Source organism: Kitasatospora sp. NPDC034035, assembly GCF_055575755.1.
This window is the reverse complement of sequence record NZ_JBVISA010000041.1, coordinates 1-57,671: the sequence shown is the minus strand read 5'-3', so window position 1 is coordinate 57,671 and position 57,671 is coordinate 1. Positions and strand designations below refer to the sequence as shown.

Annotated in this window: 42 protein-coding genes (1 of these 42 running past the window's edge); 33 read left to right on the top strand and 9 right to left on the bottom strand. The window is 72.9% G+C overall.

The features are described from left to right. On the bottom strand, window positions 1–1,222 hold the 5' portion of the coding sequence (gene gabT / locus ACZ52J_RS37310; RefSeq protein WP_360505324.1) for a 4-aminobutyrate--2-oxoglutarate transaminase. It extends 134 nt beyond the left edge of the window; 1,222 of the gene's 1,356 nt are visible here — the first part of the coding sequence; it begins with the start codon at window positions 1,220–1,222; the stop codon falls past the left edge of the window. Between the two features lie 241 nt (window positions 1,223–1,463). Here gabT and ACZ52J_RS37305 point away from each other — a divergent pair, with 241 nt between their 5' ends. From ACZ52J_RS37305 to ACZ52J_RS37295, 3 genes are all read left to right on the top strand, one after another. Next, window positions 1,464–3,536 carry a type IV secretory system conjugative DNA transfer family protein gene (locus tag ACZ52J_RS37305; protein WP_465625256.1) on the top strand — a complete coding sequence of 691 codons (2,073 nt, stop codon included), beginning with the start codon at window positions 1,464–1,466 and terminating at the stop codon, window positions 3,534–3,536. A gap of 186 nt (window positions 3,537–3,722) precedes the next feature. Next, complete coding sequence (locus tag ACZ52J_RS37300; protein WP_465625254.1) at window positions 3,723–5,291, top strand: PucR family transcriptional regulator; 1,569 nt, start codon at window positions 3,723–3,725, stop codon at window positions 5,289–5,291. Between the two features lie 252 nt (window positions 5,292–5,543). After that, window positions 5,544–6,986 (top strand): aldehyde dehydrogenase family protein, encoded by a 1,443-nt coding sequence (locus ACZ52J_RS37295; protein ID WP_465625252.1) that lies wholly within the window; start codon window positions 5,544–5,546, stop codon window positions 6,984–6,986. A 108-nt stretch (window positions 6,987–7,094) separates the two neighbouring features. Here ACZ52J_RS37295 and ACZ52J_RS37290 read toward each other — a convergent pair whose 3' ends face one another. Continuing rightward, complete coding sequence (locus tag ACZ52J_RS37290) at window positions 7,095–7,763, bottom strand: NAD(P)-binding oxidoreductase (RefSeq protein WP_465625251.1); 669 nt, start codon at window positions 7,761–7,763, stop codon at window positions 7,095–7,097. Window positions 7,764–7,848: 85 nt separating this feature from the next. Here ACZ52J_RS37290 and dxr point away from each other — a divergent pair, with 85 nt between their 5' ends. The 5 genes from dxr (at window position 7,849) to ACZ52J_RS37265 (ending at window position 13,434) form a co-directional block, all read left to right on the top strand. Beyond that, on the top strand, window positions 7,849–9,093 hold the full coding sequence (gene dxr / locus ACZ52J_RS37285; RefSeq protein ID WP_465625250.1) for a 1-deoxy-D-xylulose-5-phosphate reductoisomerase: 1,245 nt from the start codon (window positions 7,849–7,851) through the stop codon (window positions 9,091–9,093). A gap of 58 nt (window positions 9,094–9,151) precedes the next feature. Beyond that, window positions 9,152–10,459, top strand: coding sequence for a M50 family metallopeptidase (locus ACZ52J_RS37280; protein ID WP_360505312.1), 1,308 nt, complete (start codon window positions 9,152–9,154; stop codon window positions 10,457–10,459). Between the two features lie 144 nt (window positions 10,460–10,603). After that, window positions 10,604–11,764 carry a flavodoxin-dependent (E)-4-hydroxy-3-methylbut-2-enyl-diphosphate synthase gene (ispG, locus tag ACZ52J_RS37275; RefSeq protein ID WP_360505310.1) on the top strand — a complete coding sequence of 387 codons (1,161 nt, stop codon included), beginning with the start codon at window positions 10,604–10,606 and terminating at the stop codon, window positions 11,762–11,764. A 169-nt stretch (window positions 11,765–11,933) separates the two neighbouring features. Next, window positions 11,934–12,809, top strand: coding sequence for a GNAT family N-acetyltransferase (locus tag ACZ52J_RS37270; protein ID WP_465625276.1), 876 nt, complete (start codon window positions 11,934–11,936; stop codon window positions 12,807–12,809). Window positions 12,810–12,885: 76 nt separating this feature from the next. Continuing rightward, window positions 12,886–13,434: a GNAT family N-acetyltransferase gene (locus ACZ52J_RS37265; RefSeq protein WP_465625247.1), complete on the top strand. Its 549-nt coding sequence runs from the start codon at window positions 12,886–12,888 to the stop codon at window positions 13,432–13,434. Between the two features lie 83 nt (window positions 13,435–13,517). Here the strand turns inward: ACZ52J_RS37265 and ACZ52J_RS37260 are convergent, their stop codons facing one another. Both ACZ52J_RS37260 and ACZ52J_RS37255 read right to left on the bottom strand, forming a co-directional pair. Then, on the bottom strand, window positions 13,518–14,441 hold the full coding sequence (locus ACZ52J_RS37260) for an aminoglycoside phosphotransferase family protein (RefSeq protein ID WP_465625245.1): 924 nt from the start codon (window positions 14,439–14,441) through the stop codon (window positions 13,518–13,520). A 31-nt stretch (window positions 14,442–14,472) separates the two neighbouring features. After that, on the bottom strand, window positions 14,473–15,462 hold the full coding sequence (locus ACZ52J_RS37255; RefSeq protein ID WP_465625274.1) for a ferritin-like domain-containing protein: 990 nt from the start codon (window positions 15,460–15,462) through the stop codon (window positions 14,473–14,475). 293 nt (window positions 15,463–15,755) lie between these two features. Between ACZ52J_RS37255 and rimP the strand changes: the two genes are divergently transcribed. From rimP to ACZ52J_RS37205, 10 genes are all read left to right on the top strand, one after another. Next, entirely contained in the window at window positions 15,756–16,295 is a 540-nt protein-coding gene (rimP, locus tag ACZ52J_RS37250; protein WP_360505304.1) for a ribosome maturation factor RimP, read from the top strand. A 54-nt stretch (window positions 16,296–16,349) separates the two neighbouring features. Next, a complete protein-coding gene (gene nusA / locus ACZ52J_RS37245) occupies window positions 16,350–17,354 on the top strand; it encodes a transcription termination factor NusA (RefSeq protein ID WP_360505302.1) in 1,005 nt (334 codons plus the stop codon). 104 nt (window positions 17,355–17,458) lie between these two features. Further along, a complete protein-coding gene (locus ACZ52J_RS37240) occupies window positions 17,459–17,752 on the top strand; it encodes a YlxR family protein (protein WP_360505300.1) in 294 nt (97 codons plus the stop codon). A 230-nt stretch (window positions 17,753–17,982) separates the two neighbouring features. Then, window positions 17,983–21,150, top strand: coding sequence for a translation initiation factor IF-2 (infB, locus tag ACZ52J_RS37235; RefSeq protein ID WP_465625242.1), 3,168 nt, complete (start codon window positions 17,983–17,985; stop codon window positions 21,148–21,150). A 152-nt stretch (window positions 21,151–21,302) separates the two neighbouring features. After that, entirely contained in the window at window positions 21,303–21,599 is a 297-nt protein-coding gene (locus ACZ52J_RS37230; protein ID WP_360505296.1) for a DUF503 domain-containing protein, read from the top strand. Window positions 21,600–21,752: 153 nt separating this feature from the next. Then, a complete protein-coding gene (gene rbfA, locus ACZ52J_RS37225; RefSeq protein ID WP_360505294.1) occupies window positions 21,753–22,196 on the top strand; it encodes a 30S ribosome-binding factor RbfA in 444 nt (147 codons plus the stop codon). Window positions 22,197–22,198: 2 nt separating this feature from the next. Continuing rightward, window positions 22,199–23,302, top strand: a complete 1,104-nt coding sequence (locus ACZ52J_RS37220) for a DHH family phosphoesterase (protein ID WP_465625239.1) — start codon at window positions 22,199–22,201, stop codon at window positions 23,300–23,302. Between the two features lie 57 nt (window positions 23,303–23,359). Continuing rightward, window positions 23,360–24,289 carry a tRNA pseudouridine(55) synthase TruB gene (truB, locus tag ACZ52J_RS37215; protein ID WP_465625237.1) on the top strand — a complete coding sequence of 310 codons (930 nt, stop codon included), beginning with the start codon at window positions 23,360–23,362 and terminating at the stop codon, window positions 24,287–24,289. Between the two features lie 238 nt (window positions 24,290–24,527). Beyond that, the gene (locus ACZ52J_RS37210; RefSeq protein WP_465625235.1) at window positions 24,528–28,181 is read left to right on the top strand and encodes a serine protease; all 3,654 of its coding nucleotides are present in this window, start codon (window positions 24,528–24,530) and stop codon (window positions 28,179–28,181) included. Between the two features lie 65 nt (window positions 28,182–28,246). Continuing rightward, window positions 28,247–29,191, top strand: coding sequence for a bifunctional riboflavin kinase/FAD synthetase (locus ACZ52J_RS37205; RefSeq protein ID WP_360505286.1), 945 nt, complete (start codon window positions 28,247–28,249; stop codon window positions 29,189–29,191). 90 nt (window positions 29,192–29,281) lie between these two features. Here the strand turns inward: ACZ52J_RS37205 and ACZ52J_RS37200 are convergent, their stop codons facing one another. From ACZ52J_RS37200 to eccE, 3 genes are all read right to left on the bottom strand, one after another. Continuing rightward, window positions 29,282–31,540, bottom strand: a complete 2,259-nt coding sequence (locus ACZ52J_RS37200; RefSeq protein WP_465625233.1) for a MinD/ParA family ATP-binding protein — start codon at window positions 31,538–31,540, stop codon at window positions 29,282–29,284. Between the two features lie 144 nt (window positions 31,541–31,684). Beyond that, entirely contained in the window at window positions 31,685–32,452 is a 768-nt protein-coding gene (locus ACZ52J_RS37195) for a hypothetical protein (RefSeq protein ID WP_360505282.1), read from the bottom strand. After that, window positions 32,452–33,858, bottom strand: a complete 1,407-nt coding sequence (gene eccE, locus ACZ52J_RS37190) for a type VII secretion protein EccE (protein ID WP_465625230.1) — start codon at window positions 33,856–33,858, stop codon at window positions 32,452–32,454. The genes ACZ52J_RS37195 and eccE overlap by 1 nt, the downstream gene beginning before the upstream one ends. A 186-nt stretch (window positions 33,859–34,044) precedes the next feature. On the opposite strand from eccE, the gene ACZ52J_RS37185 reads away from it, so the two are divergent. The 6 genes from ACZ52J_RS37185 (at window position 34,045) to ACZ52J_RS37160 (ending at window position 40,059) form a co-directional block, all read left to right on the top strand. Next, window positions 34,045–35,745: a type VII secretion protein EccB gene (locus ACZ52J_RS37185; RefSeq protein ID WP_465625228.1), complete on the top strand. Its 1,701-nt coding sequence runs from the start codon at window positions 34,045–34,047 to the stop codon at window positions 35,743–35,745. Between the two features lie 203 nt (window positions 35,746–35,948). Further along, entirely contained in the window at window positions 35,949–36,233 is a 285-nt protein-coding gene (locus ACZ52J_RS37180) for a WXG100 family type VII secretion target (protein WP_360505276.1), read from the top strand. A gap of 102 nt (window positions 36,234–36,335) precedes the next feature. Continuing rightward, window positions 36,336–36,626 carry a WXG100 family type VII secretion target gene (locus tag ACZ52J_RS37175; protein WP_465625226.1) on the top strand — a complete coding sequence of 97 codons (291 nt, stop codon included), beginning with the start codon at window positions 36,336–36,338 and terminating at the stop codon, window positions 36,624–36,626. Between the two features lie 101 nt (window positions 36,627–36,727). Continuing rightward, window positions 36,728–37,975 carry a type VII secretion-associated serine protease mycosin gene (gene mycP, locus ACZ52J_RS37170; RefSeq protein WP_465625224.1) on the top strand — a complete coding sequence of 416 codons (1,248 nt, stop codon included), beginning with the start codon at window positions 36,728–36,730 and terminating at the stop codon, window positions 37,973–37,975. Window positions 37,976–38,166: 191 nt separating this feature from the next. Further along, on the top strand, window positions 38,167–38,709 hold the full coding sequence (locus ACZ52J_RS37165) for a SigE family RNA polymerase sigma factor (RefSeq protein ID WP_360505270.1): 543 nt from the start codon (window positions 38,167–38,169) through the stop codon (window positions 38,707–38,709). A 96-nt stretch (window positions 38,710–38,805) separates the two neighbouring features. Further along, the gene (locus ACZ52J_RS37160) at window positions 38,806–40,059 is read left to right on the top strand and encodes a hypothetical protein (RefSeq protein ID WP_465625222.1); all 1,254 of its coding nucleotides are present in this window, start codon (window positions 38,806–38,808) and stop codon (window positions 40,057–40,059) included. Window positions 40,060–40,184: 125 nt separating this feature from the next. Here ACZ52J_RS37160 and ACZ52J_RS37155 read toward each other — a convergent pair whose 3' ends face one another. Both ACZ52J_RS37155 and eccCa read right to left on the bottom strand, forming a co-directional pair. Next, on the bottom strand, window positions 40,185–41,588 hold the full coding sequence (locus ACZ52J_RS37155; RefSeq protein ID WP_465625220.1) for an APC family permease: 1,404 nt from the start codon (window positions 41,586–41,588) through the stop codon (window positions 40,185–40,187). Window positions 41,589–42,058: 470 nt separating this feature from the next. Beyond that, entirely contained in the window at window positions 42,059–46,000 is a 3,942-nt protein-coding gene (gene eccCa, locus ACZ52J_RS37150) for a type VII secretion protein EccCa (protein ID WP_465625218.1), read from the bottom strand. Window positions 46,001–46,313: 313 nt separating this feature from the next. Here eccCa and eccD point away from each other — a divergent pair, with 313 nt between their 5' ends. From eccD to ACZ52J_RS37105, 9 genes are all read left to right on the top strand, one after another. After that, entirely contained in the window at window positions 46,314–47,774 is a 1,461-nt protein-coding gene (eccD, locus tag ACZ52J_RS37145; RefSeq protein ID WP_465625216.1) for a type VII secretion integral membrane protein EccD, read from the top strand. A gap of 202 nt (window positions 47,775–47,976) precedes the next feature. Beyond that, window positions 47,977–48,267 (top strand): 30S ribosomal protein S15, encoded by a 291-nt coding sequence (gene rpsO / locus ACZ52J_RS37140; protein ID WP_148645116.1) that lies wholly within the window; start codon window positions 47,977–47,979, stop codon window positions 48,265–48,267. Window positions 48,268–48,723: 456 nt separating this feature from the next. Continuing rightward, window positions 48,724–50,931 (top strand): polyribonucleotide nucleotidyltransferase, encoded by a 2,208-nt coding sequence (locus ACZ52J_RS37135; protein WP_360505260.1) that lies wholly within the window; start codon window positions 48,724–48,726, stop codon window positions 50,929–50,931. A 119-nt stretch (window positions 50,932–51,050) separates the two neighbouring features. Beyond that, window positions 51,051–52,403 (top strand): M16 family metallopeptidase, encoded by a 1,353-nt coding sequence (locus tag ACZ52J_RS37130; RefSeq protein ID WP_360505258.1) that lies wholly within the window; start codon window positions 51,051–51,053, stop codon window positions 52,401–52,403. A 14-nt stretch (window positions 52,404–52,417) separates the two neighbouring features. Further along, on the top strand, window positions 52,418–53,164 hold the full coding sequence (gene dapB / locus ACZ52J_RS37125; protein ID WP_360505256.1) for a 4-hydroxy-tetrahydrodipicolinate reductase: 747 nt from the start codon (window positions 52,418–52,420) through the stop codon (window positions 53,162–53,164). A gap of 25 nt (window positions 53,165–53,189) precedes the next feature. After that, the gene (locus ACZ52J_RS37120) at window positions 53,190–53,648 is read left to right on the top strand and encodes a tetratricopeptide repeat protein (protein ID WP_360505254.1); all 459 of its coding nucleotides are present in this window, start codon (window positions 53,190–53,192) and stop codon (window positions 53,646–53,648) included. Further along, window positions 53,645–54,376: an FAD-dependent thymidylate synthase gene (gene thyX, locus ACZ52J_RS37115; protein WP_360505252.1), complete on the top strand. Its 732-nt coding sequence runs from the start codon at window positions 53,645–53,647 to the stop codon at window positions 54,374–54,376. The genes ACZ52J_RS37120 and thyX overlap by 4 nt, the downstream gene beginning before the upstream one ends. Window positions 54,377–54,604: 228 nt before the next feature. After that, window positions 54,605–55,504 (top strand): 4-hydroxy-tetrahydrodipicolinate synthase, encoded by a 900-nt coding sequence (dapA, locus tag ACZ52J_RS37110; RefSeq protein ID WP_360505250.1) that lies wholly within the window; start codon window positions 54,605–54,607, stop codon window positions 55,502–55,504. A 174-nt stretch (window positions 55,505–55,678) separates the two neighbouring features. Next, entirely contained in the window at window positions 55,679–57,364 is a 1,686-nt protein-coding gene (locus tag ACZ52J_RS37105; protein ID WP_360505248.1) for a ribonuclease J, read from the top strand. Window positions 57,365–57,671: the final 307 nt, after the last annotated feature.

Here is a 57,671-nt window from a genome sequence, read left to right as displayed (position 1 = left end):
CCAGGCCCTCGGCGTGGCAGGCCTTCGCCACGGCGGCGGTGACCTCCGCGTTCGGCTCCTTGGAGCCCGGCTTCACCAGCTCGATCGCGATCATCGCGCCGCGGCCGCGGACCTCGCCGATCACGTCGAACTTCTCCTGCATCGCCCGCAGGCGGCCCAGCATGACCTCGCCGATCCGCTGCGCCTTGCCGTTGAGGTCCTGCTCCTTCATGGTCTCGATGGAGCCCAGCGCGGCGGCGCACGCCACCGGGTTGCCACCGTAGGTGCCGCCCAGGCCACCCGCGTGCGCGGCGTCCATGATCTCGGCCCGGCCGGTCACCGCGGCCAGCGGCAGACCACCGGCGATGCCCTTGGCCGTGGTGATCAGATCCGGGACGATGCCCTCGTCGTCACACGCGAACCACTGGCCGGTACGGCAGAAACCGGTCTGGATCTCGTCCGCGACGAACACGATGCCGTTCGCCTTCGCGTACTCCACGATCGCCGGCAGGAAACCCTTGGCCGGCTCGATGAAGCCGCCCTCGCCCTGAATCGGCTCGATGATGATCGCCGCGACGTTCTCGGCACCGATCTGCTTGTTGATCATGTCGATCGCCTGCGCGGCGGCCTCGGCGGCGCAGTTCTCCGCGCCGGTCAGCCAACGGTAGGGGTAAGCCACCGGCACCCGGTAGATCTCCGGGGCGAACGGGCCGAAGCCCTGCTTGTACGGCATGTTCTTCGCCGTCAGGCCCATGGTGAGGTTCGTGCGGCCGTGGTAGCCGTGATCGAACACCACGACGGCGGTGCGCTTGGTGTAGGCGCGGGCGATCTTCACCGCGTTCTCGACCGCCTCGGCGCCCGAGTTGAACAGCGCGGTGCGCTTCTCGTGGTCACCCGGAGTCAGCTCGTTCAGCTGCTCGGCAACGGCCACGTAACCCTCGTACGGGGTCACCATGAAACACGTGTGGGTGAAGGCGGCCAGCTGCTCGCTCGCCTTGGCCACCACGGCCTCGGCGCTGTTGCCGACATTGGTCACGGCGATGCCGGAGCCGAAGTCGATCAGCGAGTTGCCGTCCACGTCCTCCAGCACACCGCCATTGGCACGGGACACGTACACCGGCAGGGTGGTGCCGACGCCGGCCGCCACCGCACCCAGCTTGCGGGCCTGCAGCTCCTGCGACTTCGGACCGGGGATCGCGGTGACCAGGCGGCGCTCCTGCGGGAGCGGCGTTGCGGCGCTCATGGGGTTTCTCCAGACTTCTCGGCTCGGTGCTTCGCAGGCTACGGCCGCCCTCCCCACCCAGGCATGCGCCACTCGGTAGCAGTGCGCCATCCGACTTGTCCGGCACGGCCAGCCCAGCCGACGCGACTACCCGCAGGCCCCGCTCCACTACCCTGAGCGCGGGCGTGTCGCCGGTACGGCGACATGGGTATGGCGGCACCGACGGCGGTCGGGCCGGGCGGGCGAGGGAGCGGGGCCGTACATGGCACACGACGGGTCACACCACCACGGCGAGCGCACCACCACCAGACCCCCGACCCCCCTGCCCCACCAGCGGCCCGGTACCTCCCCTTCCTCCTTCGACCTCCCCGGCTGGGCCTGCGCCCCGCGCCCCGAAGCCGAACCGGGCGTCTACCGGCTCGGCTACCGCCGACTCGACCCGGAGCGGGCGGAGGCAGCCAAGGTCGCGACCTGGCCGCTGCTGCTGCGGGCGGGGCTCAACGCGGTGGTGGCTTGGCTGGCCTTTGTCTACGGGGTGGAGTTCGCCACGGCCGGAACGACGATGATCGGTGTCCTTCCGTCGCAGTCGGCCTTCGTTGCCACGTCGGTGGTCCTGACACTGAACGTCCTGGTTCTCGGCATCGTCATCAAAGTCTTCGGCCGAATGGGCCGTTGGCCCGAGGTGTGGCGCCGGTACGTGTCGCCGCTGTTGTCGCGGACGGTGACACAGGAGCGGCGCGCCGAGGAGGACGCCCCGGCGGCGGCCGAGGCGGCGCGGCGGCGGGACCCGTGGGACGGGCTGCGGCGGGGTGGGGCGGCGGAGGCGGCGGCGCGGCTCGACGGGGAGGCCGTGGGGGATGTCGACTACGTGCGGATCCAGCGCGCCTGGGAGTCCGCGCAGGCGGATCCGGTGTTCGTGCCGGCGTTCATCGAGCAGGTGGCCGCCCGCGGCGGGGCGGCTTTCGCTCACCCCTCCGAGACGCGCGAGTTGTCCGGTCGGGCGGAGGAGCACGATCTGCTGCTCGGCCAGGTCCGGCTCGGTACCGCGCAGGACGTGCCGAAGAATCCGGTGAGCCACCGGGCGGCCGGTTTCGCGCTGGACCCGGCGCTGCTGGGCACTTCGGTGCTGGCGGTGGGCCCGGCCGGGACGGGGAAGACCGCACGGCTGGCCCGGCCGGTCGCGGAGGCGCTGTGCCTGCAGGCGCTGGCCGGTACCGCCTGTGTGGTGGTGATCGGGGCGGCCGACGCGGATCTCGGCCCGGACGCCTGGTACGACGTGGTGATCGCGCCCGGCGACCCGTCCTCGGTGTACGGGCTGGACCTCTACGGCGCCGCGCAGGACCCCGACGAGGCGGCTGCCCGGCTGGCCGAGGCGCTGCTGCCGGACGAGCTGACCGCCCGTACGGAGAACGCCCGCACCGCGCTGCAGCAGGTGGTGGGTCCGTTCCACGCCGCGTACGGCCGTTACCCGGGGGTGCGTGAGCTGCGGGCGCTGCTGGGCGGTGATCAGGACGCGCTGGCGGCCTTGGTGAAGGCGCTCGGTACGGCGGGCCGGCTGGCTCTCCACGAGCGGGACCTGGAGTACCGCGAGCGCCAGCGCGACCGGGCGGACGATCCGGGGTCGCTGCTGGCGGACCGGTTGGCGCTGCTGGAGCGGCCCGCGTTCGAGGGCGCTTTCGCGACCGACGGCACGGGCCGTCCCCCGTTCGCGATGCGGGTGCTGGACCATCCGTTGCGGGTGCGGGTGAAGCTGCCCGAGCGCAGTCACCCCGAGGCGGCCCGGATGCTGTCGCGGCTGGTGGTGGGGCAGTTCGTGCAGGCGGCCGGGGCCCGCGAGGACCGCTCGCTGTTCGCGGGCCTGGTGGTGGACGACGCCTCGGCGGCGCTGGACGCCACCGCGGTGCGCGGGCTGCAGCGGATGCGGGGCGCGAACGCGGGCACGGTGCTGCTGCTGCGGACTCTGGTGGACCTGCCGGAGGCGCTGCGGGCACCGCTGTTCGGCGCGGTCGGCTGCCGGATGGCGTTCCCGGGGATCGCGCCGTGGGACGGGCGGCTGTTCTCGGAGGCCTGGGGGACGCATCTGGTGCAGGAGACGGCGGTCACCCACACCCCCGACACCTCCGGGGGGGTGATACGGCGCGCCGGTCGGGTCGGGCGGAAGGCGTTGTCGGGGACGACGGCGCAGACGGAGTCGGTGACGACGCGGGATGTGGAGCGGTTGCGGTGGTCGCCGTCGGATCTGGCGCACGCGTTGCCGGCGGGGCATGCGGTGGTGTCGCTGACGGCGGTGTCGGGGGAGCAGGTGCCGCCGTTGTTGGTGGACCTGCGGGGGTGAGACCGGGGCCGGGACCGGGACGGGACCGGGCGTGGTGGGGCCGGGCCGGAAGTCGCCTTCGAGGTGGATTCGGCAGTGCCGGTTGTCCGGTGCGTCCATAATGAAGGGGAGAGACCCTCACCACTCCCACGTCCCTCTCCTCGCCCGGCCGCAATGGCGCGGTCAGGTCGATCCCCCGAAGGTGCCATGCCCCCCACACTCGCCTCCGTTGTCCGCAACAGCTCGCTTCATCTGACGGTTCTCGCCGGTGCGGACCATCTGGAGCGGCCGGTCCGCTGGGTGCACACCAGTGAGCTGGACGACCCGACGCCGTTCCTGGAGGGTGGTGAGCTGCTGCTCACCACCGGTATCAAGCTGGGCCGTACGGCGGCGCAGTTGCAGGCGTATGTGCACCGGCTGGCCGATGCCGGGGTGGTGGGGCTGGGGCTGGGGGTGGGGCTGTCGCACACGGAGGTGCCGCAGCCGTTGGTGGAGGCGGCGGCGCAGCGTGGGTTGCCGTTGCTGCGGGTGCCGGAGCCGACGCCGTTCATCGCGATCAGCAAGGTGGTGTCGGCGGCGTTGGCCGCGGAGCAGTACGAGGCGGTGACGACGAGCTTCGAGGCGCAGGAGGAGCTGACCAGGGCTGCGCTGGGCAAGGACGGGACGACGGCCGTGGTGCGTCGGCTGGCGGCGCGCCTGGGGGGCTGGGCGGCGCTGTACGACGGCTCGGGTGCGTTGTCCGTGGTGGCGCCGGACTGGGCGGCGCGTCGGGCGGGGCGGTTGGCGGCGGAGGTGGATCGGCTGCGTCGGCGGCCGGCGCCGTCGAGTGCCGCGTTGCAGGGGCGTGCGCCGGGGATAGACACGGCGGACGAGGACTACGTGGTGGTCCAGTCGCTGGGGGCGGACCGGCGGGCGCGGGGTTTTCTGGCGGTCGGGACCGAGGACCGGATCACGCCGACCGAGCGGTATGTGCTGAACGCGGCGGTGGCGCTGCTGACTCTGACGCTGGAGCGCTCGCGCGAGTTGCGGCAGGCGGAGGAGCGGATGGGTGCGGCGCTGCTGCGGATGGTGCTGGCCGGTGAGGTGGCGACGGCCCGGCAGGTCGCGGTGGGGCTGTTCGGCGGCATGCCGGAGGGGACGATACGGGTTCTGGTGGCGGGCGCGGGGGCGGCGAACGCGGATGCCGCGGAGGCGCTCGGGGAGTTGGGCGACCGGGCGGAGCAGGCGGGTTCCCGGGTGGGCGAGAAGCTGCTGGTGGCGCGGGAGGACGGCGCGCACGGGCTGCGGCTGATGGTGTTGGCGCTGGACAACGGCGCGGTGCACCGGGCGTGTCTGGGTGCGGTGGAGGAGCACGAGGGCCTGTCGTTGGGCGTGTCGGCGCCGGCCGCGTTGGAGGATGCCGGGACGGCGTACGCGCAGGCCGAGCGGGCGCTGGCGGTGGCGTTGCGGGGTGGTCGCCGGTCGGTGGACCACGAGGAGGTCGGCGCGGGTTCGTTGTTGCCGCTGCTCGGGGAGGACGCGGTGACGGCGTTCGCGGAGGGGTTGCTGCGGCCGCTGCGCGATCACGACCGGACGGCGCGTGGTGACCTGGTGGCTTCGCTGCGGGCGTGGCTGTCCCGGCACGGTCAGTGGGACGCGGCGGCGGCGGACCTGGGTGTGCACCGGCACACGTTGCGCTACCGGATGCGGCGGGTCGAGGAGTTGCTGGGCCGTTCGTTGGACGACACGGATGTGCGCATGGAGTTGTGGCTGGCGCTTCGTTCCGGCGAGGAATAGGCGCGGAGCCGATCCGGAACCGCGCGGAGCCGACCCGGAACCGCGCGGAACCGACCCGGAACCGACCCGGAACAGGCGCCAAACAGCGAGGAAGCGCCAGGAACGGATCGGTCGGCTGGACGCGGTGGAGTGGCCTAGGGGCCGAACGCTCCTAGTCGGCCAATCCGGTCGGCGCGCCGACGCACCTACTCTCGGGTTCTGGTCCCACGTCCGTGCGGGCCGTACGACGACGAGGAGAGGGCCGGTACCACGGTGACCACCACGTACGATTTCTGGCTCGCCGGCCGCCGGGCGAGCGGTGACGCCGACTTCGAGGTGCACAACAGCTGGGACGGCCGTCTGGTCGGCAAGGTGAGCATCCCGACCGAGGCCCAGGTCGAGGAGGCGCTGGACGCCGCCGTCGCCGCCCTGCCGGTGTTCGCCGCGACCCCGGCGCACCAGCGTGCCGCCGCCCTGGACCACGTGGCCAAGCGGCTGGCCGAGCGCACCGAGGAGCTCGCCCAGCTGATCACCGCCGAGAACGGCAAGCCGATCAAGTGGGCCCGCGGCGAGGTCGGCCGCGCGGTGTCGGTGTTCCGCTGGGCCGCCGAGGAGGCGCGCCGCACCAACGGCGAGACCATGCGGCTGGACACCGACCCGGGCGGCGTGGGCCGTTTCGCGGTGGTGCGCCGCTTCCCGCGCGGTGTGGTGCTGGGCATCGCCCCGTTCAACTTCCCGCTGAACCTGGTCGCGCACAAGGTCGCCCCGGCGATCGCGGTCGGTGCCCCGATCATCCTGAAGCCGGCCCCGGCGACGCCGCTGTCGGCGATGGTGCTGGGCGAGATCCTGGCCGAGACGGACCTGCCGGCCGGCTCCTGGTCGATCCTGACCGTGCCGAACGACCGGATGCCGGCGCTGGTGCAGGACGACCGCCTGCCGGTGATCTCGTTCACCGGTTCGGACAAGGTCGGCTACCAGATCATGGATTCGGTGCCGCGCAAGCACTGCACCCTGGAGCTGGGCGGCAACGCCGCGGCCGTGGTCCTCGCCGACTGGTCCTCGGAGGCCGACCTGGACTGGGCGGCCACCCGGATCGCGATGTTCGCCAACTACCAGGGCGGCCAGTCCTGCATCTCGGTGCAGCGGGTGATCGCCGACGCGTCGGTGTACGACGCGCTGGTGGAGAAGGTCGTGGCCAAGGTCAGGGCCCAGGTCACCGGTGACCCGAACGACGCCGGGACGGACGTCGGCCCGCTGGTCGACGAGAACGCCGCGAAGCGGGTGGAGTCCTGGGTGGAGGACGCGGTCGCCAAGGGTGCCAAGGTGCTGACCGGCGGCACCCGCGAGGGCGCGACCTACGCTCCGACCGTGCTGGCCGAGCTGCCCGAGGACGCGATCCTGGCCAAGGCCGAGGTGTTCGGCCCGGTCCTGTCGCTGCACAGGGTGGACGGCACGGAGGAGGCCTTCGCGGCCGTCAACGACTCGGCGTTCGGCCTGCAGGCGGGCGTGTTCACGCACGACGTGCAGACCGCCTTCCGGGCCCACCGGGAGCTGGAGGTCGGCGGTGTGATCATCGGCGACGCGCCGTCCTACCGCGCTGACCAGATGCCGTACGGCGGTGTGAAGGACTCCGGTGTCGGCCGTGAGGGCGTCAAGTACGCGATGGACGACTACACGGTCGAGAAGGTGCTGGTCCTGACCGGCCTCGACCTCTGAGGGACGACCCCCGAAAGACCGCGTGACGAAGACCGCTTGACGAAAGACCGCTTGACGCAAGACCGCTTGACGGAGGGCCCGGTTCGTCGAACCGGGCCCTCCGCGCGTTCAGCCGTCGTGCCCGGCCGCGGCGGCGACGGCCTCCTCGACGGTGGCGTTCCCGGCGACCAGCTCCAGGGTCAGTCCGGCGGTGCCGGGCTCGTGCAGCAGGGCGGCCAGGACGGCGGCCACGTCGGCCCGGTCCACCGTGCCGCGCCCGACCGAGGGGGCGAGGCGGACCAGGCCGGTGCCTGGGCCGTCGGTGAGCTGCCCGGGGCGCAGGACCGTCCAGTCCAGCGTGGTCCGGGCCCGTACGGCGTCGTCGGCGGCGCCCTTGGCCCGCAGGTAGGTCTCGAAGGTCTCGTCGGCGGGGTAGTGGGCGTCGGCGTCGGCGCCCATCGAGGAGATGATGAGGTACCGGCGGACGCCGGCGAGTTCGGCGGCGTCGGCGAGCAGTACCGCGGCGTCGCGGTCGACGGTGTTCTTGCGGGCGGCGCCGCTGCCCGGTCCGGCTCCGGCGGCGAAGACCACCGCGTCGGCGTCGGAGAGCAGTTCGGCGAGCTGCGGGGCGGTGGCGGCCTCCAGGTCGAGCAGAAGCGGCTCGGCTCCGGCGTCGGTCAGGTCCTGGGCCTGTTCGGGGCGGCGGATGATCCCGGCGGGGCGCTCGCCGCGTGCGGCGAGCAGCCGTTCCAGTTTCAGCGCGATCTTTCCGTGGCCCCCGGCGATGACGGTACGCATGGGTCCGACGGTAGCCCGAGGGGTGCCGGGTCGTCCTGGGGAAGTCCTGGGAGTGGCGCGGTCGCGGACAGGACACAATGGGCGCATGACTTCGCTCGCCCACCCGCAGCTGCGCTTCACGCCCACCGTGGCGGACCCCTCCGGCCCCCGGGAGCTGGTGATCCTCGGCTCGACCGGTTCGATCGGCACCCAGGCCATCGACGTGGTGCTCCGCAATCCGGACCGCTTCCGGGTGGTCGCCCTGTCGGCGGCCGGGGGCCGGGTGGAGCTGCTGGCCGAGCAGGCGCTGCGGCTGGGCGTGCACACCGTGGCGGTGGCCGACCCGGCGGCGGAGCCGGCGCTGCGGGAGGCGCTGGCCGCGAAGGCGGCGGGCCGTCCGCTGCCGGCCGTGCTGGCGGGCCCGGACGCGGCGACCGAGCTGGCCGCCGTGGAGTGCCACTCGGTGCTGAACGGCATCACCGGGTCGATCGGGCTGCGGCCGACGCTGGCCGCGCTGGCGGCGGGCCGGGTGCTGGTGCTGGCCAACAAGGAGTCGCTGATCGTCGGCGGTCCGCTGGTGAAGGCGGTGGCGAAGCCGGGCCAGATCGTGCCGGTGGACTCCGAGCACGCCGCGCTGTTCCAGGCGCTGGCCGGCGGGACCCGCGCCGAGGTGCGCAAGCTGGTGGTCACCGCCAGCGGCGGCCCGTTCCGCAGCCGCACCCGCGAGCAGCTGGCCGGGGTGACTCCGCAGGACGCGCTGGCGCACCCGACCTGGGCGATGGGCCCGGTCGTCACGATCAACTCGGCCACCCTGGTCAACAAGGGCCTGGAGGTGATCGAGGCGCACCTGCTGTACGACGTGCCCTTCGAGCGGATCGAGGTCGTGGTCCACCCGCAGTCGGTGGTGCACTCGATGGTGGAGTTCACCGACGGGTCGACGCTGGCGCAGGCCAGTCCGCCGGACATGCGGATGCCGATCGCGCTGGGGATGGGCTGGCCGGACCGGGTGCCGGACTCCGCTCCCGCCTGTGACTGGACGAAGGCCGCCACCTGGGAGTTCTTCCCGCTGGACAACGAGGCCTTCCCGGCGGTCGAGCTGGCCCGGGAGGTGGGAACCCTGGGCGGCACCGCCCCGGCGGTGTTCAACGCGGCGAACGAGGAATGTGTGGAGGCGTTCCTGAAGGGCGGTCTCGCCTTCACCGGAATCGTGGACACTGTTGCCAAGGTCGTGGCCGAGCACGGACAGTACGACGGCGGGCCGGCCGCGTCGGGAACTTCCCTGACGGTGGAGGACGTCCTGCACGCGGAGGACTGGGCGCGCGCCCGGGCCCGTGAGCTGGCGGCGGGCTGACGGCCTCGATTGCGGTAGGACGAGACGATGAGTGGAGCGGCATGACGGAGGACCAGCGGTGGCAACGGTTTTGACGGTGGTCGGCATCCTGGTCTTCGTCATCGGGTTGCTCATTTCGATCGCCTGGCACGAACTCGGCCACCTCTCCACGGCCAAGCTGTTCGGCATCCGGGTGCCGCAGTACATGGTCGGCTTCGGCCCGACCCTCTGGTCGCGCCGCAAGGGCGAGACCGAGTACGGCATCAAGGCGATCCCGTTCGGCGGGTACATCCGGATGATCGGGATGTTCCCGCCGGGCGAGGACGGCCGGATCACCAAGCGCAGCAGCTCGCCCTGGCGGACCATGATCGAGGACGCCCGCGAGGCCTCCTACGAGGAGCTCCAGGAGGGTGACGAGCACCGGCTCTTCTACACCCGCAAGCCGTGGAAGCGCGTCATCGTCATGTTCGCCGGGCCGTTCATGAACCTGATCCTGGCGTTCGGGCTCTTCCTGACCGTCATGATGGGCTTCGGCGTCTCCATGAACGTGCCGACGGTCAGCACCGTCGCCCAGTGCGTGGTCAAGGCGGGCCAGCCCACCGACAACTGCCCGGCGGACGCCCCGCAGACGCCGGCTGCCCAGGCCGGACTGAAGGCCGGGGACAAGATCCTCTCCTTCGACGGCGACCGGATCCGCACCTACGACCAGCTCCAGGCGGACATCCGCCGCTCGGCCGGGAAGGCCGTCCCGGTGGAGGTCGAGCGGGACGGGCAGCGGCTCACCCTCAACCCGACCATCGCGGTCAACGACGTCCAGAAGTACGACGGGAACAACGTTCCGCTCAAGGGGCAGACCGTCAAGGCAGGGTTCCTCGGGTTCACTCCTGCGAGTGGCGTGGTCCGGCTGGACTTCGGGCAGTCCCTCGACCGGATGTACGACATGACCGAGAACGGGGTGAAATCGCTGGTCGCCCTGCCCGGCAAGATCCCCGGGCTGTGGAACGCCATCGTCGGCGACGCCCCGCGCGAGCCGGACTCGCCGATCGGCATGGTCGGCGCCGCCCGGGTGAGCGGTCAGGTCTTCTCCCTCCCCGACGAGACGGCCACCCAGCGGGTCGCGTTCTTCGTTAACCTGCTGGCCGGCATCAACCTGTCGCTCTTCCTGTTCAACATGCTGCCGCTGCTCCCGCTGGACGGCGGCCACGTCGCCGGCGCGGTCTGGGAGGCGGTCCGGCGCCGCTTCGCACAGCTGTTCCGGCGGCCCGATCCGGGCCCGTTCGACGTCGCCAAGCTGATGCCGGTGGCGTACGTCGTGGCCAGCATCTTCATCGGCTTCACGCTGCTGGTGATGGTCGCCGACCTGGTGAACCCGGTGAAGATCAGCTAGGGCGTTCGGGTACGGCGGGTGTGCTGGGGCCCGTTGCGGTGCCGTACCGTGGAGGCCGGGTGCGCGATCGTCAGCGCGCCCGGCCTCGGCCGTTCCAACGGCCGGGCGGTCGACCACACCTCTACCCCGGGGAACCCTGCGCACATGACCGCGATCTCGCTCGGTATTCCGTCCCTGCCGCTCAAGCCGCTCGCCAAGCGTCGTTACTCCCGGCAGATCATGGTCGGCAACGTGCCGGTCGGCGGCGACGCCCCGGTCTCGGTGCAGTCGATGACCACCACGGTGACCGCGGACATCAACGCCACGCTGCAGCAGATCGCGGAGCTGACCGCGTCCGGCTGCCAGATCGTCCGGGTCGCGTGCCCGTCGCAGGACGACGCCGACGCGCTGCCGATCATCGCGAAGAAGTCGAAGATCCCGGTCATCGCGGACATCCACTTCCAGCCGAAGTACGTCTTCGCCGCGATCGACGCCGGCTGCGCCGCGGTGCGCGTCAACCCGGGCAACATCAAGGCCTTCGACGACAAGGTCGGCGAGATCGCCAAGGCCGCCAAGGACGCGGGCGTGCCGATCCGGATCGGCGTCAACGCCGGCTCGCTCGACAAGCGCCTGCTGGAGAAGTACGGCCGGGCCACCCCGGAGGCGCTGGTCGAGTCCGCGCTGTGGGAGTGCTCGCTGTTCGAGGAGCACGACTTCCGCGACATCAAGATCTCGGTCAAGCACAACGACCCGGTCGTGATGATCAACGCCTACCGCCAGCTCGCCGCCGCGTGCGACTATCCGCTGCACCTCGGCGTGACCGAGGCCGGGCCGGCCTTCCAGGGCACCATCAAGTCGGCGGTCGCCTTCGGGGCGCTGCTGGCCGAGGGCATCGGCGACACCATCCGGGTCTCGCTCTCCGCCCCGCCGGCCGAGGAGATCAAGGTCGGCAACCAGATCCTCGAGTCGCTCGGGCTGCGCGAGCGCGGCCTGGAGATCGTCTCCTGCCCGTCCTGCGGCCGCGCCCAGGTCGACGTCTACAAGCTCGCCGAGGAGGTCACCGCCGGCCTGGAGGGCATGGAGGTGCCGCTGCGGGTGGCCGTCATGGGCTGCGTCGTGAACGGGCCGGGCGAGGCGCGTGAGGCCGACCTGGGCGTCGCCTCCGGCAACGGCAAGGGCCAGATCTTCGTCAAGGGCGAGGTCATCAAGACCGTTCCCGAGTCGAAGATCGTCGAGACCCTGATCGAGGAGGCGCTCAAGCTCGCCGAGCAGATGCAGGCGGCCGGCGTCGAGGCGGGGGCGCCGAGCGTCGTCGCGGGGGAGTGAACCCTTCGTAGTCCGTCCTGATGGCGCGGGGAAGCCTGCGTGAAGTTTTCCGGAAGCGGGGCCGTCCGTTCGCGGACGGCCCCGCAGCCGTAGCCGGGTGGGGCCACGGAGTAGGGTGCGGCCAGAGTCGTCTCAGTGAGGTGCTGTCTCGATGCTCGATCGAGGTGTGATGCTCCCGAGCTCCTTCCAGGCCGCCCGGGCCCTGGCCACCACCCGCGTGCTGGAGCCGCCCGACCTCGCGGACGCCCTGGAGATCCTCCACCGCGACCCGGTCGCCAACGCCTTCGTCGCGACCCGGGTCGAGGCCGTCGGGCTCGACCCGTGGCGGCTCGGCGGGGAGCTGTGGGGCTGGTACGACGGGGACGGCGTCCTGGGCGCGCTCTGCTACGCCGGGGCGAACCTGGTCCTGGTCGACGCCGGGCCGCAGGCGGTCGCGGCCTTCGCCGAGCGGGCCCGTCGGCAGGGGCGGCGCTGCTCCTCGATCGTCGGGCCGGCCGAGGCCACCGCCGCGTTCTGGGCGCTGCTGGAGCGGAGTTGGGGTCCTGCGCGTGAAGTCCGGGGCCACCAGCCGCTGTTGGCCACCTCGGTGCCCTCGGCGGAGATCGCGCCGGATCCGTTGGTGCGGAGGGTGCGGCACACCGAGGTCGAGGCGCTGATGCCGGCGTGCGTGGCGATGTTCACCGAGGAGGTCGGGGTGTCGCCGCTGGCGGGCGACGGCGGGCTCCTGTACCAGGCTCGGGTGGCCGAACTCGTTTCCACCGGACGGTCGTTCGCGCGGTTCGGGGAGGACGGGCAGGTCGTCTTCAAGGCGGAGGTCGGGGCCGTGACGGAGGGCGCCTGCCAGATCCAGGGGGTCTGGGTCGCGCCCGAGCACCGGGGGCAGGGGCTGTCCGAGACGGGGATGGCGGCGGTCCTGGAGATCGCGCTGCGGGAGGTGGCGCCGGTGGTGTCGCTCTACGTCAACGACTTCAACCTGCGGGCCCGGGCGGCCTATCGGCGGGTGGGGTTCCGGGAGGTCGGGGCGTTCATGAGCGTGTTGTTCTGAGGGCGTCGCTCCCGAGGGGCGGCTGTGTTGGGATCTTCGGCCGCGTTCGGGGGCCGCTGGTAGTAACGTCCGGGGCATGGATCAGCTGACCGGGGTGACGATCGAGGCCATCGACCTTGCGGACTGGGCGCCGCAGGCGCTGGAGGTCCAGGCGGTGGCGTTCGGGCTCACGCCCGAGGAGGTCGCGGTACGGCTGCACATCGTCGGGCGGCACGCCCAGCAGTCGGGGGTGATCGCGCTCGGGGCGATGAGCGGGGGGCGGCTGGTCGGGTTCGGGTACGGGATGCCCAACCAGCGGGAGCACTGGTGGAGCACGGTGATCGAGCCCTACCTGACCGTCCGGGGGCACGGGGGCTGGCTGGACGGGGTCTTCGCCGTCACCGAACTGCACGTGCTGCCGGAGTTCCAAGGGCAGGGCGTCGGTTCGCGGCTCATCCGGACGCTGTGCGAGCGGTCCGGGCTGGAGCGGAGCATTCTCTCGGCGATCGACGCGGAGACGCCGGCACGGCGGTTGTACCGGGCGTTGGGGTACCAGGACCTGGCGCGGGCGGTGCGGTTCCCGGCGACGGACCGGCTGTACGCGGTGATGGGGGCCCGGTTGCCGCTGCGCGGGTCGGGCGTCTGAAGTCGGGTCCTGGTCCCGCCGCGCGGGCCGGGGCTCGGAGCGGGCCGAGTCCCGGCGCGCCGGGGATCAGAGCGAGCCGGGGATCAGAGCGAGCCGGCGAGTTCGAGGTGGAGTTCGGCGTCCTCGCGGCGGTCCGCGGCGAGGGAGCGCAGGGCCAGGTCGACGGCGCGGAACAGGGCCCAGCCGCGGAGGCGGTCCCGGTCCACGTCGAGCGCGTCGGAGAGCTGGTGGAGACGGCGGCGGACGGCGGCGGGTACGCCGGGGGAGCCGAGCAGGGTGTCGGCGCGGTCCAGCGCGAGGCGGGCCAGGTCGTAGGCGCGCTCGCCGACGACGGGGCGCGGGTCGATGGCCAGCCAGGGGGCGCGGTCGGCGGCGAGGACGTTGCCGTGGTGGAAGTCGCCGTGCAGGAGGAAGGACTCGTCGGTGGAGCCGGTCAGGCCCCGGGCGGTGTCCAGGGCCTCGGTGATCAGGGACTGCGCCTCGGTGGCGGCGGGGTGGGAGCGGTGTTCCTCGACCCGCTCGGCGGTGGCGGCGACCCGCTGCGCGATGGTGGGGAAGGGGTGCTCCGCGGGGAGCTCCGCCCAGAGCCGGTGCAGCAGGCTGGTGGCCTCCAGCATGGCCTTGGGCTCGGCGAGGGAGCGCAGCGGGATCTCGCCGTGGAGGCGTTCCAGTAGGAGGACGCCCTCGGAGGGGTCGGCGTCGAGGAGGAGGACGGCTCCCCGGCCGGCCCAGTGTCGGAGGGCGGCGTGCTCGTGGGTGGTCTCGGGGGTGAGCAGGCCGGTCTTGAGGACGGCGGGCGAGAGGTCGTCGCGGTGGACGTACGCGATCAGGCTGAGGCTGCCGCCGGGGTCGAGGACGCGTTCCAGGGTGAGGTCCCAGGCGGCGAGGTGGGCGGCCGCCCTGGTGGGGAGGGCGGCGAGCCATCGACGGCCGGCGTCGCCGTGGGTGGCGGTGACGGTGTGCGTCAGCCAGGTGGGGACGGTGATGGTGGGTGCGGCTCCCGACATGGGTCCATTGTCGGGGGTCGGGGGCGGAGTCTCAGCCGGTGGTGGCCGTGGGGGTGGGGATCCGGTCCGGTATGCCCGGGAAGGGCTGGTCGGGGGCGCCCCAGCGGTGGGCGCGCAGGGCGCACTCGCGCAGGGCGAGGGCGGCGGTGAGGCGGTGCGGGGTGGGGACGGCGGCGACCAGGTCGGCGTAGACGCCGGTCAGGCGGGCTTCCAGGTGGGCGGCGAGTCTGCCGGCGTCGGCGGGGGAGGTGACCGGGAAGGGGAGCCGGTAGCCGCCGGCGGCGGGCGTGGGGGCGCTGCCGAGGGAGTTGAGCAGGCGTTGCCAGGTGTCGCGTTGGGCCTGGTGGGCGGCGTAGGCGGTGCGGGCGTCGGTGCGCTGGGGGTCCTCGGGGAGGTGGGCGCCGACGACGCCGTAGCCGTAGACGGCGGCGTGTTCGGCGCCGAGCGCGTTCTGGAGGGCGGTGAGGGCGGCGGCGCCGGGGGTGGGGGCCGCCGAGGGGGAGGTGGCGGGTCGGGCGGTGACCGGTGGGGCGGGGGCGCCCAGGACCGTCGCGTGGAGGGTGTGGGCGGCGGCGATGGAGGCGAGCAGGCGGGCGAGGGGCGGGCCGGCGGCGTCGAGGTCGGCGAGGTGCGACTCGGCGGTCCGCAGTTCCAGCGCGGCCAGGCCGTCGGCGGCGGGCGCGGGAGTGACGGGCGTGGGAGTGCCGGGGGTGGGGGTGGGGCCGGTGGTCACGGGCGGTGACGGAAGGGCCGAGGCGGGCAGGCCCTCGGCGAGGGCGGCGCGGTGCCGGGTGTTCTCGGCGCGCAGGTCCGCGCTCCGGCCGCCGGGGGGTGCGGGCTGGGCGTCGTACCCGGCGAGGAGGACGTCGGTGGCGGCGATCGCGCGGAGGCGGATCGGGGCGTCCGGGTCGGGGCGGGGGCCGGTGGTGCCGGGGGTGGGGCCGGGGTGGTCGGTGGTGCAGGCGGCGGTGAGGGTGAGCAGTCCGAGGGACAGCAGGGTCCGTCGGCTGGGCGGCTGCATCGGGGTCACTCCGGGGCGTGTACGGGAGGACGGACTCCCCGCCTGCCCTCGTTGGCGTGAATGATTACAGAATCCCCACGATCTCGGGCCTGGTTCGGGCACACCGGGTCCCGGGCGGGCAGGTGTGAGCTTGCTCGCAGTGGGTGGTGTGCGAGCGGCCGGGGGTAGTCCGGAATCGGTGGTTGGGGGCTTCACCGGATAGGCTTTGGGCCGAGCTGCCGTGACCTGGTGTGGCGCCGGGGGCGCGGGGCGACCTTCTGACAACAGCAGACGCGGCCGAGGAGTCCACCCGGATGAGCACCACCCACACCGACCGGCTGCGAGCGTTGCTGGAGCCGCTGGCCGTGCAGGCCGGACTGGACCTGGAGGACGTCAGGGTCACCAAGGCGGGCAGCCGTCGGCAGGTGCAGATCGACGTCGACACCGACGGCGGTGTGGACATGGACGCCATCGCCGAGTTCAGCCGGGTGGTCGGCGAGGCCTTGGACGAGTCGGACCTGATGGGGGACGACGCCTACCTGCTGGAGGTCGGCTCGCCGGGTGCGGAGCGTCCGCTGGTGCTGCCCCGGCACTGGCAGCGGGCCGAGGGTCGGCTGGCCAAGATCCACCTGGTGGACGGCGGGGAGATCGTCGCCCGGGTGCTGGAGGCCGACGAGGACGGCGCGCTGGTCGAGGTGCAGCCGGTGAAGGGCCGCGGCCGTCCGAAGGAGCGCCGCCTGGAGTACGGCGAGGTGGCCCGGGCACGGGTCCAGGTCGAGTTCAACCGCAAGGACGACGAGAAGCTCCTGGACGAGGCCGCCGATTTCGACGAGGGGGACGACGGCGCCGAGTGATCCCGGGTGCCGTACGACCATGACGAACGTGACGAAAGACGAGGAGGCGTAGCCGTGGACATCGACATGAGTGCCCTGCGCACGCTGGTCAACGAGAAGAACATCCCTTTCGACCTGCTGGTCGAGTCCATCGAGTCCGCCCTCCTCACCGCGTACCACCGCACCGAGGGCTCGCGCCGCCGGGCCCGGGTGAACCTGGACCGCAAGAGCGGCCACGTCACCGTGTGGGCGATGGAGGACCCGACGGAGCTGGACGAGGGGGTCGAGCCGAAGGAGTTCGACGACACCCCGAACGGCTTCGGCCGGATCGCGTCCAGCATCGGTATCCAGGTGATGATGCAGCGCCTGCGTGACGCCGCCGACGACCAGACCTTCGGCGAGTACGCGGGCAAGGAGGGCGACATCGTCACCGGTGTCGTCCAGCAGGGCAACGACCCGAAGAACGTGCTGGTCGACATCGGCAAGCTGGAGGCCATCCTGCCGCCGCAGGAGCAGGTCCCGGGCGAGGACTACCGGCACGGCACCCGCCTGAAGTGCTACGTGGTGGCGGTCCGCCGCGGGGTCCGCGGGGCCTCGGTGACGCTGTCGCGCACCCACCCGAACCTGGTGAAGAAGCTGTTCGCGCTGGAGGTCCCGGAGATCGCGGACGGCAGCGTGGAGATCGCCGCCATCGCCCGCGAGGCCGGCCACCGCACCAAGATCGCGGTCTGGTCGCGCCGGGCCGGGCTGAACGCCAAGGGCGCCTGCATCGGTCCGATGGGCGCCCGGGTGCGCGCGGTGATGGGCGAGCTGCACGGCGAGAAGATCGACATCGTCGACTGGTCGGAGGACCCCCGGGACATGGTCGCCTCGGCGCTGTCCCCCGCGCGGGTGACCAGCGTGGAGATCGTGGACGCCGTCCAGCGTTCCGCGCGGGTGATCGTGCCGGACTACCAGCTGTCGCTGGCGATCGGCAAGGAGGGGCAGAACGCCCGTCTGGCCGCCCGTCTCACCGGGTGGCGGATCGACATCCGGCCGGACACCGAGGGCCAGTCGGAGGACGGCGACCGTCCTCAGTAGGAAAGAAATCGGGTGGCGGCCGACCGGTGGTCGGTGTTCTCCTGGCCGTCCCGTGGTCCCCTGGGATCTGCGGGGCGGCGCCATGTCGCTTCGGAGGGGTAGACTTGCCTTCGTCTGGCCGGACGCACGTCCGAGCACGCCCGGAACGCACCTGCGTGGGCTGCCGCAAGCGGGCGGCCAAGCATCAGCTGTTGCGTGTCACGGCGGTCGAGGGCGAGTGCGTCCCTGATCCCCGTGGCGCACTGCCGGGCCGGGGCGCTCACCTGCACCCCGATCCGGCCTGCCTCGACCTCGCGGTCCGCCGTCGGGCGTTCCCTCGGGCCTTCCGCCTCCAGGGCCCGCTCGACACGGAGCGGCTCCGCGAGTTCATCGGGGAGCGGGCAGGCGGAGCCTCCTAGGCGGGCCACCTCCCGTGACGGCCGTCGCTCCACGCGGCGGAGAACCACCGCAACAAGCACAGCGCGCGGGCAGCCGCGCGCCGTGCCACCAGTCAGGTACCTCGCGATGTGGAAGTAGGTCGAGATTGCGATGAGCACTCGATGAGTACGCGATGAGTACGCGATGGGTACGCCCATGAAGTAGCGACAGTCCGGCGGACGAGACCCCCGGACTCATAGACAGGAGTGAAGTGGCTAAGGTCCGGGTTTATGAACTCGCCAAGGAGCTTGGCTTGGAGAGCAAGGCCGTCATGGCCAAGCTCACCGAGCTCGGCGAGTTCGTCCGTTCGGCGTCCTCGACGATCGAGGCGCCGGTCGTGCGCAAGTTGACTGACGCGCTTGGTGTGGCCCCCACCGGTGGTGGTTCCGCTGCCAAGCCGGGTCCGCGGAAGTCCGCGGCGCCCTCCCCCGCTGCCGGCTCGGGTACCCCGAAGCCGGGTGGCCCGACCCCGGGTCCGCGCCCCAGCGCGACCCCTGGTCCCCGTCCGACCCCGGCCGCCGCGGCTCCCGCCGCTCCGGCCGCTCCCGCCGCTGCGGCGGCGGCCCCCGCGGCCGCCTCGAAGCCGGGCGCGCCGACCCCGGGCCCCCGCCCGGCCGCGCGTCCCGCTGCTCCGGCGGCCCCGGCCGCTCCCGCGGCCGAGTTCTCCTCGCCGGCTCCGGCCGGTGACACCCCGCGTCCGGCCGCCGATGCCCCGCGTCCGGCCGCCCAGGCCCCGCGTCCGAGCGGCGGCCAGGCCACCGGCGGCGCCCGTCCGGGCCCGCGTCCGGCCGGCCCGCGTCCGGGCAACAACCCGTTCACCTCGGGCAGCGCGACCGGCATGGGTCGCCCCGGCGAGCGCCGTCAGGGTGCGCCGGGTGCGCGTCCGGCCGGTGCGGGCGCCCAGGGTGGCGACCGTCCCCGTCCGGGTGGCGACCGTCCGCGTCCCGCCGGTGCCCCGGGTGCCGGTGCGCCGCGTCCCGGTGGCGACCGTCCGCGTCCCGCCGGTGCCCCGGGTGCCGGTGCGCCGCGTCCCGGTGGCGACCGTCCGCGTCCGGGTGGTCCGGGTGCCGGTGCTCCCCGTCCGGGTGGCGACCGTCCGCGTCCCGACGGCATGCCGCGTCCGGCCGCGCCGCGTCCCGGCGGCCCGACCCCGTCCGGCATGCCGCGCCCGAACCCGGGCATGATGCCGCAGCGTCCGGCTCCGGGCCCGCGTCCGGGCCCGGGTGGCCGTGGTCCCGGTGGCCCCGGCGGTCGTCCGGGTGGTCCGGGTGCCGGCGGTGCCCGTCCCGGCTTCCAGGGTCGTCCGGCCGGTCCGGGCTCGCGTCCGGCCGGTGGCGGCGGCTTCGGCGGCCCGCGTCCCGGTGGCGGTGCCCCCGGTGGCGGCGGCGGCTTCGGCCCGCGTCCCGGTGGCTTCAGCGGTCGCCCCGGCGGCCCGGGTGCCCGTGGTGGCACGCAGGGTGCCTTCGGTCGTGGCCCGGGCGGTCGCCCGGCGCGCGGTCGCAAGTCGAAGCGGGCGAAGCGCCAGGAGTACGAGGCCATGCAGGCCCCGTCCGTCGGCGGTGTGATGCTGCCTCGCGGCAACGGCCAGACCGTTCGCCTGTCGAGCGGCGCCTCGCTGATGGACTTCGCGGAGAAGATCAACGCCAACCCGGCCGCGCTCGTCTCCGTCATGTTCAACCTCGGTGAGATGGTCACCGCGACCCAGTCGGTCTCCGACGCGACCCTCGAGCTGCTGGCCGGCGAGATGGGCTTCATCCTGGAGATCGTCAGCCGGGACGACGAGGACCGCGAGCTGCTGGAGTCGTTCGACATCGACTTCGGTGCCAACGAGGGCGACGAGGACCAGCTGGCCCCGCGCCCGCCGGTCGTCACCGTCATGGGTCACGTCGACCACGGTAAGACCCGCCTGCTGGACGCGATCCGCAAGTCCAACGTGGTGGCCGGCGAGGCCGGTGGCATCACCCAGCACATCGGTGCCTACCAGGTCGCCACCGTGGTGAACGGCGAAGAGCGCCCGATCACCTTCCTCGACACCCCGGGTCACGAGGCGTTCTCCGCCATGCGTGCCCGTGGTGCCAAGTCCACCGACATCGCGATCCTGGTGGTCGCGGCCAACGACGGTGTCATGCCGCAGACGGTCGAGGCGCTGAACCACGCCAAGGCCGCCGGTGTGCCGATCGTGGTCGCGGTCAACAAGATCGACGTCGAGGGCGCCGACCCGACCAAGGTCCGCGGTCAGCTGACCGAGTTCGGTCTGGTGGCCGAGGAGTACGGCGGCGACACCATGTTCGTCGACATCTCCGCGCGCCAGGGTCTGAACATCGACCAGCTGCTGGAGGCCGTGGTCCTGACCGCGGACGCCTCGCTCGACCTGCGGGCCAACCCCGAGCAGGACGCGCAGGGTATCGCCATCGAGGCGCACCTCGACAAGGGCCGCGGCGCCATGGCGACCGTGCTCGTGCAGCGCGGTACGCTCCGCGTCGGCGACTCGATCGTCGTGGGCGACGCCTACGGCCGCGTCCGCGCGATGCTCGACGAGAACGGCAACCACCTCACCGAGGCCGGTCCGTCCCGTCCGGTGCTGCTGCTCGGTCTGACCTCGGTGCCCCGCGCCGGCGACAGCTTCATCGTCGTCGACGAGGACCGCACCGCGCGTCAGATCGCCGAGAAGCGCTCGGCCCGCGACCGCAACGCCGCCTTCGCGCAGCGCCGGGTCCGGGTGTCCCTGGAGGACCTCGACAAGGCCATCGCGGCCGGCGAGATCGAGCAGCTCAACCTCATCATCAAGGGTGACGTCTCCGGTTCCGTGGAGGCCCTGGAGGACGCCCTCGTCAAGCTGGACGTCGGCGAGGAGGTCGAGCTCCGCATCCTGCACCGCGGTGTGGGTGCGATCACCGAGTCCGACGTCAACCTGGCGATGGGCTCCGACGCCATCATCATCGGCTTCAACGTGCGCGCCGAAGGCCGTGCCCGTACCGCGGCCGACAAGGAAGGCGTGGACGTCCGGTACTACTCGGTCATCTACCAGGCGATCGAGGAGATCGAGAACGCCCTCAAGGGCATGCTCAAGCCGGAGTACGAGGAGGTGCGCCTCGGTTCCGCGGAGATCCGCGAGGTGTTCCGTTCCTCCAAGTTCGGCAACATCGCGGGTGTCATCGTCCGCGAGGGCCTGCTGCGCCGCAACGCCAAGGCACGCCTCATCCGCGACGGCAAGGTCGTGGCGGAGAGCCTCACCATCGAGGGCCTGCGTCGTTTCAAGGACGACGCGACCGAGGTCCGCGAGGGCTTCGAGGCCGGTGTGACCCTCGGGTCGTTCAACGACATCAAGACCGAGGACGTCATCGAGACCTACGAGATGCGCGAGAAGCCGCGCGCGTAAGCGGGTGGCTGCCGGGGCCGGTCGACGGGTGGTATTTCCGTCGACCGGCCCCGGTCTCGCTGTGTAGGGTCCCGGGGTAAGTCAGATGTAGCAGTACCAGCCCGGTTCAGGGCTGTCCCCGAGGCCTTCCAGGTCGGCGAGACCTGTCATACATGTTCGTGGGAACACTCACCTTCGACCTGCTGCTGGGCGACGTCCACTCGCTCAAGGAGAAGCGTTCGATCGTGCGGCCCATCGTGGCCGAACTGCAGCGCAAGTACAGCGTGTGCGCTGCCGAGACCGGGAACCAGGATCTGCACCGCCGGGCCGAGATCGGCCTCGCGGTGGTGTCCGGCGATGCCGGGTACATCACCGAGATCCTGGACAGCTGTGAGCGGTTGGTCGCCGGCCGCCCCGAGGTACAACTCCTCTCCGCGAGGAGGAGGTACCACAACGACGACGATGAATGAGAGCTGTGGAGCCGGTCGGCGGAAGTCGCCGTTCTCACACAGATCAGGACCGAGAGCGCCCGCAAGGCCGGGCGCGGGCCGGTACTTTGGGGCGTGGGCCCCGACGGGTGCGCAGCTCGCCCGGGTACCGGGCCCACTGCACGAGGAGGCAACGTGACCGACACCGCAAGGGCGCGCAAGCTCGCCGACCGCATCCAGGTGGTCGTCGCCCAGACCCTGGAACGGCGGATCAAGGACCCCCGACTGGGGTTCGTGACCATCACCGACACCCGGGTGACCGGCGACCTGCGCGAGGCCACCGTCTTCTACACCGTCTACGGTGACGAGACCGAGCGCCAGGCCAGCGCGGCCGCGCTGGAGAGCGCCAAGGGCGTGCTCCGCTCCGAGGTCGGCAAGCAGACCGGGGTGCGTTTCACCCCGTCGCTGACCTTCGTCGCGGACGCGCTGCCGGAGAACGCCCGGAACATCGACGACCTGCTCGACCGGGCCCGGAGCTCCGACGCCGCGGTGCGCACGCAGGCCGCCGGGGCGAGCTTCGCCGGCGACGCGGACCCGTACCGGGTTCCGGCGTCCGAGCGTGACGACGAGGACGAGTAGTCATGGCGGGTGAGCCGGCGCAGGCCGCCTCGCGAGCCGGAACGACCACGGGGGCGTCTTCCACCAGCACGGTGGAGGGTGCCCTCGCGGCGCTTCCGGGGCCGCGCGCCGAGGAGAGCGGGTTCGAGCTGCTCTGGCAGCAGGTGGTGGCGGAGATCGGGCGAGCCCGTTCGATCGACCTGATCTGCCACATCTGCCCGGACGGCGACGCGCTGGGTTCCTCGCTGGCGGCCGCGCTGGCGCTGCGCGCGCTCGGCAAGCAGGTGCGGGTCTCCTTCGGTGACGACCCGCAGATCGTGCCCGAGTCGCTGTCCTTCCTGCCCGGCCAGGAGCTGATCGTGCCGGCCGCCGAGGTGCCGGACGTGCCCGAGCTGGTGCTCTGCTTCGACGTGGCCGCGGAGAGCCGGCTCGGCCTGCTGCACGACAAGGCCTTCGCCGCGCCCGTCCTGGTGGTGTTCGACCACCACGCCTCCAACCCGGGCTTCGGCACCCACCAGCTGATCGACCCGGCCGCGCCGGCCACCGCCGTGCTGGTCGACGAACTGCTGCGCCGGCTCGGCGTCGAACTCGACCGGGACCTGGCCACCTGCCTCTACACCGGCGTCGCCACCGACACCGGCTCGTTCAGGTACCGGGCCACCACGCCCGCCACCCACGAATTCGCCGGCCGGCTGCTGGCCACCGGCATCCGGCACGACCTGATCTCCCGGCAGTTGTGGGACACCTCCTCCTTCGGCTACCTCAAGGTGCTCGCGGGCGCGCTCGACCGGGCCGTCTACGAGCCGGAGGCGGCCGGCGGCCTCGGCCTGGTGTGGACCTGGGTGCCGTACCAGGACCTGGCGCTGTTCAGCGTCACGGTCGAGGAGATCGAGGGGCTGATCGACATCCTGCGCCGCCCGGCCGAGGCCGAGGTGGCGCTGGTGCTCAAGCAGGACCCGGACGGCACGCTACGCGGTTCCTCGCGCTCCAAGGGGGCGGTGGACGTTGCCGCGGCCTGCGCCGAACTGGGCGGCGGGGGGCATGTCTACGCGGCCGGATTCAGCGTCCGGGAGGACGTGGCCGGCGTGGTCGAGCGGTTCCGGGACGCGCTGCGGCCGGTACGTTGATCATCTCCTGACGTTTTCCGACGCTTTCAGGTCCGACGCTTTGAGAGAAAGAACCCGATGAAGCGCAAAGGCACCGGCCCGGACGGCCTGGTGATCGTCGACAAGCCCGAGGGCATCACCTCCCACGGGGTCGTCGCCAAGATGCGGTGGCTGGCCGGGACCCGGAAGGTCGGGCACGCCGGCACGCTGGACCCGATGGCCACCGGCGTACTGGTGATCGGTGTCGAGCGGGCCACCCGGCTGCTCGGCCACCTGATGCTCACCGCCAAGACGTACGAGGCGACCGTCCGGCTCGGCCAGACCACTGTCACCGACGACCGGGAGGGCGAGGTCACCGCCTCGACCCCGGCCGACGCCGTCACCCGGGAGGCGATCGACGCCGGGATCGCGGCACTCACCGGCGAGATCATGCAGGTGCCGTCCAAGGTCAGCGCGATCAAGATCGACGGCAAGCGCTCGTACGCCCGGGTGCGCGAGGGCGAGGACTTCGAACTCGCGGCCCGGCCGACCACGATCCACTCCTTCACCGTGCACGAGCAGCGCCCGGCGGTCGCCGAGGACGGCACACCGGTGATCGACCTGGACGTGACCGTCGAGTGCTCCTCCGGCACCTACATCCGGGCGCTGGCCCGGGACCTGGGCGCCGGGCTGGGCGTCGGCGGGCACCTGACCGCGCTGCGGCGCACCAAGGTCGGGCCGTACGGGGTGGAGTCGGCGCGCACCCTGGAGCAGCTCGAGGCCACCGTCACCGGCGACTCCGCCACGGGGCTGGAGGTGCTGCCGATCGCGGAGGCCGCGGCGGCCGCCTTCCCGCGCTGGGACCTGGACGAGGCCTCGGCGCAGAAGCTGTCGCACGGCTCCCGCCTCAAGGCGCCCGGGCTGGGCGTGGACGGGCCGATCGCGGTGTTCGGGCCGGACGGGCGCTTCCTCGCCCTGGTCGAGGAGAAGGACGGGCAGGCGAAGCCGGTCGCGGTGTTCGTCGGCTGACCGCCCTTGGCGCCGCCGTCGGCTGACGGCCCGCAGTGCCGCTCGAGATCCCCCGTCGGGAGTCCTCCCGACGGGGGATCTCCGCTTTCCGGGGGCCCCATCACTCGACCGGGAAAGGTCACCCGCACGAGGGAGCGCGCGAGGTGAACGCCCGTGGTGAGCGGCGTGGGCGCGGTCGGGGCGCCGCCCCGGCGGGCAGGCTCCCGGCGGTGGGCGAGCGACGGGCGAAGGGGCACTCATGCCGGGGTTTCTGGAGGGCGATCCGGGGCGGTACCTGCTGCGGATCCGCGACCTCAACGGGCGGCTGCACGGCTTAGGGTTCGTCGCCGACCCGCAGGGCGGGGTGCTCACCGCGCACGAGAGCGTGGCCGGGCTGGACCGGGTCGTCCTGCACACCCCCGGCGGACAGACCAGGGTGCTCGGCCCGGACGCCGTCCTGTTGCTGCCCGAGCACGGGCTCGCGCTGCTGCGCACCGACGCGGTCGGCGGGCTGCCGGTGCCGCCGCTGCCGGTGGCCGCCCTCGGGGGCGGGCACGAGGTGCTGCTACCCGCGCTGGCGGGCGAGGACGGCCGGGCGGTCGCACTGCGCTGCGGGCTGCTCGGGGTCACCGGCGCCGGGTACGGCGGGCACCGGCTGTGCGGGGTGCTGCTGCTGGACGTGCCGGTGGTCGGCGGCGTCGTGGTGCCGGCCGGCTCGCCGGTGCTGGACGCCCGCAGCGGGGCGGTGGTCGCGCTGGCCGCGCCCGCCCTCCGGGGCCCGCAGCACGGCGGGGCGCTGCCGGCGGTGGCGGCCGGCGGTGGGGTGGAGGTCGCCGAGGCCTTGGCCGGGCTGCTGGCCCGCAACGCGGCGGCCGTGCCCGCGTACGGGCCGGCGCTCAACCTGGCCGGGGTGCTGCGGCTGACCGCGGCCCAGCTCGCGGCCGCCGGCGCCGGACCGGGGCGGGTGGCCGGGCTGGCCGCGGACCGGGTGGACCGGCCGGACGGCCTGGCCGGGGACGAGCCGGCCGCGACCGTCACCGCGCTGGTCGGTGCCCCCGGCAGCGGGCGCTCCACCGAACTGGCCGCGCTGGCCGCCCGCCGCTCCGGCGGCGCCCACCCGCTGCCCACCCTCTGGCTGCGCGGCGCCGACCTGCGCGCCGAGGACCGTTCGCTCGCCGAACCGGTGGAGCGGGCGCTGGCCGCGGCGGCGGCCGAACTGGGCACCCCGGCGCCCGCGCCCGAGCCGGTGGCGGCGCTGTGCGCGGCGGCCGGGCGGGCGCTGCTGGTCGTCCTGGACGGCCCGGAGGAGGCCCCGGCGCGGCTGGACGCGCGCTGGCTGCGCGGCGCCGGGCAGTGGCTGACCGGCTGCGGGGCGCGGCTGCTGACCGCCTGCGGCGAGGAACTCTGGGAGCGGCTGGCCGCCGAGACCTGGGGGAGCGGCACGTTCGGCGCGGGCCGCGCGGAGGAGGCGCACCCGGACGGCGACCTGAGCAGCGCCCCCACCGTGCGGATGGACGGCGGCGGCCCGGGCGGGCCGAGCCTGGCCGGGCACCGGCTCGGCCCGCTGCCGGTCGAGGCCGCCGAGCGGGTGCGCCGCCGCTACGGGCTGCCGCCCGGCCGCCCGGCCGCCGCCGAGGACGCCCGGCACCCGCTGGCCGTCCGGCTGGCCGGGGAGCTGTGGGCCGAGGGGTTGCATGACGGGCCGGTGCGCCGGGGCGAGCTGTTCGGCGCCTTCCTGGACCTGCGCTGCCTGCGGGTGGCCCAACGGCTGGCCGAGGACGGCCGCCCTCGCCGCCCGGGCGCGCACCGCCGGGGCGCTGCCCGACCGGTGGGACCGCGCCACGGGCGGGTGCGCCGGCTCGCCGCGGCGGTGGCGGGCCGGGTCCACGAGGCGGCCCGGCGGATGCTCGGCAGCGAGCCGGGCGGGCTCGGCCGGGCCGCCTTCGAGGAACTGTTCCCGGTCGACGGCGGCTGGGCCACGGCGGTGCTCGCCGAGGGCCTGTTCGTGCCCGCCGGGCCCGGATACCGGTTCGCGCACGGGGAGTTCGCCGACTGGTTGCAGGGCCTGCACCTGGACCTGGACGCGGCGCTGCGGCTGCTGCTCGGCGAGGCCGAGGACACGCCCCCCACGCCCGCCTCGCCCCCCACGCCCGCCGACGCAACGGTGGGGCCCGGCCGGGCCGCGGGGGCGAACACCGTCCCCCGGCACCGGATCGGCCCGGTCGTCGCCGCACTGCGCCGGGTGGCCGAGACCTGGGGCGCGCCCGCCCTGGACCCGTGGCTGCACCGGATCTGGCGCGCGCTGGACCTGCGCCCGCCCGGCAGTGAACCCGCCTGGTGGGCGGGGCGGCTGCTCACCGCCGGCCTGGCCGCCAGCCCGGACCGGGCCGAACACCGGGCGCTGCTCGACCAGTTGGCCGGCCGGATCGCCGAACGGGCTGCTGCGGCGGGCGGGGCTCCGGGTGGGGCGGCGGTCGGGGCGGCGGCGCTCCCGGCCGCCGGGCTCGGCCGCTTCGGCCCGGCGTTCTGGACCGGCCTCGGCCTGCCGCTCGAGGCCGAACTCGCCCTGCTGCGAACGCTGGTGGCGGCCGACGGCCCCGGGCAGCGGTTCCTCGGCGCGGTGGCGGAGCGGCTGCGGAACGATCCGGTCGCGGTGTTCCCGCTGCTGTGCGCCTGGTTCGACGACCCGCGCGGCCTGCCGGGCCGCCCCGGCTGCACCGTCGCCGACCTCGCGCACGACCTGCTGCACGCCCACCGCTGGCTCGCCCTGGACGAGTTGGCCGACGCGCTGGCCGACGCCGCGCACCCGAGGGCCGACGCGCTGCTCACCGTGCTCGCCGCCGAGGAGCCGTCCGCGCTCTGCCGCGCGGTGGACCGCTGGAGCCACGACCGGCGGCCCGAGCGGCATGTCGCGGCCGCCGTGCACGCGCTGCGGACCGCCCCGTACGCGACCGGGGCCGCGGCCGAACTGCTGAGGTTCACCGCGCTGACCCTGCTCGCCCGCGAGGACGAGCCCGGCCTGCACGGCGCGGCGCTGGCCCTGCTGGTCGGCGACCCGGCGACCCGGGCCGAGCACCTCCCGGCCGCGCTCGCCCTGCACCGGGCGGGCGGTGACGCCTTCCTCACCCCGAGGGCGCTCGCCCCGGCCCTGGAGAGCGACCCGGAGCCCGTCCTGGCCGCACTCGCCGACCGGCTGGCGGCGCCCGGCACGGCCACCGCCGAGACGCTGCGGGTGCTGGCCGACGCCGCCGCCCCGGTGGCCGTCCGGCGGGGCGCCGAACTGGCCGCCCGGCTGCTGCGCGCGCACCCGGGGCTGGCCGGCCCGGTCGCCGTCGACTACCTCGGCCGCCGGCTGGCGCGCACCGCGGCCGTCGGCCCGGCCGACCGGCTGCAGCTGCGGGTGCTGCTCGGCACCGCGCTGGCCGCCCGGAGGGCGGCGGTGCGGCGGCCGTTCGCCGAGGCGCTGTCCGTCCCGGTGGCCGACCCGGCGGCGGACGCGCTGCGCTGCGAGCTGCTGGACATCCTGCTCGCCACCGAGGCCGACCCGGTGGTGCTGGCCGCCGTCGTGGAGCGGCTGGCCGAGCACTGCGCGGCCGAGAATCCGGCCCGGGCCCGCGCGGTGCTGGCCCGGACGGCCGCCGCGCTGCCGGGTTCCGACGAGTTGCTGGTGCGCTGCGCCGGACGCTCCGCGGCCTTCGCCCGGCTGCTCGCCCGGTGGCCGCGCGACGCCGCCCCGACCGCGCCGGACGGCCCCCGGCTGGCCCGGATGCGGGCCCTGACGGCGGCCGGACGGGACCCGCAGTACGCCGCCGCGGAGGCCGAGCGGACCTCGCCGGAGCGGGTCGTACGGCCGCCGGTGCGCTCAACCCGTATTCCGGTGCCTGAGCCGGGGCAGGCGCATGGCACGCTATAGGGGTTCGGGTTTTGAGCGTTTGAGCGTACAGAGGGTACGCGCCGTACGGAACAAGGAGCGGTCAGGTGCAGCGCTGGCGTGGCCTGGAGGAGATCCCCGGTGACTGGGGACGCAGCGTCGTCACCATCGGCTCGTTCGACGGGGTGCACCGCGGGCATCAGCTGATCATCGGACGGGCGGTCGAGCGCGCCCGCGAACTCGGCCTGCCCTCGGTCGTGGTGACCTTCGACCCGCACCCGCGTGAGGTCATCCGCCCGGGCAGCCACCCGCCGCTGCTCGCGCCGCACCCGCGCCGGGCCGAGCTGATCGCGGAGCTCGGGGTGGACGCGGTGCTGGTGCTGCCGTTCACCACCGAGTTCTCGAAGGAGTCCCCGGAGACCTTCGTCCGGCAGGTCCTGGTGGACGCGCTGCACGCGCGGGTCGTCATCGAGGGCCCCAACTTCCGCTTCGGGCACAAGGCCGCGGGGGACGTCGCGCTGCTCGCCGAGCTGGGCCGGGCGGACGACTACGAGGTCGAGCTGATCGACCTGCAGGTGTGCGGCACGGCCGGGGACGGCCAGCCGTTCTCCTCCAGCCTGACCCGCCGGCTGGTCGAGGCCGGGGACATGGCGGGCGCCAACGAGGTGCTGGGCCGCCCGCACCGGGTCGAGGGCGAGGTGGTGCGCGGCGCGCAGCGCGGCCGCGAGCTGGGCTTCCCGACCGCCAACGTCGAGACCGTCCCGCACAGCGCGGTCCCGGCCGACGGCGTGTACGCGGGCTGGCTGACCGCGGACGGCGAGCGGATGCCGGCCGCGATCTCGGTCGGCACCAACCCGACCTTCGACGGCACCGCCCGCACCGTCGAGGCGTACGCCATCGACCGGGTCGGCCTGGACCTGTACGGGCTGCACGTCGCGGTGGACTTCCTGGCCTACCTGCGCGGGATGGAGAAGTTCGACTCCATCGAGGCGCTGCTGGACCGGATGGCCGACGACGTCAAGCGCGCCCGCGAGCTGACCGACGGGATCTGACCGAGCGGAGCGAAGCTTCGGCAGGGGCGCCTGAGCCCCGGTGACGCCGGAAGGGCCCGCCGACTGGTGTCGGCGGGCCCTTCCGTGTCGTCACTGCTGGGGTGCCTGCGGCGGGTAGCCGTAGCCCGGCGGCGGGGGCCGGTACCCGTCCGGCTCGGCGGGCGGGGCGGGCACCGGCGGCTGCCCCTGGGCGGACGGGTAGCCGTAGCCCGGGTTGGGCTGTGGAGCGCCCTGCTGCGGCGGCCAGGGCTGCTGCTGCGGGTAGCCGTATCCGGGCGGGGGCGGCGGGGCCTGGCCGGGCTGCGGCGCCCACGGCGCACCGGGGGCGGGCGGCGGGGCCTGCGCGGCCTGGCCCTGGTAGGGCTGCGGCTGCGGGGCCTGCGGCTGCTGCCAGGTGGACTGCTGGGCGGCGGCCTGCTGGGCCCGGATGATGTCCTCGCCGACCAGGGTGGCCAGCTCGAAGTACGCCTCGCGGACCTTGGGCCGCATCATGTCGAGGTTGACCTCGGCGCCGGCCGCCAGGCTCTCGTCGAACGGCACCACGACCACGCCGCGGCAGCGGGTCTGGAAGTGCGCGACGATGTCCTCGACCTTGATCATCTTGCTGGTCTCGCGAACCCCGGAGACCACCGTGATGCTGCGCTGCACCAGATCCGCGTAGCCGTGCGCGGAGAGCCAGTCCAGGGTGGTCGAGGCGCTGGAGGCGCCGTCCACGCTGGGGGTGGAGACGATGATCAGCTGGTCGGCCAGGTCCAGCACCCCGCGCATCGCGCTGTACAGCAGGCCGGTGCCGGAGTCGGTCAGGATGATCGGGTACTGGCGGCCCAGCACGTCGATGACCTGGCGGTAGTCCGAGTCGTTGAAGGTGGTGGAGACCGCCGGGTCGACGTCGTTCGCCAGGATCTCCAGGCCCGAGTTCAGGTCCTGCGAGGTGAACTGACGGATGTCCATGTAGCTGCGCAGGTGCGGGATGGCCGTCACCAGGTCGCGGATGGTCGCGCCGGTCTGGCGCTTGACCCGGCGGCCCAGGGTGCCGGCGTCCGGGTTGGCGTCGATCGCGATCACCTTGTCCTGGCGCTCGCTGGCCAGGGTCGCGCCGAGCGCGGTGGTGGTCGTCGTCTTGCCGACCCCGCCCTTGAGGCTGATCACGGCGATCCGGTAGCAGCTCATCACCGGGGTGCGGATGATCTCCAGCCGGCGGGCCTTCTCGGCCGCCGCGGCCTTGCCGCCGAACTGGAACCGCGGCTGCTGGCGCTGCTGCTTGGGCTGGCTGCGCAGCAGCCGGTCCGAGGACAGCTCGACGGCGGCGGTGTAGCCGAGCGGCGCGCCGTGCGCGGTCTGCTGCGGGGCGGCGGACTGCTGGAACGCGGCGGGCTGCGACGCCGGCGGCTGCTGCTGCCACGGCTGCGCGGGGCCCGGCGGCTGCGCCTGCTGCGGCTGGACGGGCTGGCCCGGGAGCGGCTGGCCGGGCTGGGGCTGCGCGGGCTGCGGCTGGCCCGGCTGCTGGTACGCGGCGGGCTGCGGCCACCCACCCTGGCGCGGGTCCACCGGGCCGGGCTGCGGGGCCGGAACAGGCTGCGGGGCCGGGACGGGCTGCTGCTGGGCGGCGGGGGCAGGCTGGGCCTGGGCCGCCGCCTGCTGGGCCGCCCACGCGGCCTGCGGATCCCAGGCGGCCTGCTGGTCCTGCGGGCTCTGGGGGTTCTGGGGGTTCTGCGGCGGGACCGGCTGGGCGGGCGGCTGCGCGTACGACTGCGGCGGGACGGGCTGCCCCGGCTGCGCGGTCGCGGGGGGCATCGGGGCCGCCGGGTACGGCTGGGGCGCGGGCGGCTGCGCCAGGGCCTCCGCCGTCGGCCAGGCCGGGGCGGCGGGCTGCGGCTGCTCGGGGGTGGGAACGGGCGCGGGAACAGGCGCGGGGGAGGCCGTCGGGAACGGGACGTGCTGGGCCTCGGCCTGCACGGGCGCCGGGGCGGCGGCAGGCGCGGCGATCGGCGCGGCCTCGGCCGTCGGAGTCGGGACCGGGGCGGCCGTCGGATCCTGGGCCTGGTACGGGGCCGGAGCCTGGACCTGCGCCGGAGCCTGCGCCGCCACCGGAGCCGGGGCGGCCGGGTACGCCGTCTCCGCAGCGGGCGCGGGCATGGACTTGAGCGCGTCGGCCGGACCGGCGGCCGGGCTCACCGGTGCCGCCGCCGAGGCCGTTGGGGCCGCCGCGGCCATGGGAGCCGTCGGAGCCGCCGGGGCCTCCGTCTGCACGTACCAGGACGGGGGAGTGTAGTCAGGCGCGTCCGACCAGTCGTCGTCGTCCTCTGCCGCGTTGTCGCCGACGTAGACGCCGTCCCGATCGCTACTCACTCTGGCTCCCTCGTGTTCGCCGCCGCTTGTTCAGCGGTGCCGTTGCCGCATCAAAGACTAGGCCGTACGGCAACCCCCGTTGAAGGCGGCTTCGGTTCCGCGGCGGCCCGCCGGGTGCGGCGAGCCGCGGCTCAGTCCGTCCGGTCAGTCCATCCGGCGCGGGCCGCCGAGCACCTGCTGCTCGGCCTGTCCGGCCACGGCCCGTACGTACTGGCGCCGCATCCGGGTCGCCCACAGGGTGAGGTCGTCGCCGAGGGTGGGCAGCGTGGCCACGTCCTCCGGCGGGAGCGACAGCACCCGGCCGGTCAGTTCCGCCTCCTGCGGGGAGATCCGCTGCACGCCGACCAGGTCGGCCGCGTTGAGCACCCGGGCGGCGTTCGGGCCCAGGTACGGCAGCAGCGTCAGGGTGGTCTGCCAGGGCGCGGCGGAGAGCCGGCTGCGCGGCGGACGGGCGCCGAGGTCGCGCACCACCAGCACCGGCGAGGCCACCGAGGCGCCCTGCGGGCCGAGCCTGCCGACCTGGTGGATCGTCACGCACGGCTGCCCGCCGCCGGCGGCCTGCGCCATCGGGCCCCACAGCTGCCCGCGGGCGGTCTCCACCGCGACCCGGGCGCCGATCGCGGCCGCCCGCAGCGCGATGACCTGCGCCGTCCACATGCCGCCGACCAGCACCAGGTCGTACGCGCTGGGGCGGAAGAGGCCGAGCACCGCGGGCAGTCCCTGCGGGTCGACGCCGATGACCACGCCGTCGTCGCCGACCGGGAAGGCCAGCGCGGCGAGGTCGGCGGGTTCGAGCACGTGCTTCTCCCGGCGCGGGCCGCGCAGCCCGAAGCCGGGCAGGATCCGCGGCCGGGTCCGGCGCTGCTCGGCGCCGGGCTGCGGGCCGACGGCGGGATAGCTCTGGTACGCCATCAGGACGCTCCTCCCAGCGGCAGGGTGGCGAGCATGCCGGGGGCCTGCTCCAGGTCGAGCCGGACGAGGCCGAGGCCGGCGCTCTGCGCCCGGGTCTCCACCTGGCGGCCGACCTGGCCGACCTCGCTCTCGCTGCGCCCGGTCACCCGCAGGTGCCCGCTGACGGTCACCGAGTCGCCGGTGCCGTGTCCGGCGGTCAGGCTGAAGGTGCTGGCCAGGGCCGGGGATCCGGTCATCAGGTTGACCAGGTCCGGTGCGGCGATCCGGCCGGGGGCGCCGCCGGGGCGGCTGAGCTGCGGCCAGCGGGAGATCCAGTAGGTGGTGTGCCAGCGGTCGTCGATCCGCCAGAACCGGTTGCCCTCCTGGGTGCGGCGGTTGGTGCCGCCGCCGCTGCCGGTGCCCTGGCGGCCGGCTACCGCGATCGGGTTGGCGCAGGCGGAGATGGACAGGGCGGCGATCAGCTCGCGCTCGTCCAGCACGGTCGCGTTGAAGCCGGCGCTGTTGAGCCGGCCGGCCAGCTGGTCGGTCACCCGCTGCAGCGCCTTGCGGGCGCCATCCTCGCCGCCGCCGCGGGCCCGGACGGCGGTCGCCGCGCGTTCCGGGTCGAGCTTGAGGGCGATCCAGGTCAGCCGCAGCCCGGGGGTGGAGGTGCCGTCCGGCAGCTCGCGGTAGGCGCGGGCGGCCAGGGACTGCTCGGGCAGGTGCGGGGCCGGGGCGGGCTGGGTGTGCTGGACCAGCTGCACCGACTCCAGGGTGATGTCGTCCACCGTGAGGGCCGAGCAGATCACGTCCAGCGGCAGCGGCAGCGCGGTGCGCACCGGGCGCAGCGGCTGGTCCTTGGCCTGGACGAGCAGGACCGAGCTGAGGAAGGTGCCGTCGCCGACCATTCCGGTCTCGCGGCGCACCGGGCGGCCGCCGAACTCGGCCTCGGTGGCGTGGGTGCAGGTGCGCAGCCCCGGTTCGAGCTCCAGCGCCGGCGCCAGTGCCGGGTCGGTGCCGGCCGGCGGCAGCAGCGTACGGGCCTGCTTGCGGCGGGACTTGAGGGCGGAGCGCACCCGGAGCAGCTCGGGGATGGTACGGCCGCGCACCGGGATGGCGGCGAGGACGAGCAGCACCAGCGCGACCGCGCCGAAGCCGGCCGCGACCGGGCGGCTGATGGTCCAGCCGACCGCGACCAGTGCCACCGCGACCTCGACCAGGACGAGCTGCTGGAGCTTCAACCGGCCGCCGAGCAGCCCGGGTCGGGGATTGACGCGGACCTGGACGGCACCGCCGCCACCCGCGTTCGGCGGTGACTGGACGGGCCCCGCCTCGGCGGCTCGGCCGCCGCGCTGCGGCCGGCCGGACCGGCGCGACCTCCCGCCGCCCGCGCTGCGCCGGCGTCCTGGAGCGGTCTGGCTTGGCATCCCCCGGTGGCCCTCTCTGATCCTTTGTCGCGGCCCGGCTGGCTGGTTCGCGGACCGTACCCGTACCGTACTCACCGTCTGCTGCCGCATCGTAGAGGGTTCGCACCGGTTCGCGCCCGGCGGGTGGACCACGGGGCAGGTCGGTCTGACAACGTCCGACAACGTCTGACTAGGGGGACGACGAGGATGGCATCGCGCCGGGACGAGCTCAACGCGTACACCTTCGCCCGCAAGCGAACGGTGGGCGCCTTTCTGCTGCCCGCCGGCGGCGGGAGTGACGAGGACGCGCCGCGTCCGGTGAAGGCGGTGCTCCCGAGCATCCTGGCCGGCGCCGTGGTCGTGGCCGGGTTCGGGGTCTGGGGGGTGTTCAAGCCCAGTGCCCCGCTGAAGTGGGACGACGGCAAGAACATCATCCAGGGCAAGCAGTCGACCACCCGGTACGTGGTGCTGACCGACCCGGACGGCACGACCAAGCGGCTGCACCAGGTGCTCAACATGTCCTCGGCGCGGCTGGTGCTGCCCGTCGACGCCAAGGTCGTGGTGGTCGACGACGGGGTGCTCGACCGGTACCCCAACCACGGTCCGACCATCGGTATCCCGTACGCGCCGGACAAGTTGCCGACCAAGGACAACGCGAGCCAGTCGATGAAGTGGGCGGTCTGTGACCGCCCGGGCTCGGACGAGAAGCAGGAGACCGTCAACCAGGCGGTGTTCGTGACGGCCGGCCCGGACGCGGCGACGCTGGCGGCCAAGGACCGGATGCTCGGCCCGGACCAGCTGATGCTGGTGCAGCAGGCGGACGAGCAGCAGGTTTCGGCCGCGCCGGCGCCGGGTCAGCAGGCCGCCTCGGGGGCGAAGGTCTACCTGGTCGACGCGCAGGGCCGCAAGCACGAGATCGGCTCCCCGCAGTCGGACGACAAGGAGCGCAAGTCGCTGATCACCGCGGTCTTCGGGCCCAACGCGGTGCCGCAGCGGGTCAAGCGGGACTGGCTGGACACCCTGGTCAACGGCACCCCGATCACCTTCCCGCAGATCGCGGAGATGGCCGACAGCCCGAACCCCAACTCCACGGTGCAGCTGGGGAACGCCGCCGACCGCCGGATCGGCCGGCTGGTGCACTACCAGGACCGCCAGTACGTGGTCGGCAAGGACCGGCTCTTCCTGGTCACCCCGTTCCAGGCGGAGCTGATCCGGCAGAACCCGGCGTTCCAGATGCTCTACAAGTACGACCAGGACAAGAAGCCGCGCAGTGACGAGATGACCCCGGCCGACCAGTCCCAGGTCGGCAGCGAGACGCCGCTGCCGGGCACCGTGGCCGACTGGCCGATGAAGTCCGGTGCGCCGGTGAACAACTGGCAGGACCGCCAGGGCGCCCGGCTGGTCGTGTGCAGCACCTTCGACGGCGTCGCCGAGGACGGCAAGACGCCCAAGCGCAGCGTCTGGGCCGGGACCTCGTACCCCGCGCAGTACAACAACGGTGCCGGCGCCGCGTACGTGACGCCCGGTCACGGCCTGTTCTACCGCGCGCTGAACAACACCACCGGCGGCTCCGGCACCGACTTCCTGATCACCGAGACGGGGCTGCGGTACGCCGTCCCGGCCAACGGTGACGGCGGCCGCGGCGCCACCCCCGCGCCGGGTGCGCAGCCCGGCCAGAGCGGCGCCCCGAAGACGCCGGCCCCGCAGCCGGGCACCCCGACCCCGGCGTCGCCGGACCAGCAGTCCGGCCAGCAGCCGGGTCAGCAGCAGGACGAAACCGGCGGCAACCAGGCCCGGTTGGGCTACCAGGGGATCCGGCCGCTGCCGGTGCCGCACGAGTGGTCGGACCTGGTGCCGGCCGGCCCGCCGCTGACCGCGAAGAGCGCCGTCCAGCCGCAAAACGCCTGACCGGCCAAGCGCGGCAAAGGAATTGGCCGCAGTGTCATGGTCTGGTAACTACTCAGTGCTCGGTGTTGGGCGAGCTGCGTGTGCCGACTACAGTGCTGCTGGGCATCACACAGGTGATGCGGCGGTGGGGCCCTTCGGGGCTCTCCGTGTACGCAATGTTGTCTCATGGGGGACGGTGGAGCATGGCTCAGGGTCAGTTCACGATGACTGCTCAGGAGATGCTGGCTTTCGCCAATCAGATCGAGCAGGCGATCGGCAAGATCGAGGCTGAGAAGAACAAGCTGAACAGCACGGTCACGGGCATCACCAGCGGCTGGCAGGGTCAGGCGGCGACCGCCTACACGAACCTGCAGAACCGGGTCAACGGGGACATCGCGAAGCTCAAGGAGTCGCTGTCCGCGATCAAGCACGCGATCGAGCAGACCACCAAGCACTACGCGAGCACCGAGGAAGAGCAGAAGGCGATGTTCGCCGACTCCCAGGGCTGATCGCCGCAAGCGCGCTGATCACCGGTCTGTTCCGAACCGCCGCTCGGCGGGGTGTCCGCCACTGACCGCGGGACGCTCCGCACCCTCGTCAAGGGAGACAACGTGTCCGACCACATTCTCGTCAACTTCGAGACCGTTCACCACGCCGCCGAAGAGGTCAAGGCCTCGGCGGCCCGCATCGAGCAGCTGCTGAGCGACCTGAAGAAGGACGTCACCCGCATCGCCCAGAGCTGGCAGGGCAAGGCCCAGGAGGGCTACAAGGTCCAGCAGGCCAACTGGGACTCGGCGGCCAACGACCTGCACTCGGCCTGCACGCAGATCGCGACCTCGCTGGAGAACGCCGCGCAGAGCTACCGGACCACCGAGGACAGCAACGCCAAGCTCTGGCACTGACCAGGCGTTCCCCCAGCGGGAACGACAGGGGGCGGGTACCCGGACTCCGGGCACCCGCCCTTCGGCGCGTGGCACGGGTAGACGACATGAGGGGTGGCAGGGTGTCCGGACGCGGGTACCGGAAGACGGCTGCGGCACTGGCCGCGCTCGCGGTGCTGGGCGGCCCGCTCGCCGCCCCGGCGTACGCCGACAGCGGAACCGGGCTGGCCGCCGCGGGCGACTGCCCCAAGAACGCGCCCGACGTGCAGACCGTGCCGTGGTCGCTGCAGCGCCTGCTGCTGGACGAGCTGTGGCAGGGCGGGCGGACCACCGGCAAGGGCGTGTTGGTCGCGGTCATCGACACCGGTGTGGACGACCGGAACCCGCAGCTGGCCGGAAAGGTCGTGCAGGGCTCCAACCTGCTGGTCGACAAGGAGACCAAGCAGCCGGTCGGAGGCACCGCCAAGGACGACCCGGTCGGCCACGGCACCAAGGTGGCGGGCATCATCGCGGCCGGCCGCAACGACAAGACCGGGTTCGTCGGCCTGGCCCCCGACGCGCAGATCTACTCGATCCGGCAGAACGACAGCGAGGGCAACGGCGACGTCTCCACGCTCGTGAAGGCCATCCAGGAGGCGGTCGCGGCCAAGGCCAAGGTCATCAACATCTCCCAGGACGTGCGCGGCGCGGGCGACGCCCACTTCGGCGGCTTCCAGGAGCTGAAGGCCGCGATCCAGACCGCCGAGCAAGCCGGCACCGTGGTGGTCGCCTCCACCGGGAACGACGGCAAGGAAGGCGACACCTACCCGGGCGCCTTCCCGACCGTGCTGGCCGTCGGTGCCTCAGACCGCAACAACGAGCGCGCCCCGTTCTCCCAGTACGGCTCCTTCGTGAAGGTCGCCGCGCCCGGCGTCGACATGCTCTCCACCGTGCCCGGGAGCGGGCAGTGCGTGGACAACGGCACCAGCTTCGCCGCCCCGTACGTCTCCGGGCTGGCCGCGCTGCTGTTCGGCGCGCACCCGGGCTGGTCGCCGGCCCAGGTGCGGGCCTGGATCGAGCAGACCGCCCAGCGCACCCAGCGCGACCCGGACCAGTTCGTCGGCTGGGGCGTGGTGGACCCGGTCAAGGCCGTCACCACGGCCCCCGACGACGCGCCGTCCGCCCCCACCCCGGACGCCCCGGTGCAGCTCGCCTCCGCGCCGATCGTGCCGCGGCCGGTCGGCCTCGGAGAGACCCAGGCCGACCGCGACGGCCGCACCGCGACGTACGTCCTCGGCGTCGGCGCGCTGCTGGTCGCCCTGCTGATCGGTGGCGGCGTGGTGCTGCGCGACCACCGGCGCAAGTCCGCCGACCGAGCCGGACGCGACTGACCCGGGCGCGGCCGATCGTGCCGCGGCCGATCGGGGCCCCACCGATCGGGGCCCCACCGATCGGGGCCCCACCGATCGGGGCCCCACCGATCGGGACGTCTCGAAAGTTCCTCCGGAACGGCTGTAACACCGCCGCCCGCCCACCGCATCGATGAAGTGTCAGGGAGGGCGGACCGCGGGGGGCAGCGCGCATGGGGTGGATCGGGGCGGGCCGGGAGGCCAAGGACGCCGAGTTCCTGGAACTCGTCGCAGGCCGCACCGGCCACCTGTACCGCTCGGCCTGCCTGCTCACCAGCGGTGACACCCACTACGCCGAGGACCTCGTCCAGGAGGCCCTCGGGCGGATGTACGTGCTCTGGCGGCGCAGCGCCTTCACCGGCGGCCGGGACCGGATCGCCAACCCGGCGGCCTACACCCACACCGTCATGGTGCGCACGTTCCTCGCCCAGCAGCGCCGACGCTCCAGCGGCGAGCGCCCCACCGACGCCCTTCCGGAGGCGGCGGGGCAGGACACCGACAGCAGCCTGCGGCTGACCCTCCTCGACGCACTCGGCCGGATGCCGCCCAAGGACCGCGCCGTCCTGGTGCTGCGCTACTGGGAGGACCGCAGCGTCGAGGAGACCGCCGACGTGATGCGGGTGTCCTCCGGCGCCGTCCGGACCCGCACCACCCGGGCGCTGGCCCGGCTGCGCACCCTGCTCGGCGACTCACTGGGCGAGCTCGCCACCCGCTGAGGGCGGTGGCGGTCGGTGGCCCTCCCGGGGCGACGTGGCGGTCGGTGGCCCTCCCTTTCAAATACTGCCCGTGACGCAAGGAGACGGTGAACACCCATGCCCGAGCCGGACAAGTTCGAGGACGATCTTCTCTACGCCCTCACCCGTACGGGTGAAGGCTTCCGCACCGAGCAGGCCGAGCTGGTCGCGGGCGGCTACCAGCGCGGGCGCCGCCGCTGGCGCCGCCGCTCGACCGCCGCCGTGGTGGGCGGCGCGGCCGCGCTGGCCCTGGTGGGCACCGGCGCGGTGTACCTGGCCGGTGCTCCGGGGGCGAAGGGCGCGGGCACCGTGGCCGCGGCCTCCGCCCCGACGGCCGCCGCCGGCAGTGGCAGCGGAAGTCCTGCGGCCACGCCGACGACGGCGGGGTCCTCGGCCCCGACCGTGATCAGCGGTGACGAGGTGCTGGCGACCTTCCGGGCCCTGCTGCCCAAGGGCGAGACCACCGACGCGAAGGGCCGCGGCACCGACGACGACAAGGCGAACGGCACCTTCGTCGGGGCGGACGTGGTCTTCGACGACGGCCAGGGCAAGTCGCTGGTCGAGATCGGCATCCAGAAGCACCGGCCCGGTCAGGGGCAGCCGCGCAGCTGCCCGACGGACTTCAAGCTCGCCCGGGTCGACTCCTGCGCCGTCACCACCCTGGCGGACGGCTCCCAGCTGATGCTCGAGCAGGGGTACGAGTACTCGGACAACCGGGCCGACACCAAGGAGTGGAGCGCCTCGCTGGTCGGTCCGGACGGCCGGGAGATCAACGTGAGCGAGTGGAACGCGCCTCAGGAGAAGGGCGCGCCGGACAGCCGCCCGACCCCGCCGCTCACCCTCGACCAGCTGAAGGCGATCGTCGTCGACAAGTCCTGGGACCGGGTCGTGGCGGCGGTCAAGTTCGACGGCATCGACGTGACGGCGGTCGACCCGGGCCTGTCGCTGGCGGACCGGGAGGCCGCCCTGGCCGGGCTGCTGCCCGCCGGGGTGACCGTGACCGGCCGCACCGGCAGCCCGCTGGTGGCCACCTTCCAGCTCGCGCAGGGCCAGACCACCGGCTCGGTGGTGCTGCGGGTGGAGAACTGGGCGAAGTCCGTGGACAACCCGGGGCAGCAGGCGTTCAAGGACGCGCTCACCCTGCCCGACGGCAACAAGGTGCTCACCAGGGGCGGCCCGGACACCAAGGAGAAGATGCCGCTGACGGTGAACGTCCTGCACCCGGACGGCACCGAGGTCATGGTCGCCCAGGGCCCGACCGGGAAGCCGCTGCTCACCCTGGAGCAGCTGAAGGCGATCGCCACCGGCGCCGTGTGGAAGGCCAAGAAGTAGCACTGGCCCGGAAGTAGCACTGGCCCGGAAGTAGCGGTGGCTCAGAAGGAGGTGGCGGCCTGAACGCGGCGGTGCCCCGGGCTGGGGGAGGCCCGGGGCACCGCCGCGTGGGGGAGGGGTGGGGGTCAGTCCTGCTGGTCCTCGGGGAGGCTGATCACCCAGCGGGTGTCCTGCCGGGGGCGCAGGTAGAACAGCCAGTAGAGGGTGGCGGCGGCGGTGATGCCGCCGGTCCACAGCAGGGGCTCGGTGTCCAGCTGGGTCATCACGTAGACCAGGACGGCGACCAGGACGACCGGGACGGCCGGCCACAGCGGCATCCGCCAGGCGGCGGCGTGCTTGTGGTGGCCGCGGCGGGAGAGCAGCGCGGCGATCGCGACCAGCAGGTACATCCCGGTGACGGCGACGCCGGTGATGTTGCTCAGCAGCTCGCCCTTGACGAAGCAGAGGGCGGCGCCGGGCAGGCCGACGGCCAGGGTGGCGACCCAGGGGGAGCCGAAGCGGCCGAGGGTGCCGAAGGCCTTGTTGACCGGCTCCGGCCAGGCCTTGTCGCGGGCGGAGGCGAACAGCACCCGGGAGTTCTGGATGACCATGACGATGCCGGCGTTGATGATGGCCAGCGCGACGCAGAGGCTGATGAAGGTGCCGACCGCGGAGTTGCTCCAGGCGGTGACCATGCCGGAGATGTCGCCGGAGGTCAGGGTCTGCAGGTCGGGGGCGCCCATGGTGATGGCGACGACCGGGATCAGGATGACGGCGGAGGAGATGCCGAGCGTCCACAGCACGGTGCGCGAGACGTTGCGGCGGGGGTTCTCCAGCTCCTCGGACAGGTAGACGGCGGTGGAGAAGCCCTGGGTGATGAAGAGGGCGATGCCGAGCGCGCCGACGATGGCGCCCACGCTCACCGTGGTGGTGGCGCCGTTGTCCCCGGCGACCACGCCGTGCAGCAGGCTGGGGGCGTGGCTGTTGGTGTGGGCGAAGCCGAGCACCGAGACCACGCCGGCCGCGATGACCTCGAGGACCAGGAAGATGCCGGTGATCCAGGCGTTGGCGCGCAGGTCGAGCAGGCCGGCCAGGGTGGCGGCCAGCATCACGGCGGCGCCGGCGATGGCCTTGTCCACGTGCAGGACGGGGGCGAGGTAGTCGGCGGTGCCGAGTGCGATGACCGAGGGGACGATCATCACCACGATCAGGGAGAGCACGAAGACCAGCCAGCCCGCCAGCCGTCCAGCCAGGGTGCCGACCATCGCGTACTCGCCGCCGGCGCTGGGGATCAGGGTGCCGAGCTCGGAGTAGCAGAACGCGACGGCGACGCAGAGCACGGTGCCGATGGCGATGGCCAGGGCGGTGGCGCTGCCGATGCTGGAGAACAGTTCCGGCACGATCACGAAGAGCGTCGACGCCGGGGTGACGCACGACAGCGTGAGCAGTGTTCCGCCCACGACGCCGATCGAACGCTTGAGCTGCTGGGGCGCGGCTGCCCCGGCCGCCGATGCGGCTACGGTCTGTGGCGGGCGAAGCGTGTCGGTCATGTGGCTTCCGATCGGCTCTGTGCGGTCTTTGGGGTGGGAGCGGTATCGCCTCCGCTGGCTGGTTGCTCGGGTCCTGGTCCAGTCGCTCCCGGGCCGCAATGGAACCTTGGGCGTATTGATCGCGTCAACGTCGGAACTGCTTCGGAATCCGTTGCGGCGGAGGGCATAAACATGCGATCCGATGATCACGTTCAGTCATTGCGTGCTATGTCCGACTTGTTACCTTGGCCCCATCGCGATTGAATCGAAGGTAAACAAAGCGTTGAAGGCTGAGATTCAAAGGCCTGGATCCGGGTGAACGGCAATACGCCCAGGCGCCTCTCTAAGGCGCGGCAACGCCCCGGCCGGGTGCGGGAACCGCAGCACCCGCCCGGAAAGATCTAGGTAACGTTTCAGCACCTGGGACGCCGAAGGGGTCGGACTCCTGTGAGTCCGACCCCTTCGATCACCGTCCGTGACGGCCGTCGTGGCTACACCACCGGCAGCCAGCCCGTCTGGACCATCTGCCCGGCGGTCGCGCGGCGTGACACGTACACCCCGCGGCCCGGCGGCAGTGCCTGCGGCTTGACCGTCCCCAGCAGCGCGCCCTCGTCCCGGTTCCCGGAGAGGATCACGCCCTGGCCGCCCAGCTCGCGCATCCGCTGCATCACCGGCTCGTACAGCGAGCGCCCCGCGCCGCCCGCGCTGCGGGCCACGATCACCCGCAGGCCGATGTCCCGGGCGAACGGCAGGAACTCGGCCAGCGGCGCCAGCGGGTTGCCCGAGCTGGTGGCGACCAGCTCGTAGTCGTCGACGATCACGAACATGTCCTTGCCGCTGTACCAGCTGCGGTTGCGCAGCTGCTCGGCGGTCACGTCCGGGCCGGGCAGCCGGCGGGAACAGGCCCCGCGGAGCATGTCCACGATGGCCGTCATGGCGGGCTGAGCGGCCGCGTACTCGACCAGGTACTCCGGCGGCACCGTGCCCAGCAGCGCGCGCCGGTAGTCGCCGACCACGATGCCCGCCTGGTCCGGCGAGTAGCGCTCGGTGATCTGCTTGATCAGCATCCGCAGTACCGCCGACTTCCCGGACTCGGTGTCGCCGAACACGATGAACAGCGGGTCGGTCTCGAAGTTGACGAAGGTCGGCGCCAGCTCCGCCTCGTCCACGGCGAAGGCCACGCCGCGCTCCGGGTGCTCGAAGCCCTTCGGCAGCGAGTTCCCGTCCAGGACGGCCGGCAGCATCCGCACCTGCGGGGCGCGCGGCCCGGACCAGGCCCCGTCGATCGCGCCGACCAGCCCGGCCACGCCGTCCTGCAGGTCGTCGACGCTGGAGGAGCCGTCCAGGCGCGGCAGGCCGGACAGGAAGTGCAGCCGCTCCGGGGTGACGCCGCGACCGGCCTGCGGCGGGACGTTCTGCGCCACCCGGCGGTCCACCTCGGACTCCATCGCGTCACCGAGCTTCAGCTCGGTGCGGTTCTGCAGCAGGTCCTTCAGCGCCGGGCGGACCTCCGCGTAGCGGGCCGCGGTGATGATCAGGTGGACGCCGTAGCCGAGGCCGCGCTGGGCGATGTCGCCGATCACCGGCTCCAGGCCCTCGAACTCCTGCTTGAAGGTGTTCCAGCCGTCGATCGCCAGGAACACGTCGCCGAAGGCCTCGTCCGGCAGCTGCCCGGCCGCCCGGCGGGCCCGGTACGTGCCGATGGTGTCGATCCCGGCGACCCGGAACAGCTCCTCGCGGCGGTTCATCACCCCGTGCACCTCGGAGACCATCCGACGCACCTTGTCCACGTCCAGGCGCCCGGCCACGCCGCCGACGTGCGGCAGCCCGGCCAGTGACTGGAAGCTGCCCGCCCCGAAGTCCAGCAGGTAGAACTGCACCTCGAGCGGGGTGTGGGTGAGGGCGAACGAGGTCACCGCGGTGCGCACCACGGTCGACTTGCCCGAGCGCGGGCCGCCCACGATCAGGCCGTGGCCGGCCGCCCCGGCGTAGTCGACCTCCAGGATGTCCGTCTTCTGCTCGCGCGGCTTGTCCACGATGCCGATCGGCGCCCGCAGCCGGCCCACCGGGTAGCCGGGGGCGGTCAGCCCGCGCTCCGGCGCGACCTGCAGCGGCGGCAGCAGGTGGTCCATGCTCGGCGCCTCCTCCAGCGGCGGCAGCCACACCTGGTGCGCGGCCGGGCCCTGGCCGGCCATCCGCTGGACGAACACGTCCAGCACGGTGTCCACCAGCGCGTCGTCCTGCTCGGGTACCTGCGGCGCCTCCTCCTCCACCGGGTCCGGCAGCTCCACGAAGGCCGCGGTGAACTCCACCGGGTGGGCGGCGACCCGCCGCCCGCCGGTCGACCGCTGCTGCCCCGGCGCCCGGTACGGCCCCGAGACGTAGGCGGCCTTGAACCGGTCCATCACGTCCTCGCCGAACTTGAGGTAGCCGACGCCCGGCACCGGCGGCAGGTGGTAGGCGTCCGGCACGCCGATCGCCGCCCGCGACTCGGCCGCCGAGAAGGTACGCAGACCGATCCGGTACGAGAGGTAGGTGTCCAGGCCGCGCAGCTTGCCCTCCTCGAGGCGCTGCGAGGCCAGCAGCAGGTGCACGCCCAGCGACCGGCCGATCCGGCCGATCTGGATGAACATCTCGATGAAGTCCGGCTTGGCGCTGAGGAGCTCGGAGAACTCGTCGATGATCAGCACCAGCGAGGGCAGCGGGTCCAGCGCCGCACCGGCCGCCCGGGCCCGCTCGTACTCGTGGATGTTGGCGTAGTTGCCGGCCGAGCGCAGCAGTTCCTGGCGGCGGTGCAGCTCTCCCTCGATCGCGTCGCGCATGCGGTCGACCAGGGTGAGCTCGCCCTCCAGGTTGGTGATCACCGCGGAGGTGTGCGGCATGTCCGCCATGCCGGAGAAGGTCGCACCGCCCTTGAAGTCGGCGAGGACGAAGTTCAGGATCTCCGAGGAGTGCGTCATCGCGAGCGCGAGCACCAGGGTGCGCAGCAGCTCCGACTTGCCGGAACCGGTCGCGCCCACGCACAGGCCGTGCGGGCCCATGCCCTCCAGCGCGGCTTCCTTGATGTCCAGGTAGACGTGCTCGCCGTTGGCGCCGACGCCGATCGGCACCCGCATCCGCTCGTGCTGGGCGCGCTGGCGCCAGCTGCGGTTCACGTCGAAGGAGCCCGGGTCGCCCGAGCTCATCATGTCGGTGAAGTCCAGGTTGGACAGCAGCGGCTCGTCGTCCCCGCCGGCCGAGATCCGGTACGGCGCCAACTGCCGCGCCAGCGCCTCGGACTGCCACACCGAGAGCAGGTCCGGCTTGCCGGTGTACGTCGCGCCGGAGGCCGAACGCAGCACCAGCTCCTCGGAGTTGACCGTCACCATCAGGTGCCCGCTGGGCTCGTCGACCTCGCCCGGGACCACCTCGATGACCGTCACGCCCTGGACGCCCTCCGGGCTCGCCAGCAGCGAGTCGTGCGGCACCCCGGCGCCGTCCATGACGACCACCAGGTGCGGCTGGTCCGCCGCGGGCGCCGCGTCCCGGACGAAGCGCTGGCGCCCGGCCAGCTCGTCCTGCAGCAGGACCTCCAGGTCACCCAGGTCGGTGGCGAACAGCCGGCGCGAGCCCGCGCCGTCGGCCTCCTTGCGGTGCTGGTTGTGCGGGAGCCACTTGGTCCACTCCCACTCCTCGGCCGCGCCGGGCGCCGCCGCGACGGCCACCATCAGGTCGTCCGGCGAGTGCAGGGTGGTCAACTGGGAGAGCATCGCGCGCACGTTGCCGTACACCGAGTCCGGGTCTCCGCACACCGTGATGTGGTAGAACGCCCGCAGCGACACCGCCAGCGGCAGGTCCTGCAGGGTGCCGTGCGCCTTCAGGAAGGAGTGCATGGCGGCCGCCGAAAGCGGCTCCAGCTCGTCCATCGGCGCGGTCTGCGGCGCCACCAGCGGCGTGGACAGCTGCACCGGCCCGAGGCCGACCCGGATCTGCGCGAAGTCGCCGTCCCCGGTGCGCCGCTCCCACAGTCGCCGCCCGTCCTCGACGATCGACCACAGCTGGTCCGGCGCCGGGTTCAGGAACAGCAGCGCGCCGCGCTGGCGCTCCGCCGTGCGACGCACCTGGCGGCGCGTCTGCTGCAGGTACTTGAGGTAGTCGCGCCGCTCGTCCGCCATCGCGGTCGAGCCGCCCTTGCGGGCCCGCACGATCTGGGCCAGCGCCATGCCGACCGTCGAGACGATCATCAGACCGCCCATGATCTTCATCGGGGCGGCCGCGCCGGGCGAGAAGAAGAACACCGCCGACCCGCCCATGCCGAGCATCGGCAGGATGCTCATCAGCCAGTCCTCGCCGCCCTGCCGGGGCAGTTCGGGTGGGCTCACCAGCTCCACCGGCTCGTCCGGCACGGTGGGCGGATACGCCCTTGCCGGTCGCTTGACCGTGATCACACCCATGTGTCATCCACCCCGCGGCGTCGATCGATCACTTCGGCATCAGCCCTCACGCGACTGCGTACGGTCCGTACGGGAATCCGGCGGCTGAGGACGCCCCACACAGCGCAGCCCCCGTACCTTCGCGCAGGCGCCGATCCTAACGGTCGCCCCCGCACCGCCCGCCAGGCCCCGGTCACCTGTCGAACGGGTAGGGTAACGCCGCGCCAACTCGCGGCCCGGCCGGGCCGGTTCCACAGCCACACCGAGCGCCGCCGTGCCTCGGCACCGTCAACAAGGGGGAGCGCCAAGTGCGTCGAAGGATCGAGGCGGGAGCATGAGCAACGCTGCCGCGACCGGCTACTGCCGGGTGACGGTCGTCGCCCCGGACCGCCGGATCGACGTCGCCCTGCCCGAGGACATCCCGCTCGCGGACGTCTACCCCGAGGTGCTGCGCCTGGCCAACCAGAGCCAGCCCGACGGCACCCCCACCGGCTTCCACCTGGTCCGCCGCGACGGCACCGTCCTCGACAGCGGACTGCCGCTGGCCGCCCAGCAGGTCCGCGACGGCGACCTGCTCGCGCTGCGCCCCTTCGCCGAGTCCCTCCCGCCGGCCGTCTACGACGACGTCGCCGACGCCATCGCCAGCGCCGTCGAGGCCGACCGCCGGTTCTGGACCGCCGAGCTGATGCGCGGCTTCGGCCTGATCGGCGCCGGGGTGCTGCTCACCCTGCTCGGCTTCGCACTCTGGTTCTCCGACCTGCGCCACGACATGCACGGCCTGCCCGGCGTCCTGGCCGGTGTCACCGCCGTCGTGCTCACCGCGCTGGCCGGCGTGCGCGCCCGGGTCTACCAGGACGCCCACGCCGCCCTCGCCCTCGGCCTCGGCGCGCTGCCGCACGCCATGATCGGCGGCAGCGGCCTCATCGCCGTCGCCCACCCGTGGGACGGCCCCGGCCGGATCCAGTTCCTGGCGGGCTGCGTCGCCGTCCTGGTGGTCGCCGTGCTGCTGGTCGGCCTGCTGCCGGAGAAGGACGCGGTGTTCGTCGCCGCCGCCCTGGTCGCCGCCGCCGGCGCGCTCGCCACCTTCGCCGCCGTCCTGATGCCCGGGACCCCGGCCGGACACATCGCCGCCGTCACCGGTGTCGCCGCCGTCGCCGTGGTCGGCTTCCTGCCCGGCCTCTCCGCCCGCTTCGCCCGGCTGCCGGTCGGCTTCAGCGCCCCCGGCCAGACCCGCACCCGCAGCCGCGACTACGACGAGGAGGCCGAGCGCGCCGAGGCCGTCCAGTACGAGAAGATCGCCCACCAGGCCCGCCGCGGCCACGAGGTGCTGGTCGGCCTGGTCGGCGGCTGCGCCGCGGTCGTGGTCGGCGCCTGCGCCGTCCTCGGCTTCACCGACGAGACCTTCCCCGAGCTGCTCGCGCTCGCCCTGGGCCTGGCCACCATGCTGCGCGCCCGGCTGTTCCGCTACACCGCGCAGGTCCTCAGCCTCACCGTGGCCGGTCTGCTCGGTCTGTGTCTGCTGATCGTCGGGTTGTCCCTGCACACCCCGCAGTTCTTCCTGCGGGTGGCCGGCTCCACCACCCAGCTCGACCTGCGCACCATCTGGCTGGCGATTTCCATCGCCTTCGGGGCCGCGCTTCTCGTCGCGATCTCCCTGGTGGTGCCCCGGCTCGGCGTCTCCCCGTTCTGGGGGCGCATCCTGGACCTGGTGGACAGTCTCACCCTGATCTCGCTCGTCCCGCTGGCGCTGGCCGTCCTGGACATCTACCGGCTGGTCCGCGGCGCCACCGGCTGACCCGCCCGGCCCGCTCCGTGCCGCCCACCGGCCCCGCGAACCGACCGGATGGGCGGCACTGGTACGCTTGGCCTTCGAGCGCAGCCGTGTGTCCGCCGCCCCGTCGTGGGCTGCAGAGCGGCGGCCGCGCTCACGGCACCGAGTTCTCGCAGAGTTCCTGTGTTGTCGACCAGGACCGCTCGGTACACCCAAAGGAGTTGCAGTGGCTCTCGCCTCTGACGTCAAGAAGCAGATCATCGCCGAGTTCGGCCAGAAGGAGGGGGACACCGGTTCCCCCGAGGTTCAGGTGGCCATGCTCTCCCGTCGCATCTCGGACCTGACCGAGCACCTGAAGGCGCACAAGCACGACCACCACTCGCGTCGTGGCCTGCTGATCCTGGTCGGCCAGCGCCGCCGCCTGCTGCAGTACCTGGCCAAGAAGGACATCGAGCGCTTCCGTACGCTCGTCGACCGCCTGGGCATCCGCCGCGGTGCCGCCGGCGGCGCCCGCTAAGACCGCCGCTCGGGGCGGCTCCCCACACCGGGGAGCCGCCCCTCGCGCGTATGCCGCGGCCCTTCGGCCGCGGCGCCCGGCCATAACAACTCGCGCGCACCTCCCCGGGTGCCCGAGGATTGCACCGTAGGGTTGTGGGCATGCCGGGTGATGGCGCACCAGCGCGCCACCCGGGCAGACGAACCCGAACCCCCCCCGCGGGCCGAAGGCTTCAAACGGAAGCCGCCCGCATCCGAGAGAGCGTCCAGACGCGAACCGCCCGCCCCGGCCCGGCAGCCGTGAGGCGCCGGTCCTCGGTAGTGGCCGTCGGAACCCCCGCAGACCGAGCGGGGCACTCCGGAGGCTTCGATCGAAGACCGGCCCGACTGCCGCCCTCCCTGACGAGGGCCCGGGCCGACCCCGAGGCAGTGCGCGGGGACGCTCTCCCGGAAACGTACGAAAGAGGAGATCTTCCAGGTGGAAGAGAACGTGTTCTACGCCGAGGCCGTGATCGACAACGGTTCCTTCGGCACCCGTACCATCCGCTTCGAGACGGGCCGCCTGGCCCGTCAGGCCGCCGGCTCCGTCGTGGCCTACCTGGACGACGACACCATGGTGCTGTCGGCCACCAGCGCGTCCAAGCAGCCGAAGGAGCACTTCGACTTCTTCCCGCTGACCGTGGACGTCGAGGAGCGGATGTACGCCGCGGGCCGCATCCCCGGCTCGTTCTTCCGTCGCGAGGGCCGGCCCTCCGAGGACGCGATCCTCACCTGCCGCCTGATCGACCGCCCGCTGCGCCCGTCCTTCGTCAAGGGCCTGCGCAACGAGGTCCAGGTCGTCTGCACCGTGATGGCGCTCAACCCCGACCACCTGTACGACGTGGTCGCGATCAACGCCGCCTCCGCCTCCACCCAGCTGGCGGGCCTGCCGTTCTCCGGCCCGATCGGTGGCGTGCGCGTCGCGCTGATCAACGGCCAGTGGGTGGCCTTCCCGACCCACAGCGAGCTTGAGTCGGCCGTCTTCGACATGGTCGTCGCCGGTCGCGCCCTGCCGGACGGCGACGTCGCGATCATGATGGTCGAGGCCGAGGCCACCGACAAGACCATCAAGCTGGTCGAGGGCGGCGCCGAGGCGCCGACCGAGGAGGTCGTCGCGGCCGGTCTGGACGCCGCGAAGCCGTTCATCAAGGTCCTCTGCGCCGCGCAGGCCCAGCTGGCCGCCCAGGCCGCCAAGCCGACCGGCGAGTTCCCGGTCTTCCTGGACTACCAGGACGACGTCCTCGCCGCGCTGACCGCCGCCGTCAAGGACGAGCTCGCCCAGGCCCTCACCATCCCGGGCAAGCAGGAGCGCAACAACGAGCTGGACCGCGTCAAGGCGCTGGCCGCCGAGAAGCTGCTCCCCGAGTTCGAGGGCCGCGAGAAGGAGATCAGCGCCGCCTACAACGCGCTGACCAAGAAGATCGTCCGCGAGCGCGTCATCACGGACAAGGTCCGCATCGACGGCCGTGGCGTCACCGACATCCGCACCCTGGCCGCCGAGGTCGAGGCCATCCCGCGGGTGCACGGCTCGGCCCTGTTCGAGCGCGGCGAGACCCAGATCCTGGGTGTCACCACGCTGAACATGCTGCGCATGGAACAGCAGCTGGACACGCTCTCCCCGGAGACGCGCCGCCGCTACATGCACAACTACAACTTCCCGCCGTACTCCGTGGGCGAGACCGGCCGCGTGGGCGCCCCCAAGCGCCGCGAGATCGGCCACGGCGCGCTGGCCGAGCGGGCCATCCTGCCCGTGCTGCCCTCCCGCGAGGACTTCCCGTACGCCATCCGTCAGGTGTCCGAGGCGCTCAGCTCCAACGGCTCCACCTCGATGGGCTCGGTCTGCGCCTCGACCATGTCGCTGCTGAACGCCGGTGTGCCGCTGAAGGCCGCCGTCGCCGGCATCGCCATGGGCCTGATCTCCCAGGAGATCGACGGTGAGACCCACTACGTCACGCTGACCGACATCCTCGGTGCCGAGGACGCGTACGGCGACATGGACTTCAAGGTCGCCGGTACCCGCAACTTCATCACCGCCCTCCAGCTGGACACCAAGCTGAACGGCATCCCGGCGTCGGTGCTCGCCGCCGCGCTGAAGCAGGCCAAGGACGCCCGCCTGCACATCCTCGACGTGATGAACGAGGCCATCGACTCCCCGGACGAGATGTCCCCGAACGCGCCGCGCATCATCACCATCAAGATCCCGGTGGACAAGATCGGTGAGGTCATCGGCCCCAAGGGCAAGATGATCAACCAGATCCAGGAGGACACCGGCGCCGAGATCACGATCGAGGACGACGGCACCATCTACATCGGTGCCGCCGACGGCCCGGCCGCCGAGGCCGCCCGCACCACGATCAACCAGATCGCCAACCCGACCATGCCGGAGGTCGGCGAGCGCTACCTGGGCACCGTGGTCAAGACCACGACCTTCGGCGCGTTCGTGTCGCTGATGCCGGGCAAGGACGGCCTGCTGCACATCTCGCAGATCCGCAAGCTGGCCGGCGGCAAGCGCGTGGAGAACGTCGAGGACGTTCTCGGCGTCGGCGCCAAGGTGCAGGTCGAGATCGCCGAGATCGACCCGCGCGGCAAGCTCTCGCTGATCCCGGTCGTCGAGGGCGAGGAAGGCGGCGAGGCCGCTTCCGAGTGAAGCGCCGCTAGCTGACCCCTGCGGCCCGTACGCCTCGCGGCGTGCGGGCCGCACCCCGTTGTCCACGCTTTCGTCCGTACGTGCCTTCGCCACGTGCGTTTCCTCTGGAGGTACCCCCCGTGGCGCAGGCCCCGGCGGTAAAGCAGCGTCCCGGCACCACCCGGACCCTGCTCAAGGGCGTCGACGGCGCCGGCACGGTGCGCCGCACCGTCCTCCCCGGCGGCCTGCGGGTCGTCACCGAGACCCTGCCGACGGTGCGCTCCGCGACCTTCGGCATCTGGGTCGGCGTCGGCTCGCGGGACGAGACCCCGCAGCTCAACGGCGCTACCCACTACCTGGAGCACCTGCTCTTCAAGGGCACCGAGCGGCGCAGCGCGCTGGACATCTCGGCGGCCCTGGACGCGGTCGGCGGCGAGATGAACGCCTTCACCGCGAAGGAGAACACCTGCTACTACGCCCGGGTCCTGGACACCGACCTGCCGCTGGCCATCGACGTGGTCTGCGACATGCTCACCGGCTCGCTGATCCGCACCGAGGACGTGGAGGCCGAGCGCGGCGTCATCCTCGAGGAGATGGCGATGGCCGAGGACGACCCGGGCGACGTGGTGCACGACCTGTTCGCCAAGGTGATCTTCGGCAGCGGCCCGCTCGGCCGCCCGATCCTCGGCACCCAGGAGACCATCAAGACGCTCACCCGGGACCAGATCGCCGGGTTCTACCACCGCCGCTACCGCCCCGAGCACCTGGTCGTCTCGGCGGCCGGCAACCTCGACCACCGCAAGGTGGTCAAGCAGGTCGAGCAGGCCTTCGCCCCGGTGCTGGCCCGCTCCACCGCGGCCCCCGCCGAGGCCCGTCGCGGCGTCAAGGCGCTGCGGACGGCCGGCAAGGTCGAGGTGCTCAACCGCTCCACCGAGCAGGCCCACCTGGTGCTGGGCGTGCCCGGCGTGCCGCGGCACGACGAGCGCCGCTGGGCGATGGGCGTGCTCAACGCGGCCCTGGGCGGCGGGATGAGCTCCCGGCTGTTCCAGGAGGTCCGCGAGAAGCGCGGCCTGGCGTACTCGGTCTACTCGTACTCCTCGTCGTACGCGGACAGCGGCCTGTTCGGCATCTACGCCGGCTGCCAGCCCAAGCGGGTCGAGGAGGTGCTGCGGATCTGCCGCACCGAGCTGGCCAAGGTGGTCGCCGAGGGCATCACCGAGGAGGAGCTGCAGCGCGCGATCGGGCAGATCTCCGGCTCCACCGTGCTCGGCATGGAGGACACCGGTTCGCTGATGAACCGGATCGGCAAGGCCGAGCTCAGTTACGGGCACCACCTGTCGGTGGACGAGATGCTGGAGCGGATCGCGGAGGTGACCCTGGAGGACGTCCACGAGGTCGCCCGTGATGTGCTGGGCGCGTACCGGCCGTCGCTGGCGCTGATCGGCCCGGTCAACGACAAGCGGGCCGCCAAGCTCGCCGATCTGCTGGTGTGAGAGGACGTTTCCCCATGACGCTGCGTGTCGCCGTGATCGGCGCCAAGGGCCGGATCGGCTCCGAGGCGGTCAAGGCCGTCGAGGCCGCTCCGGACCTGGACCTGGTGGCCACCCTCGGCCGCGGGTCGAAGCTGGAGGAGCTGACCGAGGCCGGGGCGCAGGTCGTCGTCGAGCTGACCCACCCGGACTCGGTGATGGGCAACCTCGACTACTGCCTGCGGCACGGCATCCACGTGGTCACCGGCACCACCGGCTGGACGGACGAGCGGCTCGCCACCGTCCGCGGCCGGCTGGACCAGGCCCCGGAGCTCGGCCTGCTGATCGCGCCGAACTTCTCCATCGGCGCGATCCTCGGCATGAAGTTCTCCCAGATCGCCGCCCGGTACTTCGAGTCGGTCGAGGTGGTCGAGCTGCACCACGACCGCAAGGCCGACGCCCCCAGCGGCACCGCCACCCGGACGGCGCAGCTGATCGCGGCCGCCCGGGCCGAGGCCGGCCGCCCGCCGCAGCAGGACCCGACCACCCACAGCCTGCCCGGCGCGCGCGGCGCCGACGTGGACGGGGTGCCGGTGCACGCCGTCCGGCTGCGCGGCCTGCTGGCCCACCAGCAGGTGATGTTCGGCGACACCGGCGAGACGCTCACCATCCGGCACGACTCGCTGCACCACAGCAGCTTCATGCCGGGGATCCTGCTGGGCGTGCGCAAGGTCGTCGAGACGCCGGGGCTGACCTTCGGCCTCGAGCACTTCCTGGACCTGTGACCGTGGTGACTTCCAGGAGCGTGTCATGACCTCCCGTACCGGCTTCTTCGCCCTGTCCGGCGTGCTGCTGCTGGTCGCCCTGCTCTGCGTGGGGGAGGGCGTCCAGCTGATCGCCACCGGCAAGCCGCTCGGCATCGGCATCGGCGTCTGCGCCTTCGTCATCCCGGTGATCGGCGTCTGGTTCCTACGCCAGACCGTCCGCTTCGGGCGGGACAGCGAGCGGCTCGCCCGCGAGCTGGAGGCCGAGGGCGGCCTGCCGGTGGACGAGCTGAAGCGCAGTACGGGCGGGCGGATCGACCGGGCCTCGGCCGACGCGGTCTTCGCCCGCCGCCAGGAGGAGGCGGAGGTCGCGCCGGGCGACTGGCGGGTCTGGTTCCGCCTCGCGGTGGCCTACGCCGACGCCGGTGACACCCCGCGCGCCCGCAAGACCATGCAGCACGCCATCAAGCTGCACAGCACCGAACCCGCAAGGAGCAACGCGTGAGCGACGAACCGACGGCCCCCAGCTTCCGCAGCGACGTGACGGTGGAGCTGGTCCGCAGCGCCGCCGCCGACTCGGACGTCATCTGGGCGGCCCGTGTCTCGACCGCGGGGGAGCAGTCCCTGGAGGCGCTCTCGCAGGACCCGGAGAAGTCCAAGGGTCTGATCAACTTCCTGATGCGCGACCGGCACGGCACGCCCTTCGAGCACAACTCGATGACCTTCTTCATCAGCGCGCCCATCTTCGTGTTCCGGGAGTTCCACCGGCACCGCAGCGGCTGGTCGTACAACGAGGAGTCCGGCCGCTACCGCGAGCTGCAGCCGGTCTTCTACGTCCCGGCCGAGGAGCGCAAGCTGGTCCAGGAAGGCCGCCCGGGCAAGTACGAGTTCACCGAGGGCACGCCCGAGCAGCACAAGACCACCACCGAGGCGATGGAGGCCGCGTACCGCGAGTCCTACGCCCGCTACCAGGAGATGCTGGCGGCCGGGGTGGCCCGCGAGGTGGCCCGCGCGGTGCTGCCGGTCGGCCTGTTCTCCTCGATGTACGCGACCTGCAACTCGCGTTCGCTGATGCACTTCCTGTCGCTGCGGACCAGGCGGGAGAACTCGGCGGTGCCGTCGTTCCCGCAGCGCGAGATCGAGATGGTCGCCGAGCAGATGGAGGAGCAGTGGGCGCGGCTCATGCCGCTCACCCATGCGGCCTTCGAGAAGCACGGCCGAGTCGCCCCCTGACCTGGGACGACAGGCATATGGGCTGAGTGTCTGGCATGTCTGGATTGCGGCTTTTCTAGCCGCTCCCTACATTCGTGAGCACGGATTCCGGTGCTGGCCGAACCCCCGAGCGGGCAGCACCGGAATCCCACTTCACCGCCTGTTTCCACCGCTCATCGCCGCTGCCCCCTGTCCGAACCCTGGACCGGTGTGGATACCGCCCCACCGCCTACGAGTAGTTTTGGACACATGGCTCCGACCTCCACCCCCCAGACGCCGTTCGGCCGGGTCCTGACCGCGATGGTCACCCCGTTCACCGCCGACGGCGGACTCGACCTCGACGGCGCCCAGCGCCTCGCCACGCACCTCGTCGACTCCGGGAACGACGGCCTCGTCGTCAACGGCACCACCGGTGAGTCCCCGACCACCAGCGATGCCGAGAAGGCCCGACTGGTCCGCGCCGTGGTGGAGGCGGTCGGGGATCGCGCCCACGTGGTGGCCGGCGTCGGCACCAACGACACCCACCACAGCATCGAGCTGGCCCGGCAGGCGCAGGCCGCCGGCGCGCACGGCCTGCTGGCCGTCACGCCGTACTACAGCAAGCCCCCACAGGAGGGCCTGTACCGGCACACCGTCGCCCTCGCCGACGCCACCGAGCTGCCGGTCATGCTGTACGACATCCCGGGCCGCAGCGCGGTGGCGCTGAGCCACGAGACGCTGGTCCGCCTCGGCGAGCACCCCCGGATCGTCGCCAACAAGGACGCCAAGGGCGACCTCGGCGCCGCGTCCTGGGCGATCGCCCGCTCCGACCTGGCCTGGTACTCCGGCGACGACATCCTGAACCTGCCGCTGCTGTCCGTCGGCGCCGCCGGCGTGGTCAGCGTCGTCGGGCACGTCGTGGCCGGCGAGCTGCGCGCGATGGTCGACGCCTACCTGGCGGGCGATGTGGTCAAGGCCACCAGCGTCCACCAGCGCCTGCTGCCGGTGTTCAGCGGTATGTTCCGCACCCAGGGCGTGATCCTGACCAAGGCCGCCCTGGAGCTCCAAGGCCTGCCGGCCGGCCCGCTGCGGCTGCCGCTGATCGGCGCGACGCCCGAGGAGATCGCGAAATTGAAGCAGGATCTCGCCGCCGGCGGGGTACACCTGTAGCAGACACAGACGTGCGCGCCCCGGCTCGCCGGACCTCCCCGGGTCCGTCGCTGGACCGGACCGAAGGCGCGAGTGCACACACCCGGACCCAGTAGGAAACGACACTGAGTACGCACGCCATATGTCTCCAGGGGAGGACCCCGGGCATATGGCGTGCGTCGTGAGGAGAGTCTTTTGAGCCACCCGCATCCTGAGCTCGGCGCGCCCCCGGCCCTGAAGGAGGGCGCCCTCCGTATCACTCCGCTTGGCGGCCTCGGCGAGATCGGCCGCAACATGACGGTCCTCGAGTACGGGGACCGCATCCTGATCATCGACTGCGGCGTCCTCTTCCCCGAGGACGAGCAGCCCGGCGTGGACCTGATCCTCCCGGACTTCAGCTACATCCGGGACCGCCTCGACAAGGTCGACGGCATCGTCCTCACCCACGGCCACGAGGACCACATCGGCGCCGTCCCGTTCCTCCTGCGGGAGAACCCGGACATCCCGCTGATCGGCTCCAAGCTGACCCTGGCCCTGATCGAGGCCAAGCTCGCCGAGCACCGGATCCGCCCGTACGTGCTGGAGGTCAAGGAGGGCGAGCGCGAGCGCATCGGCCCCTTCGACTGCGAGTTCATCGCGGTCAACCACTCCATCCCGGACGCCCTCGCCGTGGCCGTCCGCACCCCCGCCGGCATGGTCGTGGCCACCGGTGACTTCAAGATGGACCAGCTGCCGCTCGACGGCCGCCTCACCGACCTGCCGACCTTCGCCAAGCTGGCGGAGGAGGGCATGGACCTGCTGCTGGTGGACTCCACCAACGCCGAGGTCCCCGGCTTCATCCCGCACGAGCGCGACATCTCGGCGGCGCTGCGAAACGTTTTCGCGAACGCCGACAAGCGGATCATCGTCGCCTCCTTCGCCAGCCACGTGCACCGCATCCAGCAGGTCCTGGACGCCGCGCACGAGTACAAGCGCAAGGTCGCCTTCGTCGGCCGCTCGATGGTCCGCAACATGGGCATCGCCCGCGACCTCGGCTACCTGAAGGTCCCCGGCAACATGGTCGTGGACGTCAAGCAGCTGGACGACCTGCCGGACAAGGAGGTCGTGCTGATCTGCACCGGTTCGCAGGGCGAGCCGATGGCCGCGCTGTCCCGGATGGCCAACCGCGACCACCAGATCCGCATCGTCGAGGGCGACACCGTCGTCCTGGCGTCCTCCCTGATCCCGGGCAACGAGAACGCCGTCTACCGGGTGATCAACGGCCTGACCCGCTGGGGCGCCAAGGTCGTGCACAAGGGCAACGCCAAGGTGCACGTCTCCGGCCACGCCTCGGCCGGCGAGCTGCTCTACTTCTTCAACATCTGCAAGCCGCGCAACCTGATGCCGGTCCACGGCGAGTGGCGCCACCTGCGCGCGGCCGCCGAGCTGGGCGTCGCCACCGGGGTGCCGCGCAACCGCGTGGTCATCGCCGAGGACGGCGTCTGCGTCGACCTGGAGGGCGGCGTCGCCCGGATCGTCGGCAAGGTACAGGCCGGGTACGTCTACGTGGACGGTGCCTCGGTCGGCGACATCAGCGAGGCCTCGCTCAAGGACCGCAAGATCCTCGGCGAGGAGGGCTTCATCTCGGTCTTCGTCGCAGTCGACTCGACCAACGGCAAGATGGTCGGCGGCCCGACCATTCAGGCCCGCGGCTCCGGCATCGACGACAACGCGTTCGTCCCGGTCGTCGCCAAGCTCCAGGAAGCCCTGGACCGTTCGGCGAGCGACGGGGTGCTGGAGCCCCGCCAGGTGCAGCAGCTGGTCCGCCGGACCATCGGTAAGTGGGTCGCGGACAACTACCGCCGCCGGCCGATGATCCTGCCGGTCGTGGTCGAGGTCTGACGCTCGCTCGTCGAGCCCTGACGCTCGTTCGTCCCCGGCCGAGGTCGGTTTGACGTGGGGCGGCCCGGTGCGTAGTGTTCTCCGGGTTGCCCCACGGGACGGCCCCTCGGAAACTGGCTCGAATCTGAATTCGAGAACAACCGGGGAAAACGGCCCGAGAAACTCTGGTAGAGTTCGGGAGCGCCGAAAGGCAAAAAGCCGATTGGATGAAAGAAACTCCGGAAAACGGAGCGGAAAACATCTGATAAGCTTGAAACACGAAAGAACGAAGCCCGGAGGGCCCGCTGGAAGGCGGTCCGAAGGAAGC

Coding starts and splice junctions, on each gene's coding strand:
- ACZ52J_RS37270 (WP_465625276.1), top strand. CDS start 11,934: ATGCTCCCGAGCTCCTTCCAGGCCGCCCGGGCCCTGGCCACCACCCGC.
- ACZ52J_RS37210 (WP_465625235.1), top strand. CDS start 24,528: ATGCCGGGGTTTCTGGAGGGCGATCCGGGGCGGTACCTGCTGCGGATC.
- ACZ52J_RS37220 (WP_465625239.1), top strand. CDS start 22,199: ATGGCGGGTGAGCCGGCGCAGGCCGCCTCGCGAGCCGGAACGACCACG.
- rimP (WP_360505304.1), top strand. CDS start 15,756: ATGAGCACCACCCACACCGACCGGCTGCGAGCGTTGCTGGAGCCGCTG.
- ACZ52J_RS37165 (WP_360505270.1), top strand. CDS start 38,167: ATGGGGTGGATCGGGGCGGGCCGGGAGGCCAAGGACGCCGAGTTCCTG.
- ACZ52J_RS37155 (WP_465625220.1), bottom strand. CDS start 41,588: ATGACCGACACGCTTCGCCCGCCACAGACCGTAGCCGCATCGGCGGCC.
- ACZ52J_RS37300 (WP_465625254.1), top strand. CDS start 3,723: ATGCCCCCCACACTCGCCTCCGTTGTCCGCAACAGCTCGCTTCATCTG.
- ACZ52J_RS37260 (WP_465625245.1), bottom strand. CDS start 14,441: ATGTCGGGAGCCGCACCCACCATCACCGTCCCCACCTGGCTGACGCAC.
- ACZ52J_RS37180 (WP_360505276.1), top strand. CDS start 35,949: ATGACTGCTCAGGAGATGCTGGCTTTCGCCAATCAGATCGAGCAGGCG.
- dapA (WP_360505250.1), top strand. CDS start 54,605: ATGGCTCCGACCTCCACCCCCCAGACGCCGTTCGGCCGGGTCCTGACC.
- eccD (WP_465625216.1), top strand. CDS start 46,314: ATGAGCAACGCTGCCGCGACCGGCTACTGCCGGGTGACGGTCGTCGCC.
- ACZ52J_RS37185 (WP_465625228.1), top strand. CDS start 34,045: ATGGCATCGCGCCGGGACGAGCTCAACGCGTACACCTTCGCCCGCAAG.
- ACZ52J_RS37290 (WP_465625251.1), bottom strand. CDS start 7,763: ATGCGTACCGTCATCGCCGGGGGCCACGGAAAGATCGCGCTGAAACTG.
- ACZ52J_RS37265 (WP_465625247.1), top strand. CDS start 12,886: ATGGATCAGCTGACCGGGGTGACGATCGAGGCCATCGACCTTGCGGAC.
- ACZ52J_RS37160 (WP_465625222.1), top strand. CDS start 38,806: ATGCCCGAGCCGGACAAGTTCGAGGACGATCTTCTCTACGCCCTCACC.
- dxr (WP_465625250.1), top strand. CDS start 7,849: ATGACTTCGCTCGCCCACCCGCAGCTGCGCTTCACGCCCACCGTGGCG.
- truB (WP_465625237.1), top strand. CDS start 23,360: ATGAAGCGCAAAGGCACCGGCCCGGACGGCCTGGTGATCGTCGACAAG.
- ispG (WP_360505310.1), top strand. CDS start 10,604: ATGACCGCGATCTCGCTCGGTATTCCGTCCCTGCCGCTCAAGCCGCTC.
- eccE (WP_465625230.1), bottom strand. CDS start 33,858: ATGCCAAGCCAGACCGCTCCAGGACGCCGGCGCAGCGCGGGCGGCGGG.
- ACZ52J_RS37120 (WP_360505254.1), top strand. CDS start 53,190: ATGACCTCCCGTACCGGCTTCTTCGCCCTGTCCGGCGTGCTGCTGCTG.
- ACZ52J_RS37230 (WP_360505296.1), top strand. CDS start 21,303: ATGTTCGTGGGAACACTCACCTTCGACCTGCTGCTGGGCGACGTCCAC.
- ACZ52J_RS37305 (WP_465625256.1), top strand. CDS start 1,464: ATGGCACACGACGGGTCACACCACCACGGCGAGCGCACCACCACCAGA.
- ACZ52J_RS37255 (WP_465625274.1), bottom strand. CDS start 15,462: ATGCAGCCGCCCAGCCGACGGACCCTGCTGTCCCTCGGACTGCTCACC.
- dapB (WP_360505256.1), top strand. CDS start 52,418: ATGACGCTGCGTGTCGCCGTGATCGGCGCCAAGGGCCGGATCGGCTCC.
- eccCa (WP_465625218.1), bottom strand. CDS start 46,000: ATGGGTGTGATCACGGTCAAGCGACCGGCAAGGGCGTATCCGCCCACC.
- ACZ52J_RS37195 (WP_360505282.1), bottom strand. CDS start 32,452: ATGGCGTACCAGAGCTATCCCGCCGTCGGCCCGCAGCCCGGCGCCGAG.